This is a genomic window from Marivirga atlantica (assembly GCF_016734805.1).
GTDB lineage: Bacteria > Bacteroidota > Bacteroidia > Cytophagales > Cyclobacteriaceae > Marivirga > Marivirga atlantica.
Genome location: NZ_JAERQG010000002.1, coordinates 576715 through 634385, shown reverse-complemented (window position 1 = coordinate 634385; position 57671 = coordinate 576715). Strand labels below are relative to the sequence as shown.

At 36.0% G+C, this 57671-nt stretch carries 31 protein-coding genes (1 of these 31 running past the window's edge); 15 read left to right on the top strand and 16 right to left on the bottom strand.

Annotation, left to right across the window (positions count from 1 at the left end):
• The first annotated feature begins 723 nt into the window (after positions 1–723).
• Both JKP34_RS10030 and JKP34_RS10025 read left to right on the top strand, forming a co-directional pair.
• Positions 724–2700 carry an IGHMBP2 family helicase gene (locus tag JKP34_RS10030; RefSeq protein WP_201920521.1) on the top strand — a complete coding sequence of 659 codons (1977 nt, stop codon included), beginning with the start codon at positions 724–726 and terminating at the stop codon, positions 2698–2700.
• The gene (locus JKP34_RS10025) at positions 2690–2995 is read left to right on the top strand and encodes a DUF6122 family protein (RefSeq protein WP_201920518.1); all 306 of its coding nucleotides are present in this window, start codon (positions 2690–2692) and stop codon (positions 2993–2995) included. Before JKP34_RS10030 ends, JKP34_RS10025 begins: the two co-directional genes overlap by 11 nt.
• Positions 2996–3000: 5 nt before the next feature.
• Here the strand turns inward: JKP34_RS10025 and JKP34_RS10020 are convergent, their stop codons facing one another.
• The 3 genes from JKP34_RS10020 to JKP34_RS10010 form a co-directional block, all read right to left on the bottom strand.
• Complete coding sequence (locus JKP34_RS10020; RefSeq protein WP_201920515.1) at positions 3001–4794, bottom strand: sodium:proton antiporter; 1794 nt, start codon at positions 4792–4794, stop codon at positions 3001–3003.
• Between the two features lie 91 nt (positions 4795–4885).
• Positions 4886–5944 (bottom strand): oxygenase MpaB family protein, encoded by a 1059-nt coding sequence (locus tag JKP34_RS10015; protein WP_201920512.1) that lies wholly within the window; start codon positions 5942–5944, stop codon positions 4886–4888.
• Positions 5945–6168: 224 nt separating this feature from the next.
• The gene (locus JKP34_RS10010) at positions 6169–6558 is read right to left on the bottom strand and encodes a DUF2721 domain-containing protein (RefSeq protein WP_201920509.1); all 390 of its coding nucleotides are present in this window, start codon (positions 6556–6558) and stop codon (positions 6169–6171) included.
• Positions 6559–7222: 664 nt separating this feature from the next.
• On the opposite strand from JKP34_RS10010, the gene JKP34_RS10005 reads away from it, so the two are divergent.
• Positions 7223–7693: a hypothetical protein gene (locus JKP34_RS10005; RefSeq protein ID WP_201920504.1), complete on the top strand. Its 471-nt coding sequence runs from the start codon at positions 7223–7225 to the stop codon at positions 7691–7693.
• A 28-nt stretch (positions 7694–7721) separates the two neighbouring features.
• Here JKP34_RS10005 and JKP34_RS10000 read toward each other — a convergent pair whose 3' ends face one another.
• Together JKP34_RS10000 and JKP34_RS09995 are read right to left on the bottom strand one after the other, a co-directional pair.
• On the bottom strand, positions 7722–8345 hold the full coding sequence (locus JKP34_RS10000; RefSeq protein WP_201920501.1) for a hypothetical protein: 624 nt from the start codon (positions 8343–8345) through the stop codon (positions 7722–7724).
• A gap of 130 nt (positions 8346–8475) precedes the next feature.
• Positions 8476–11865 (bottom strand): methylmalonyl-CoA mutase family protein, encoded by a 3390-nt coding sequence (locus JKP34_RS09995; protein WP_201920498.1) that lies wholly within the window; start codon positions 11863–11865, stop codon positions 8476–8478.
• Positions 11866–12036: 171 nt separating this feature from the next.
• Here JKP34_RS09995 and JKP34_RS09990 point away from each other — a divergent pair, with 171 nt between their 5' ends.
• The 3 genes from JKP34_RS09990 to JKP34_RS09980 all read left to right on the top strand — a co-directional run bounded on the left by JKP34_RS09990 (position 12037) and on the right by JKP34_RS09980 (position 15839).
• Positions 12037–14235: a helix-turn-helix domain-containing protein gene (locus JKP34_RS09990; RefSeq protein WP_201920496.1), complete on the top strand. Its 2199-nt coding sequence runs from the start codon at positions 12037–12039 to the stop codon at positions 14233–14235.
• A gap of 71 nt (positions 14236–14306) precedes the next feature.
• Complete coding sequence (locus tag JKP34_RS09985) at positions 14307–14489, top strand: CsbD family protein (RefSeq protein WP_201920493.1); 183 nt, start codon at positions 14307–14309, stop codon at positions 14487–14489.
• Positions 14490–14603: 114 nt separating this feature from the next.
• Positions 14604–15839, top strand: a complete 1236-nt coding sequence (locus JKP34_RS09980; protein WP_201920491.1) for a caspase family protein — start codon at positions 14604–14606, stop codon at positions 15837–15839.
• A gap of 98 nt (positions 15840–15937) precedes the next feature.
• Here the strand turns inward: JKP34_RS09980 and JKP34_RS09975 are convergent, their stop codons facing one another.
• From JKP34_RS09975 to JKP34_RS09950, 6 genes are all read right to left on the bottom strand, one after another.
• On the bottom strand, positions 15938–17446 hold the full coding sequence (locus tag JKP34_RS09975) for an alpha-amylase family glycosyl hydrolase (protein ID WP_236664958.1): 1509 nt from the start codon (positions 17444–17446) through the stop codon (positions 15938–15940).
• 114 nt (positions 17447–17560) lie between these two features.
• Positions 17561–18619, bottom strand: a complete 1059-nt coding sequence (gene fbaA, locus JKP34_RS09970; RefSeq protein WP_201920489.1) for a class II fructose-bisphosphate aldolase — start codon at positions 18617–18619, stop codon at positions 17561–17563.
• Between the two features lie 137 nt (positions 18620–18756).
• Positions 18757–20328, bottom strand: a complete 1572-nt coding sequence (locus JKP34_RS09965; protein WP_201920485.1) for a RagB/SusD family nutrient uptake outer membrane protein — start codon at positions 20326–20328, stop codon at positions 18757–18759.
• A 12-nt stretch (positions 20329–20340) separates the two neighbouring features.
• Entirely contained in the window at positions 20341–23343 is a 3003-nt protein-coding gene (locus JKP34_RS09960) for a SusC/RagA family TonB-linked outer membrane protein (protein ID WP_201920482.1), read from the bottom strand.
• A 23-nt stretch (positions 23344–23366) separates the two neighbouring features.
• Positions 23367–26111 (bottom strand): alpha-amylase family glycosyl hydrolase, encoded by a 2745-nt coding sequence (locus JKP34_RS09955; protein ID WP_201920478.1) that lies wholly within the window; start codon positions 26109–26111, stop codon positions 23367–23369.
• 58 nt (positions 26112–26169) lie between these two features.
• Positions 26170–27639 (bottom strand): cadherin repeat domain-containing protein, encoded by a 1470-nt coding sequence (locus JKP34_RS09950; RefSeq protein ID WP_201920475.1) that lies wholly within the window; start codon positions 27637–27639, stop codon positions 26170–26172.
• A gap of 208 nt (positions 27640–27847) precedes the next feature.
• Here JKP34_RS09950 and JKP34_RS09945 point away from each other — a divergent pair, with 208 nt between their 5' ends.
• From JKP34_RS09945 to JKP34_RS09915, 7 genes are all read left to right on the top strand, one after another.
• On the top strand, positions 27848–28966 hold the full coding sequence (locus JKP34_RS09945) for a LacI family DNA-binding transcriptional regulator (protein ID WP_201920472.1): 1119 nt from the start codon (positions 27848–27850) through the stop codon (positions 28964–28966).
• Between the two features lie 142 nt (positions 28967–29108).
• A complete protein-coding gene (locus JKP34_RS09940) occupies positions 29109–31544 on the top strand; it encodes a glycoside hydrolase family 31 protein (RefSeq protein WP_201920469.1) in 2436 nt (811 codons plus the stop codon).
• Between the two features lie 12 nt (positions 31545–31556).
• Positions 31557–32918 carry an alpha-amylase family glycosyl hydrolase gene (locus JKP34_RS09935; RefSeq protein WP_201920465.1) on the top strand — a complete coding sequence of 454 codons (1362 nt, stop codon included), beginning with the start codon at positions 31557–31559 and terminating at the stop codon, positions 32916–32918.
• Positions 32918–34255: an MFS transporter gene (locus JKP34_RS09930; RefSeq protein WP_201920462.1), complete on the top strand. Its 1338-nt coding sequence runs from the start codon at positions 32918–32920 to the stop codon at positions 34253–34255. The genes JKP34_RS09935 and JKP34_RS09930 overlap by 1 nt, the downstream gene beginning before the upstream one ends.
• A 130-nt stretch (positions 34256–34385) precedes the next feature.
• Positions 34386–37862, top strand: a complete 3477-nt coding sequence (locus tag JKP34_RS09925) for a reprolysin-like metallopeptidase (protein WP_201920459.1) — start codon at positions 34386–34388, stop codon at positions 37860–37862.
• A gap of 103 nt (positions 37863–37965) precedes the next feature.
• Positions 37966–38709, top strand: coding sequence for an MBL fold metallo-hydrolase (locus tag JKP34_RS09920; protein WP_201920457.1), 744 nt, complete (start codon positions 37966–37968; stop codon positions 38707–38709).
• Positions 38710–38810: 101 nt separating this feature from the next.
• Positions 38811–39062: a hypothetical protein gene (locus JKP34_RS09915; protein WP_201920454.1), complete on the top strand. Its 252-nt coding sequence runs from the start codon at positions 38811–38813 to the stop codon at positions 39060–39062.
• A gap of 245 nt (positions 39063–39307) precedes the next feature.
• Here the strand turns inward: JKP34_RS09915 and JKP34_RS09910 are convergent, their stop codons facing one another.
• The 4 genes from JKP34_RS09910 to JKP34_RS09895 form a co-directional block, all read right to left on the bottom strand.
• The gene (locus JKP34_RS09910; protein WP_201920451.1) at positions 39308–42835 is read right to left on the bottom strand and encodes a hypothetical protein; all 3528 of its coding nucleotides are present in this window, start codon (positions 42833–42835) and stop codon (positions 39308–39310) included.
• A 284-nt stretch (positions 42836–43119) separates the two neighbouring features.
• Positions 43120–52197 carry a fibronectin type III domain-containing protein gene (locus tag JKP34_RS09905; protein ID WP_201920448.1) on the bottom strand — a complete coding sequence of 3026 codons (9078 nt, stop codon included), beginning with the start codon at positions 52195–52197 and terminating at the stop codon, positions 43120–43122.
• Positions 52198–52209: 12 nt separating this feature from the next.
• Complete coding sequence (locus JKP34_RS09900) at positions 52210–53472, bottom strand: hypothetical protein (RefSeq protein WP_201920445.1); 1263 nt, start codon at positions 53470–53472, stop codon at positions 52210–52212.
• Between the two features lie 205 nt (positions 53473–53677).
• Positions 53678–54538 carry a hydroxymethylglutaryl-CoA lyase gene (locus tag JKP34_RS09895; protein WP_201920441.1) on the bottom strand — a complete coding sequence of 287 codons (861 nt, stop codon included), beginning with the start codon at positions 54536–54538 and terminating at the stop codon, positions 53678–53680.
• 129 nt (positions 54539–54667) lie between these two features.
• Here JKP34_RS09895 and JKP34_RS09890 point away from each other — a divergent pair, with 129 nt between their 5' ends.
• The gene (locus JKP34_RS09890; RefSeq protein WP_201920438.1) at positions 54668–56152 is read left to right on the top strand and encodes a lipopolysaccharide biosynthesis protein; all 1485 of its coding nucleotides are present in this window, start codon (positions 54668–54670) and stop codon (positions 56150–56152) included.
• On the opposite strand, the gene JKP34_RS09885 is transcribed toward JKP34_RS09890, so the two are convergent.
• Positions 56135–57232 (bottom strand): DegT/DnrJ/EryC1/StrS family aminotransferase, encoded by a 1098-nt coding sequence (locus JKP34_RS09885; RefSeq protein WP_201920435.1) that lies wholly within the window; start codon positions 57230–57232, stop codon positions 56135–56137. The genes JKP34_RS09890 and JKP34_RS09885 overlap by 18 nt on opposite strands.
• A 142-nt stretch (positions 57233–57374) precedes the next feature.
• Here JKP34_RS09885 and pfkA point away from each other — a divergent pair, with 142 nt between their 5' ends.
• On the top strand, positions 57375–57671 hold the 5' end (the start) of the coding sequence (gene pfkA / locus JKP34_RS09880) for a 6-phosphofructokinase (protein ID WP_201920433.1). The gene runs 675 nt beyond the window's last position; the window shows 297 of its 972 coding nt (coding positions 1–297); the start codon lies at positions 57375–57377; its stop codon lies off the right edge, out of view.

Here is a 57671-nt window from a genome sequence, read left to right as displayed (position 1 = left end):
AGAGTTAAAAACTCATATTATACTTTTCTAATACACACTCATTCAACCAGATTATAAATTAGTACGCTTTTCTTTTATTAAATCTCTCAATAAGGAATCAAGTACAATTAACACTGCCTTATAATTTAGAAAAGAAATATTCCCTAAATACAAAATCACCCTCTGATTATAACTCTTTACTTAATTCGAGGAACCTTACATTTAAGGTCAAAATTAAGGCTGGAACGACCCATTTATAAATTTGACATATCAGATTATAATATAAATAAAAGCTGACATCATGGTGAAAAATATATTTAACTAATAGATCAATTAATTTCCTATTTTCAATTGATTTGAAATTAGTTATGATCACTTAATTAGAATCAACATTAACACTTGTCAGTATGCCAAATATTATTTTGTATCGCTTTATAGAATGAAAATCGGTCATTTTCATATAATCCAAGGATATTTATAAAAATTTATATCGACATATAGGTATATTCATATTTATGATAGTACCCTCATATTAATAAATAGCTAGCGAGATTGTGAGCAACTACCTAAAAGAGGTGGATTCTACCTAAAAAATGAGACCATCTGATTAATTAAAAAATTGCATTATATTAATATGGCAGGATAGCAATGGATTAAGTTGTAATCCTACCCTATTCAGAAAAGTGAAAAAGATGGTCTAACATTTTGCAACATTTCTGGATTATAATTTGAACTTTACCACCTATGAAATTCGAGTCTTACCAGAAATACAAAACATATTTTGAGTCTCTAATTCAAGAGGAACGAAAAGCTGAAATGGAGTTTCACCAAAACGAAATATCCCTTCTATCACCTAAACAAAGGGAGAAAAAAGGAAGGGCCATTTTGTTGCTTTCCGGCAAGGATGCAGGTACCGGAATTGGCGGTACATATTTAGTAAAATTGGTACGAGCATCCGGCCTTCCAGATAATGAAATATCAGTTGGTGATATTGTGATAGTAAGCAAAGAAAAACCAAGTGGACAGGAACCTTTTGCAACCGTTGTCGAAAAGACTAAAAGAAGTATAACAATTGCCTACAATAGTTCCCCACCTTATCTATTATATCAGAAAAATCTGAGACTTGACTTATACGCTAACGATATTACTTTTCAAAGAATGCTCTCTTCTTTAGATCAGGTAAGTAATCAGTCAAATTCGATAAAATTACTTCTCAACAAAATTGACTTTTTTAAAGATGAGGTAGAGCAGCATAATTTTGATTTTCTAAATAGAGACCTAAACCAAAGCCAGAAAGATGCGATTAAAAAAGCCATAAATTCTGATGATTTATTCTTAATACATGGTCCTCCTGGCACTGGAAAAACAACCACTTTGTCGGAATGTATTCATCAACTTTCGCACTTAAAAAATAAGGTTTTAGTTACTGCCCCCTCCAACACAGCGGTAGATAATTTACTAGAAAAGCTCACTAAATCAGGACTAAAATGTATCAGGATTGGTAATCCTGTGAGGATGAATGAAGCACTTTTATCACACAGTTTAGATGTACTTTTACAGGATTCATCAGACTTCCAATTGGCCAACAGCCTATGGAATAAAACGCAGATTCTACAAAAAGAACAACAGGATTATCTCCCAGCAACGGGACAAAATACGAGAGGTTTAAAGGATGACGCAATTATAAGACAAGCTAAATCTAAGAAGCCTTATAGAGGAATTCCACAGAGTAAATTAAGGAAAATGGCCAAATGGATTAGTCTACAACGAGAGATTAATGCCTTGTATGAAGAAGCCAATCAACTACAACAAAAGGCGATTCATGCACTCTTAGATGAAGCTTCAGTGGTCTGTACAACTAATTCTACAGCAGGTAGTGAGTTATTAAAAGACTTTACATTTGATATAGTTTGTGTGGATGAGGCTACCCAATCAACAGAACCAGAAACACTAATACCGCTCATTAAAGGTAAGAAATGGATACTAGCAGGAGATCATAAGCAGCTCCCTCCTACAGTGAAATCTGAAAAAGCTGCCCCATTAAAAGTAAGCTTATTCGAGCGATTGATGCATCAGAATGATGAAAGGCTTAACCATATGCTGAGCATTCAGTACCGTATGCACCAACAGATTATGAGCTTTTCTAACGAACAGTTTTACGCCAATGAGTTAAGAGCGCATCCTTCAATAGCTCAGCATACACTAAAAGATTTAACAGGCTATTCTGCCTTCAATATGAATCCATTTATACCTAAAGATGTCAGTAATGCTGACAAACCTATCGTTTTTATGGACTGCGCTGATGGAGTAGAATCATCGCTTGAAGATAGCTTTTCTTACTATAATGAAGCAGAAATCAGTCTTGTACAGCAAGTGGCTGATGAACTTTTGTCCAGTAAATTATTTCCAGAGGATATAGGAATTATCTCTCCTTATGACCAACAAGTAAGCAGGTTAAAGTCTAAATTAAGAGATTATCATATTGAAATTAAATCCATTGATGGTTTCCAGGGAAGAGAGAAAGAAGTGATCATTATAAGCTTGGTGAGAGCCAATAATAGCGGTAAAATCGGCTTCCTAAAAGATTACAGGAGGCTCAATGTAGCGCTTACCAGGGCTAAAAGAAAGCTTGTTATTATTGGTCATAAAGAAACTCTTATGCACGATAAGCTATATGCAGAAATGATTGAATTATTCCAAAATAACAGCCATGTGGACTAGCATATTACACTATGGATTGCACTTTCTTTTTCCACTAGTTATTGCTTACTGGTATGCTGGTAAGAACTGGAAAAGTCCCTACCTAATACTGGTTCTGACTATGCTTGTAGATTTAGATCACTTATTAGCGACTCCAATATTTGACCCCAACAGATGCAGCATTGGATTTCATCCACTTCATTCAGCATGGGCAATTTTAGCATATTTACTCTTGCTTTTCCCTAAGAAAACGAGATTGGTAGCTATAGGATTACTCTTCCATATGTTTACAGATTGGCTCGATTGTATGCTTTAATAGCCTCAAAAAGGAAATAATACTGGCAGCAGAAAAGTAGCAAGTAGCCAGAAAATAATATTCAACAATAAGCCAACCTTGATAAAATCTCCAAACTTATAATTACCTGCTGAATAAACCATGGTATTGGTTTGGTAACCGATAGGTGTTATAAAACTAGCCGAAGCAGCAAATGTAACAGCCATTAAAAATGGTGTAGGACTTAACCCCAACTGGGTGCTGACTGCAATAGCAATAGGTGCCATTAGTGCTGCAGTAGCATTATTGGACATTAAATCTGTTAAAATAGAGGTACATAAATAAAGCCCACTTAATAGAATAACCGGGCCAAAATCCCCTAATTGACTTATCAATCCTGTAGCAATGCTTACATCCAAACCTGTATTTTTCAGGGCTACACCAAAGCTCAATACACCAGCAAGTAAGAATACTATTTTCCAGTTAATTGCTTTGTACACCTCCTTCATACTCATAATATTGGTAACTACCAATATGACTACACCCACCATTACGGACATCACTATATCCATTAAACCTATAGTAGCAACCCCTATTACAGCAGCCAAAAGCAATAATACAGCAGCAAACTTCTTGCGCTGAAAATCAACAATAGGATCCGATGAAAGTAAGGCAAATGGCGCGTTCTGGGACATTTCTAGTCTTTTCAACTCCTTTATATAGTGATTTTTTACATCTGCCAGAAGCACATCACCAGCCTTTAATTTCACATCGTAAATATTATCATGAAGTACCTCTTCTCTATGTTTAATCGCTAGTGGAGATGCCCTAAATCTTCTTCGGAAATCGAGGTCTTTAAGTGTCTTACCATCAAACTCTGAGTTGGCAGAAATAACCATTTCTACCAGAGATGATGACTTCCCTTTGAGGTTATCACCAGCCATCTTTACAGAGGAAGAATCAAGCACCTTAGCCCTGCTCTTTAATTCCTTAATATTTGAAAGATTACATCGAACCTTTAAAATATCATCCGCATATAGCACAAAGTCTCCCGGAGGCAGGTTGTATCTGGTGCCATTACGCTGAACCTCAAGCACATCAATTTTCAAATCCTTAACCAAAGGACTTTCCATAATAGTTTTACCTACTGATCCGGTACCCTCCATTAACTCTACTTCAGTCAGGTATTCACGCATCCCAAATTTGGACTCTAAATCTCCATTATTTCTCTTATTAGGAAGCAAGCGCGTACCAATCAGCATCATATAAACAATACCAACAACTACCAGAATACCACCAAAAGGCAATAGTTGAAACATAGTAAATTCAGGCAGTCCATTTTGAGCAGCTATTCCACTTACCAAAACGTTTGTGGAAGTGCCTATATAGGTACAGGTACCGCCAAAAATGGAAGCAAAGGAAAGGGGAATAAGCATTTTTGAAGCACTTCTACCGGTACTTTTAGCAATTTGAATTACTACCGGTATAAATACGGCAACTACTGGTGTATTATTAATAAAAGCACTTATTAGAGCTATCAAAAGCATCATAAGGCCTAGACCTAGCTTGAAATTATGCTGAAATAATGCTGATAGTTTATAGGCAACATATTGTAAAGCACCTGTTTTGAGCAAAGCTGCACTCATTACAAACATGAAAGCCACAGTGATGGTGGCTTTATTACTAAAACCCGCTATTCCCTCTTCAGGGGATATCACTCCACTGACTACTAAAGAAATAATGATGAGTAAGGCAATAATATCAACGGAGAATTTCTCGCTAATAAAAAGGAAAATTGCCCCTACTATAACTACTAAGGTTATGATCACCTGATAATCCATCAATAATTATTTTCTTTAGTGCTTAAATTGATAGTCAAAAAACGTCCAAAGTTAATTAAAAGGATGTTGCTATTACAAAACAGCGGATAAATTAATCGGTCAGGGAAGTGATAAAGCCAAAATTCGTCTTTTCAGCTTCATTTTTAAACTGCTTTTTAAAATTCAGGAGAAATTGCTGGTAGTTAGATATATTTAGAAAAGATTGTAGCCTTAATAATGTTTTAACTTCCAGCTGAGAGGCGTTAGAGCTAATTCCTAAAATCTTCGAAAGCTTCTCACCAAGTAAGTAAGCAGCAATGTCCGATCCTTTTACTGGTAAAGGATTCTCCTGCCCATCAATAAAATCTAAAAGGGACTTTGTTAATTGCTTGCCATCTGCAGAAGCTTTAAATTCTGATGAACTTATTTTATTCTCCAGCACAAAAGCCTCTTTACTATTTGAAGGCATTAAATCATTATCGAGTCCTAACAGCTTTCCGAGTTGGTTCCAGAAATTTATATAAGCCTCAGCTTCCTTATTATTTAAGGTATAACCTAGTTTTCGCAGCCCTCTAATTACTATTAAGCTAAAAGAATAATTAGTACCAGCCATATCCTTTTGGTTAATAGGATAGCCGAATTTCATATCCCAGGTGCCTGATTTCACAATATGATAGCGTATAGCCGCATGCATCAATCTTACCTTTGCAATACTTATAAAGCCTTTTCCAGATGGCTCAAATGCGTTGGGCGCAGTAACATCAATCACAAATTCGGCTGTTTCCTGCAGTCTTTTTTGAGGATTTTCGATGATACGTTTTGATGAAGTTAGTACTTTCGCACCATCAGCAGCACAATAATCATAAGGTAAAGAAAGTAAACCAAGACAAAGCATGATAGGCTGTGCATATCGCTGAAAGAAATGACTTCCTTCTTCTAATGTTTTCTCATCTAATTCAATGGATTTAATGTGCTGAAAGTACTCTTTTAATACTGGAGGAAAACTATCAGGAATCAACTGATGATTGAATTGCAACTTGCTATATGCTTCATCTCTTAAAGGATTAAAACCTTGCTCAAATAATTCAACTACCACCTTATCAGCATAAGCATCACCTATCTGCTTAAAATGAGCTAATTGTTCTTTCGGATATAATAATTCTTTCGACACAAGCCATTAACAGAATTAAGTTGGATAGGTTTGGCAGGTTGAAAAAGTTAGTGAGCTTCTGAGTGCTAATCTTTACAAGTAGTTATGAGCCACTAGCTTTGAGTTGCAAGTTATTATAAATGAGTGAACCCTTGTAGCTCGAAGCTCAAAACTAGCTGCTTAAGGCTAAATTATTAATCTGGCTTTATTTACCAATTACTCATTGTTAATTATTAATTCACAAGCTATTTTTCCATATCTCCCAATTGAATATTTAAGGCATTTACACTGATTTGAATTTCACGAATAGATAGGGCTAAAGAAATCATGAGCAGCAGTAAAGAGAAACCAAAAATATAGCTTCCAACCAACTGAAACTCCTGATAGATAGTAAACATACTACCCACGCAGAAAAACAAGGATAAAATACCTAACAGCTGCATATTCCTGATAAGCACTAAGCGTTTTTTGAGATTAGATATTTGCGCTTTTATCTTTCTATCATGATCCTCATTGTATTTAGTATGCAAGTTCCTAATCAGTGCAGCAATGGCTAAAAACCTATTGGTGTAGGCTAGTAGTAAAAGTGAAATTGCCGGAAATAATAAAGCGGGTGTAGTTAGAGAGATTGTCATGTATTAGAAGTTAGATGCTAGCGTCTAGAATCAAGATGAAAGATAATTGTTTTTTTAGAAATAGGAAGTTAGAGATTGAATATTAGGGTCAAGAATAAAGATGAAAGATGGCTATGACCAGCAATTAGTTAATACTAAATAATTGATAGAACAAGGCGTCATTTCGTAGCACAGCGGAGAAATCTTTAGATAAAAATTTAAATAACCTTTATAAAATAATTATATAACTTTTTGTCTAGTTTAAATTAACCTTAAAATGGCCTATATATAAAAATATGATTACAAAAACGAATGTTGGATTTGCGGCTTAAAAAGCAAAGACTTAACTGATGAACATAAGTTTAAAAGGTCAGATATTGCAAGAGCATACGGAAAAAAACGTTTTGAATATAAAAATAATCAAGCTCCATTCTTAGTTAAAAATAACAAAGTTCAGAAACTTCAAAGTTCAAATGACCGCAATCTTACATTTAGGAAAACTATTTGTAAAAACTGTAATAATTCGACAACAAAACCTCATGACTTAGCTTATGATCAGTTTATTATATTTTACTTAGAAAATAAGAGTGAAATTATAAAAAATGGATTCATAGATTTTAAAAAAGTATATGGTTTGGATTGGCATCAGACAAAACTTAATCTATATAGATATTTCTGCAAACATATGGGTTGTAAAGTAAGAGAGGAAGGATTTTTTGTGTCGGATGAAGTAAGAAAATTTATTCTTGGACAATCAAGTAACCCATCTAATATGAAGATTATGCTTAGCATTAAGAAACCTATTTTGGATTTTATAAGAATGTCTAATGAAGCTAATATATACTATCATTTATATAATGGGCCATTTATATACTTCCCTCACAACGGTAACATAAACAATGGAATTGAAATATGCTTCTCGTTTTATGATATTGAAGGATTAAACATTAATATGATTTATACTCGTGATCCTCAAATGCCAGAACAGAACCTTTCAGACCAAATATGCTCAATTGAAATCGTAAAATCTGAAAAACATCGTCCAATTAAAAATATTTACACTAAGTCTTTAGTAGATTTTTTAGAAAATTGCGATGCAGAAAGTGACGATCAATTAAAAACTAGACTAATCTATAAAATAGTTCAAATGAATTAAATGAAGGAGCCTTTCGGCTCCTTATCTTTTAAAAATTAAATCCAATATTGAGTTGGACTGAACTGGCATTAAAATCAAACCTATTGAGATTATTATTCTGTTTAGTATTGACTTCCTGACTTCCTGTATTATCAAAATATTTTGTTTCCAACTTTGAAACGGTATAGGTAGGTCTTAATTCAAAGCCTACATGAAAATAATCATTCACTTGATAGTTTATACCTATAAGACCTAAAACTTCAAATCCATTACCATCTGTTTTGCTATCAGTGATATTATTGTTCGAAAATTCACGTTTCACATTGTCATTAAACCTTCTATAACCCAGATCTCCACCAAGTCTTAATTGTAATTTTTCGGCAAGTGTAATCCTCTGCTCTCTACCTACCCTTATTGAAAATGAATTGGCGACTCTTTCCTGATTAGTAAAAACGGTGTCTCGTTTCATTTCATCTACATTACTATAGATACTTCCATCAATACCCAATCGCCATAAACCTCTATCATTTCCAATTCTGTAATAAGCTCCAAAATTATTCAAACTTCTAAAGGCTACCCCAATTTCCTGTCTTTTGTTGTTAGAATTTAGCGTTTGGGCAAATGATTGCTGCATTGTGATTATGCATAGAAGTACTAATAATTTAATTCTCATTATTTTGGTTTTTATGTTTAAAAATATTTACGCTAAGGTTCAATTAACATGCCACGATTTGAATATAATAAAAAAGGAGCCTCGCAGCTCCTTCAATCTTAATACTTCGTACTCTATACTTAATACGCTATTACATATTCCTTCTGTACTGACCACCTACTTCAAATAGCGCATTTGTAATCTGACCTAAAGAACAGTATTTAGTAGCTTCCATAAGCTCTTCAAATAGGTTATCATTCTGGATAGCTGCCCTTTGTATTTTATCTATGCTTTCCTTGGCTTCTTTCTCAAATCTACCATTGAGTAATTTGAGCGTTTCGATCTGGTATTCCTTCTCTTCTTCTGTAGCTCTGATTACCTCACCAGGAATCACTGTAGGCGATCCTTTAGAATTTAAGAAAGTATTTACGCCTATGATAGGGAATTCTCCCGTGTGCTTCAAGGTCTCATAATACAAGCTTTCTTCCTGTATTTTACCACGTTGGTACATAGTTTCCATTGCGCCTAGCACGCCTCCACGCTCTGTAATTCTATCGAATTCGGTCAATACGGCTTCTTCAACTAAGTCAGTAAGCTCTTCAATAATGAATGATCCTTGGATAGGATTCTCATTTTTTGCCAATCCAAGCTCCTTGTTAATAATCAGTTGTATCGCCATGGCTCTTCTTACAGAGTTTTCTGTAGGAGTAGTAATCGCCTCATCATAAGCATTTGTATGCAATGAGTTACAATTATCATAAATTGCATATAATGCCTGTAAAGTAGTTCTGATATCATTGAAATCAATCTCCTGAGCGTGTAATGACCTACCGGAAGTTTGGATATGGTATTTCAGCATTTGTGCTCTGGCATTAGCTCCATACTTCTGCTTCATCGCTTTCGACCAGATTCTTCTGGCAACTCTACCTATAACAGCATACTCAGGATCGATACCATTGGAGAAGAAAAATGACAGGTTTGGCCCAAACTTATTAATGTCCATTCCTCTGCTTAGGTAATACTCTACATAAGTAAAGCCGTTTGCCAAAGTAAAGGCAAGCTGCGTAATTGGATTAGCTCCTGCTTCAGCAATATGATATCCTGAAATAGAAACCGAATAGAAATTACGCACATTGTTCTCAATGAAGTACTCCTGAACATCTCCCATAAGTCTGAGTGCAAACTCGGTTGAGAAAATACAGGTGTTTTGCGCCTGGTCTTCTTTTAATATATCAGCCTGAACGGTACCTCTAACGATAGAAATGGTCTTTTTCTTAATTTCCTCATAGATTTCTTTCGGCAATACCTGATCACCCGTTACGCCTAAAAGCATAAGCCCTAAACCATCATGCCCTTCAGGCAATTCACCACGGTAAGCAGGTCTTTGCTCTCCTTTTTCTTTGAAGATTTTATCAATTTTTGCCTGAACCTCTTTTTCTAAGCCATTTTCTTTGATGTACATCTCACACTGCTGATCGATAGCGGCATTCATAAAGAAACCTAACAGCATTGGAGCAGGTCCATTAATGGTCATGGAAACAGAAGTCATAGCATTGGCTAAATCGAAGCCGGAATACAGTTTCTTAGCATCATCCAAACAGCAAATGCTCACACCTGAGTTTCCTACTTTACCATAAATATCAGGCCTGTGGTCAGGATCATTACCATAAAGCGTTACTGAATCAAAAGCCGTTGAAAGCCTCTTAGCAGGCATATCTTTACTCAGGTAATGAAATCTTTTGTTAGTTCTTTCTGGTCCACCTTCACCGGCAAACATTCTGGTAGGATCTTCTCCTTCTCTCTTGAAAGGATAAATCCCTGCTGTGTAAGGATATTCACCAGGAACGTTCTCCTGTAAGCTCCATCTGAGCAAATCACCCCAGTTAGAGTATTTAGGTAAAGAAACTTTGGGTATTTGTGTATGAGACAAAGACTCAGTATGAGTCTTGATCTTAATCTCTTTATCACGCACTTTAAAGGAATAAACAGGATCAGTGTATCTTTTCACCTTATCCTTCCACTCCTCAATTAATAATTTGTTTTTCGGGTCAAAATTAAGTTCTTCTTTAGCATAGGCTTCTTGCAGCCCCTTAATTAATCGATCCTTATCCTCCAGGTCTGACTCTTTTAAAGTGTCTATAGACTTTTGATAACCATATAATTTGTCAGCCACTTCACATTGCTGATCTACCCATTCATCGTAAGAGCGGTTGTTCTCCGATATCTCCGAAAGATAGCGGGTTCTATTAGGTGGAATGATGAAAATCTTCTCAGACATTTCATCAGTAATCTCAAAAGTAGATTTTAAATCTTTAGCCGTTTTCTCCACTAACTTATCCATAATGGCCTTATAGAGCGCATTGGTTCCAGGATCGTTAAACTGAGAAGCAATCGTTCCATATACCGGCATATCATCTACTTTCGCTTCCCATAAACCATGATTTCGCTGATACTGCTTTTTAACATCTCTTAAGGCATCCAAAGCTCCTCTTTTATCAAACTTATTCAGCGCTATTAAGTCTGCGAAATCAAGCATATCTATTTTCTCCAGCTGTGTAGCTGCTCCATATTCCGGAGTCATAACATATAATGAAGCATCAGAGAAATCTAATATTTGAGTGTCAGACTGACCAATACCTGAAGTTTCTAAAATGATCAGGTCAAATTCAGCTGCCTTTACTACACTAAGGGCATCTTTCACATATTTAGAAACGGAAAGATTACTCTGACGAGTAGCCAGAGAACGCATATATACACGCTCATTGTTAATGGCGTTCATACGGATTCTATCTCCTAATAAAGCACCACCCGTCTTTCTCTTGGAAGGGTCCACAGAGATAATGGCAATTCTTTTATCCTTGAAATCTATGAGGAACCTTCTTACCAATTCATCTACCAAAGATGATTTACCGGCACCACCTGTACCTGTAATACCTAAAACAGGCACGTCAAGTTCCTCAGCTTTTTTACGGATGCTCTGCAATTCATCTGCAGTTTCATCAGGGAAGTTTTCAGCTGCCGAAATTAATCTGGCAATAGCATTCACATTATCTTTTGTCAAATGGCTTACCTCTCCATTCAGGTTTTTACCAATTTCATAATCACTTTGCTTCACCAAATCGTTGATCATGCCTTGTAAACCTAGCTCACGACCGTCATCTGGTGAATATATTCTTGTAATGCCGTAATCGTGTAATTCTTTAATCTCCTCAGGAAGAATTACTCCTCCGCCACCACCAAATATTTTGATATGGCCTGCACCTTTCTCCTTCAGCAAATCATGCATATACTTGAAGTATTCAGTATGACCTCCCTGGTAGGAAGTCATGGCAATAGCATGAGCATCTTCCTGAATGGCTGTATTTACCACTTCTTCAACACTTCTGTCATGGCCTAGGTGAATTACCTCACAGCCTGTTGACTGAATGATTCTTCGCATAATGTTGATAGCCGCATCATGCCCATCGAAAAGCGAGGCTGCGGTTACTATTCTAACATTATTTTTAGGTTTATAAGGAGCTACAGTTTGATGTGCAGACATTGTTTTATCAGTTTTAAATTGGGCTACGAATTTACAACAATAATGAGTAAGAATAAAGATTGTTCACAAACTATCATTCGTTAGCTAAATTAAATTCTTGAAAACCAGTTTTTAAGTCAGTTTTTATTCAAGGCTCAATCCTTACCTTTGTAATCTTTAAAAACGGAGTGCATGTCAATAGAAATTACCGAAACAGCTGAGCTAGCCATTAAATATGTTAATAATACTAACAGACATATATTCTTAACAGGAAAAGCAGGTAGTGGGAAAACAACCTTACTCAGACATATTATTCAGCATACCTTTAAAAATGTTGCGATAACTGCACCAACGGGAATTGCAGCTATTAATGCGCAAGGTGTTACATTACATTCGCTATTACAGTTACCATTCGGTACATTTTTACCGGCTGATTTGCCCGTTGACAATTACAATCAACAGCAACTGCATACACCTAAAAGCTTTCTCTCACAATTCAAGATGTACGCAAACAAACGTGCCATTATTCAGCAAATTGAGCTACTAGTGATTGATGAAGTAAGTATGCTAAGGGCCGACATATTGGACTGTGCCGATCTGATTTTACGCACTGTAAAAAAAGATCCAAGACCGTTCGGTGGTACGCAGCTGCTTTTCATTGGTGACATGAATCAGCTACCGCCTGTTATTAAGGAAAATGAGAAGGCTTATCTAAATCAGTTTTACCAAAACGCCTATTTCTTCGAAGCCAAAGCTTTGGAGCATAGTCCGTTAGTTTATATCGCATTAGATAAGATTTACCGTCAGGAGGATAAAGATTTCCTCGAAATTCTGAATTCACTCAGGAACGACAATTTAAATGATACTCAAATAGAACAACTGAATAGCCATTATATTAATGATCTCTCCAAAACAAACACTGATGGCTACATCTATATAACAACACACAACAGAAAGGCTGATCAGATCAATAAAAAGGAGCTTGACAAAATAGCCAACAAAGAAAAAGCATTTGATGCTGTAATAGATGGAGACTTCCCGGAGAACTCCTACCCTGTTGCTGAGCAGCTCTCTTTTAAAGAAGGTGCTCAGGTCATGTTTATCAAAAATGACCCGAGTGGTGATGGCTTATACTATAATGGTAAAATTGGTACGATTGAAACCATAGACAGTGATACTATCACTGTAAAAACTGAGAATCCTCAGCAGCTGATAACAGTTGAACGATATGAGTGGGTGAATAAAAAGTATAGCCTTGATAAATCAAATAATGAGTTGAAAGAAAAGGAAGTTGGAACTTTTGAGCAATTCCCACTGAAACTGGCCTGGGCCATAACAGTACACAAAAGCCAGGGACTTACTTTCGAAAAAGCCATATTGGATTTATCAGACAGCTTTGCTGCTGGGCAGATGTATGTGGCACTTAGCCGATTAACCAGCCTGGAAGGACTTATTTTATCGGAGCCCATCCCTCAGAGAAGCTTTGGTAAAGATGATATCCTCAATCAGTTTTCTGCATCTGCGCCAGACAAACAAGCACTTGATCAGCATTTGAGAAGTGATGAAAAGCAATATTTGCTTGAGTTCAGTAAAGAAACCTATGAGCTGGAACCTCTCTATCGGAAAGCCTCCTATCTGCTGAAGGATGTCCATAATAGTGGCGAGAAATCTCCTTTAAAAGCATTTGAAACATGGATCAGAGAGCAACATGCAGCAATTCAGGAATTGGAAAAGGTTGCTAAGAATTTCCAGTATGCCATTCATGGTTACATGCAAGAAGATAAGTATCTAGCAACAATGAATGAAAGGATTACAAAGGCGAGTGGCTATTTCATTCCGAAATTAAAAGAAGCCGAAGATAGTTTTAGAACTAAACTGAGTACCATAGGCTACGACAAAGTACCTAAACCATTTCTGAAATCATTAGAAGATTTTAAGGAAATGCTGAGGGCAAAAGTTATCCTGATCAACACTAATCAACTATTTGTCTCGGCTAAAGCCAAGGGTGAGACATTAGATAAGGCAACTTTAGACCAACATGCCATCTACAAAAAGGCTCACAAAAAAACAGAAAAGAAAGGCGATAAAACACCTACTGCGGAAATCACCTATAACCTTTATAAACAAGGCAAAAGCATCTCTCATATTGCTTCTGAAAGAGCCTTAACTGAAGGCACTATTTTAGGGCACCTCACCAAATATATTCAAAGCGGTGAGCTAGATGCCACTAAATTTGTTGACCATACAAAACTCAGCCAAATCAGTATTGTCATAGAAACTATAGGTGGAGGCACGCTAACAGACATTAAAAGTAAGTTAGGCGATGAGTTTACTTACGATGATATTAAAGTGGCATTGGCTCACTATAAATTTCAAAAAGAAAAGAAATAAGCTAAAGGATCAAACATTATCTACAGTTGTATGTTGTTAATAGTACAAACCAAAACAAAAACAACATAATTATGGATTTACAAGTAAAAGGAAACTGGAACGAAGTAAAAGGTAAACTAAAGCAAAAATATGGCGAGCTTACCGATGATGATTTAGATTACACTGAAGGTAAGGCAGACGAAATGTTAGGAAAGCTGCAACAGAAGACGGGAAAGACCAAAGAGCAGCTTAAGGAAGAAATAGAAAGCATATAAAAATAGCCTAAGCTTTTAAACACTAAGCCAGCACAAGAGTGCTGGCTTTTTTATGCCAATATTGTTATGATGGTTTTTCTTTGATCTTAGCAGACTTTCGTATAAATTAGTAAAGTGAAATATATTATAATTTTATTTACATTTATTTTTTCCTTATCTGCACAAGCACAAGATATCACCGGAGTATGGAATGGTAGCTCTAATTTCCTAAAGACCCAGTACCATGTTCAATTCGAGTTTAAACAAGCTGGCAATAAATTAGAAGCCATTGAATATTTTAAAACATTAGACAAAAAAGATTCTGCAAAGGCAATTTACGAAGGGACTATTAAAGATGGTTTAGTTCATTTAAAGCCAATTCGTTTCGAATATACCTTTGGACTCAGTTGCCTCGCACAGATGAAAATGACACTTTCGGAAGAAGGAAATTCAGCCTCTTTAACAGGTACATGGTTTGGTGATATGTCTTTAAAAACCTGCGCTCCTCTTACTTCCGGTAATATTTCACTCGTTAAATCTCAGCCTATTCAAATCGTAAGTACAAGCCAACCAGAGATCAAAAACACCACTAGTACTAATTCATTACATACTATTGGTGATGAAGATAAAATTGGACAAGCCCTTATTAATGAACTTTCTAAAAGGAAGTATTACGCCTTAATCATTGGTATTAATGACTATACAGATGTTAATATTCAAACGCTCGATAATCCAGTGAAAGATGCGCAGTCACTGGCCCAAGTGTTAAAAACCTATTATTCCTTTGAAAAGGAAGATGTACTCGTTTTGAGCAACCCAAATAGAGCTGAGATTATAGATGCTATGGATGCACTTAGTACTAAAGTAACTGATAGAGACAACCTGTTAATTTTCTATGCTGGGCATGGCATTTGGAATGAACAGCTGAATCAGGGTTATTGGCTACCAAGTAATGCTGCTTTGAGCTCTAAAGCAGATTGGCTTTCGAACAGTACCATTCGTGATTATTTGAGAGGTATTAATTCCAAACACACCTTATTGATTTCTGATGCCTGCTTTAGTGGTGGCATATTGAAAGAAAGAGCCGTTTTTGAGAATAGTCGTGCCATTTTGGAGGTTTATCGATTACCAAGCAGAAAAGCCATGACAAGCGGTACTTTGAAAACAGTTCCCGATCAAAGTGTATTCATTGAATATCTGCTCAAAAACTTAATTCAGAATAAATCTCCGCTTATGTCTGCCGACCAATTGTTCAGACAGTTTAAAACTGCCGTAATCAATAATAGTCCGAACGGACAAGTGCCACAATATGGCCCTATTTCACAAGCCGGTGATGAAGGTGGAGATTTTGTGTTTTTAAGGAAGGAGTAAAATTTTAATAAAAGATTCCCCTTTTCAGGGGAATGACGTTCATCCATGACTTTAGAATTTTTAGTAGCGTCATTCCCGAGGAATCGGGAATCTCGATTCTATTTAAAAACTATTGATTTCCTACCATTCAATTTACCATCAACAAAATCAGACTTACCAAAGATAATCTGATTGATTTTAGTGCTTTTGATTTCTATTGGCTCAGCAGACAGATTATGGATCACATAATAAGTGGTATCATTAAGTTTTCTTCCAAAAGATAAAAGCTGTTGATTCTCTAAAGGGTATTTAATTAACTCACCTTTTGCTAAAACTTCATGTTCATTTCTTAAGCTAATCAGTTCTTTATAATGGTTTAACATCGAAGTTGAATTTTTCTGCTGTTTTGCTACTGGTGTCACAGTCTCATCAGTAGCATATTTCGACTTCATCCAGCTTGTTCTCATACTATCGCCCTCATTATTCCAGAGCATGGGCTCTCTGATATTAGGATCAGGCTTCATTCCCAGCATGCCAATTTCTTCACCATAATAAATATAAGGTGAGCCTGGAAGCGTTAATAATATTGAGGCGGCTAATTTCCCTTTCTCAATGTCTCCATCAAAGTTACTCAGCACTCTATTCTGATCATGATTGCTTAGAAATATAGCATCATGGTAATCCTTATTGGCCGATTTAAAAAGTTCTCTTTGTTCCATTAATCGATCAATCAAACTCTCATTTTCCAACATTACCCATTTAGGTCCTTCTATGGTAGCGGCTACATTTTTCTCATTAATCACAGCTTGTTGGATACTACCCGCCAGGTCAAAATTAAATAATGCTGGCAAACCTTTGGCAAATTCTTTAACCAGTTCAGCCGGAGCCCAAACCTCCCCTACCAGGTAGACATCCGACTTAATTTTTTTCATTTCATTGCTATAATATTGCCACCATTGGTAAGAGTCTTTTACTCTATCATCGGGATAAATGTGCTTGGCAGCATCTAAGCGGAAGCCATCTACATCAACTTCTTCCAACCAAAAACGACTTATATCTACTATTTCCTTCCTTACTTTTGGGGAATCGAAATTCAAATCTGGCATGCCTCCCCAGAAAAAGCCATAATAATGTTCTTTGGACTCGTCACCGTCAACAGCATGCCATTGCCTGATATTATCTGAATCCTGGGTGACTTCCTTTTTAGCAATTTGGTCGGCTATAGAGTCTTTGTCAGCCCATACATAATATTCACGGTATGGATTGTCTTTTCCTTTTTTAGCCTCTAAAAACCATGGATGTTCAGATCCAGTGTGATTAATAATCATATCAATAATCACCTTAATTCCTCTGCGATGAGCTTCTTTTACGAAATGCTTAAAGTCATCCATAGTCCCATAATCAGGATGTACGCTTTTGTAATCAGTTACATCATATTTATGATAGCTCGGTGATTTCATAATAGGCATAAGCCAAACTGCCTGGACTCCTAAATCTTCCAGGTAACTAAGCTTTTGAGTGGCTCCGTTAAAATCGCCTATGCCATCTCCATTGCTATCTGCGAAGGATTGTATGAAAATTTCATAAGCTACTGCATTTGGAAAGTCCGATGTTTTCACTGGCTTCATGGCCGTGGATTGTTGTGATTGTTGTTCTTTACTTTGCTCAATACAGGACAAAAAAAATAGGGCTGTGAACAGCCCTATCAACATATTAATTCTTTGGAACATTTTAAGCTTGGTTTATGCTATTCTGTTCATACAATTTAAGTCTTTAAAAGCTACTTTCAAACGCTCAATCATGCTTTTTTCTGCTTCTCTCAACCAAACACGCGGGTCATAGAATTTCTTATTTGGAGCATCAGGATCTGTTGATGTACCAATCTGATGCTGAAGTCTGTCTTGGTTAGCATTATAATAGGTATGAACACCTTTCCAGAATGCCCATTGCATATCAGTATCAATATTCATTTTGATAGCACCATAACCAATAGCCTCCTCTATTTTTTCCGGCTCTGAACCAGATCCTCCATGGAAAACAAAGTAAACCGGCTTCTCTGCAGTTCCATGTTTTTCCTGAATATAATCTTGAGATTTTTTAAGGATATCAGGCCTTAGTTCAACATTACCTGGTTTATATACGCCATGCACATTACCAAAAGCAGCAGCAACCGTAAACATATTGCTAACCTTACTTAATTCCTCGTATGCATAATTAACCTCTTCAGGTTGCGTATACAGTTTGCTGTTATCAACATCGGAATTATCTACTCCATCTTCTTCACCACCAGTAATACCAAGCTCAATCTCAATAAGCATGTCCATTTTCGCCATACGCTCGAGATATTTCTTGCTGATTTCAATATTTTCTTCAATCGGCTCCTCTGATAAATCAAGCATATGAGAGCTAAAAAGTGGTTTCCCATGAGTTTTGAAATACTCTTCGCCTGCATCTAACAACCCATCGATCCATGGCAATAACTTCTTAGCTGCATGGTCTGTATGTAGAATAACAGGAACTCCATAGTGCTCAGCCATCATGTGAACATGATGCGCCCCCGCCACAGCACCAGCTATAGCGGCTTTCTGCCCATCATTTGATAAACCTTTACCTGCATTAAAAGCTGCTCCACCATTTGAAAATTGAATCATTACTGGTGAGTTTACCTCACGAGCCGTTTCTAAAACTGCATTAATAGAGTCTGAGCCTATTACGTTGACAGCCGGCAAAGCATATTTATTGTCTTTTGCATCTTTCAAAAGATCCATCATATCCTTACCTGAGAGTACTCCTGCTTTCATATTTGTATATTTTGTGTGAGTGTTTTAAAGTTGAACCCAAAAATGACAATAATGACTTAATAAAAAAAAGAAAGGCACGAAAATTAGCTTTCGTGCCTTTACCGATATGGTTTTATGGTTGTATATGAAGAAAACGCTTATCCACCGTAACCATCATTCTGATCTAGATTAGGATTTGCTACTAAATCATTAGCTGGTATAGGAAATATTTCTCTAAAGGCATCGATCGATGCACCATCAATATTACCGCCCTTCCAAGGCCAAACATATTCATTTCCTGTGTATTTATTAAACCTAATTAAATCCACTCTTCTTGAACCTTCATAGTATAATTCTCTTGCCCTTTCATCAAGGATAAAATCTAATGTTAAATCGGCAGTATTGATATTACCGCTTGTATCTCCATAAGCTCTTTCGCGTAATGCATTTATAAAAGAGAGTGCCGTTGCTGCATCTCCGCCAGAACCACCACGAAGAACTGCTTCTGCATACATCAAATAAGCATCGCCTAATCTAAATAATGGATAATCTGTATCAACAAAAGTCACGTCTGAACCGTCCTCTCCTGTAGAAGTAACATTAGAATATTTAGTAACTGCATAACCGTTAGTAAATTCCAAAAGATCATTTATTTCTAGTGTTTGCCCATCGGTATAAAACATAGCTCTACCATCCGATGAACCATCTGCATCAGGAAACTTGCTTACCAGCGAAGCTGTTGTACGCAGACCTGCCCATCCGTCACCAACACCAAAATCTGTCGCTGTCATTGTTCCTCCTATGGAAGCATGTGTAAGGAAAGTTGTACTGCCATAGCTTTGTGTTCTCATTCCATCAGAAGGAAGCGTAAATATTAACTCATTACTATTATGGTTATCTGCATTAAACAAATTATTATACTCCGGTTCGAGTGTGTACGGACCATTTAAAACTTTATTTAAAGATGCAAGTGCCTCTGTATTTCGATCTTCTCCAATATAAACAGGAGCATTTAAGTACAACTTAGCTTGTAACATCCATAAAGCTGCTTGATCTGCTCTTCCGTATTCGTTTTGCTGAGGAGGTAGCATTAATGATTCAATATCGTTCAATTCAGTCTCAATAAAACTAAAAACAGCTTCAGGAGTTGACTGAGCGGGAGGATTTGCTGTAATCTCTGTAACTAATGGAATATTTCTAAAAAGATCCAGCGCATGCCAATAGGCTAAAGCTCTCAAAAACCTCACCTCTGCTCGGTAATCTTCTAGTGTTTCCTTTTCCGAATCAGAATAACTGAAGTTCTCAACATTTGATGCCGATGTCTGTTCCAGAAAGTCGTTAGAATAAGAAATAATTAAAAATAATCTATAGTAAAGCACCTTGACAAACTGGTTATCTGACGACCATGTATGGGTATTTAAATCTTGAATACCAGCATCCGTCCAGGCGATTACTGCTTCATCAGTTGTTAATTCTTGTGCTTTCCAATAAGCTCTGATGTATGAGGTGAAACCTTCATCATTCACTAATTGTAAATCAGCTTGTCCAGCTGGGCCTTGATTACCCGTTAAACTGTAAGCGCCATATATTTTTGCTAGATAACTTCTAACATTGGTAAATTGACCAAAGGTATTATTTGCAGTAGCACCATCTTGTGGTTTAAGTTCCAGATCAGCACAAGAACCGAAAAGGAAAGAAATAGCTAATGTTAATATTAATAATCTTTTCATCGCTCTTTAAATTTAAAATTTAGCACTTATACCAAAAATGAAGGCAGTTGACGGTGGGAAAATATTATTATCAATTCCTGCCTCCGGATCTAGTCCACTATATCCGGTAATCGGAATCATATTTTGAACAGTGGTATATGCTCTTAAGTTCATATTGTTCAGTTGATTGAAATTATACCCGATTGTCAAATTATCTAATTTTACGAAATCGCTATTCTCTAAATAATAATTAGACTTTAAGTGACGAATATTAAAATCACTAGTTAAAGCTGATTCATGAACATTATTTAGGATATTACCTTCGGTTAATCTATTGTAATAACCATTTGCAGAAGCGGTGTTATTGTATACTGTTCCTCCAAATTTGCCTCTCAATGTAAATGACAAATCGAAGTTCTTATAGGTCATATTTGACGTTATACCTACAAGAATTGGCGAATCGGCCACCCCTTGTACCACCAAATCATTTTCATTTACTGAACCATCGCCATTTACATCTTCATAAGTAACTGGTTGAGGTCCTTTAACTGGAAGACCATTATCATCATACAATTGGTTAAAGGCTAAGAAAGAACCGTAAGCCTCACCAACTCTTATGATTTGAATATTTTGACCTACATCACCAGCAATTCCGCCAATCTCAATACCAAAACTATTTTCATCTTGTTCATTATTTAAAGCAGTAATTCTATTTCTGTTATAGGTAAAATTATAATTCAGGTTCCAGGTAAAATCAGTATTATCATAAACTACGTTATTTACGGCAACTTCAATTCCTGAATTATTCATTGAACCAATGTTAGTTACAACTCTATCCCCAACATTAGTTCCAGCGGCTACTGGTGCATTGAAGAGTAGTTGATCGGTATCTTTAGTATAAACGTCTATTGTACCTGACATTCGACCATTTAAAATACCGAAGTCGATTCCTATGTTTGTTGAGACTAATCGCTCCCACTGTATATTGGGGTCAACCGCTGTAGGCCTAATTACCTGGTAATAATTGTCTCCAAATTGATATGATGCAGTTTGAGTACCAACAAAATAATTCTTCTCATATAAATAATCCGGAATAAACTGGTTACCTGTTACCCCATAACCTACCCTTAATTTTAAGTTAGTGAAGGCATCCGTTAAATCTTGAAAGAAATCTTCTTCAATGATTCTCCAACCAAGTGCAGCTGATGGAAAGAATGCATAACGATTTCCAGGGCCAAATTTGGTAGAACCGTCAGCTCGGTAAGTAAAAGTAGCTATATATTTATCTTGAAGTGAATAATTAATTCTACCAAAATATGACTGCAGTCTATTTCTTACAGGAGACAATGCATTGATTTGAATTTCATCTTGCGGTATTTGACTAGGCTGAAAATAAGCTGTTATATCATCACGGAGATTTTCTCCAAAATAGCCATATGTTTCTCTGTACTGCTCATTGAATTCATAGCCTAGCATAAAGTCGATGTCGCTCGAACCAAAGGTCTTTTTATAATTGGCGTAACTAAAGTGAGTAAAAGTATAAGCCTTGTTTACTGAGTTACTGATAAAGCCATCTCTATTAGTATTTCTTAATGTAAATGGTTCGAAATAATTATTACTTCCATCCTTAGTATCAAAAGTGGTAGATGAATTTAGGCTTAAACCATCAACATAAGGTATCTTAAGGTCGAAGTTTAATGAATTAAATGATCTTCTGTTTTCTCCTTTGTTTACCTGTTGCTCAAGCTGTGATACGGGGTTAGTTGGTGCTAGACCTTGATCCTCCCATTCATAATAACCACCAAACTCATCGTTACCTTCAACATATATTGGTTGAGAAGGATCAAATGATGCTGCCAAGCCAGCTACATTTGGTTTATAAGTATCTTGATTTAAAGCATTTTTGGTATTAAATGTAACCTTTAAATTATCATTCCAGAATTTTGCCGACAGTAACAATGACAAACGAGTTACTGTGTTTTCATCGCCAACGATTACCTCACGATTATTCATTCGGTTTATTGACCCCCTGAAATTAATGGTCTCATTACCCCCTGAAAATGAAACATTATGATTTTGACTAAATGTAGGCTGAGTAACGGCATTAAACCAATCTGTACTAGCTTCACCTAAATCATCACTTCGTTGTGGTGCCTTATTGGCTACTACTGCTCTAAAGTTTGCTGGATTTAGGAATTCAGGTTCTCTAAAAATCTGGGAATAAACTACCGAACCATCATAGGCAACTTGGGTTTTACCTGCTTTTCCACTTTTAGTGGTATACATAATCACACCGGCTGCCGCTCTAGAACCGTAGATTGCTGTAGCAGACGCATCCTTAAGCACAGTTACACTCTCAATATCTGAAGGATTTATAAAATTGTTGGCATTTCTTGTACCAGAAGATCCGTCAGTATCAATAGGCACCCCATCTACAACCACCAAAGGTTCTCTTTGTGCTTGAAGTGATCCACGACCACGAATCGTGATAGATGCACCGCCTGATCTAGTATTACCAGGATTTACGTTTACTCCTGCAATTTTACCAGTGATTAATCTTTCTGGTGATGCTATTTGACCTTGATTAAACTCCTTTTCATTTACGGTTGAGACTACACCAGTTACGTCTTTCTCTTCTTGCGTACCGTAACCCACTACTACAACTTCGCTTAATTGCGAAACGTCCAGCCCCATTTGAATATCAAAGGAAGTTTTATTACCTATTTCAATTTCTTGTGTAGCATAACCAATGAATGAAACTACTAATACATCATTAGCTGTAGCCTCTACTTTAAAATTACCGTCCAAATCTGTTGTTGCGCCTCTTGAAGTACCTTTTACCTTGACACTAGCACCAGGTAAGGTTTCGCCTGTTGTGCCATCGGTTACAGTACCTGAAATAGTACGTTGCTGTGCAAACGAAGCGTTTATTCCTAATAGCAAAATCAGGGTAAATAAGCTTGCAATCTTCCGAATTGAGAGAGCTCCCATCAGAGGCTTCCATCGATTCATTAATTTGGTATTAATCTGTTTCATACTAATTTATTTAGATTGTCGGGTCAATGTTGAATTAATAATTTCTCGTTTACTATTTGCTCACCAGCCTGTGCCTTAATAATATAAAGACCATTAGGCAGGTCAGTCATATTCAATTCATACTGAAATGGATCAAATTGGACAATGTCCAAATTTTGCTGCTTTCCAGCTAAATCGAATACTTTAACTGATCGTAATTGAGATGCTGAGATGAGTTTAACGTATCCTTTTGCAGGATTTGGGAAGATAGATACATTTATATCCAGATTCTTTTTCGAGCTATTAGTGAGTACAATATCTTTCTCAATTGTATCATCTATAAAGTTTTCAATAGGTCGATTAACCAATAACCTGAATTCACCTGCGGCCAAAGGAAAGCTGAAATCTTCAGAGGATACTATGTTAATCTCTTTACCTAAAAAGTAATCGTACCAAGTACCTTCAGCTATAATTTGCTGGTCAAGCTCATCTTTTTGGTTCCCAAAATTACCTACAAGTACAAACTCTGTTTCCTGATCATTATATCTTATCCACTTAACAGTACTACCAGCCGACCAACCAAAGTTTTCTCTATTAAGATAGTCTGTCTGTGTTTTTAGTTTAATCAGGGATTGATATACCTGAAAAAGACTCTGTCTTTCCTCATCTTCCAAATACTCCCAACGCGTTGGTTTAACACCCAATCTGTCATTGTTAAGCTCTAAATCGTAACCAAATTCACCAAACTGCCACAACATTTTAGGGCCAGGAACCATAAAGAAAAAGGCCGCATTAAGTTTTAAACGTTGCATTTGATAAGCCAATGAACTGCTGTTATTCTTACCCAATTCGAAAGCCACTCGCTCTTCGTCATGGCTCTCCATGTAGTTAATTAAATGTGGGTTTTCCCAACCTCTGCTTTCATAAAACATATTGGTTATGTTTCTATTATTGGCCTTGGCAAGGCTTGAAAAATCATGGTTGTGATTACCCCAAAGCATCATGCCATAATTAGCTAGCTCCTTTTCTTCGGCATTATCCGCAAAATGCTCCAAGATGACATAGGATTCAGGATCTACTGACCATTGATGATCTGCAAGTCTCTTTAGTATAGCTATTCTTGATGCATCATATTGACCCCAAAGACCAACGTTACCCAATGTGTTTTTTTGAGTAAAACCTTTAGATAAGTCATATCTGTAACCATCTACATGATATTCCTCTAACCAAAATGAAACGACTTTATCTACAAATTTCTGAGTGTATTCACTCTCATGATTCATATCGTAGCCTACATTGAAATCATGACGTGCAGAGGTATTGAACCATGGGTTATCGGCAGTTGGATTTCCATACAAACCATCATTATACAATCTGGCCAATGAACTTCTTCCAAATTGATGGTTTAGTGCTATATCCAAAATGATTGCTATCCCCCTATTGTGACATTCATTAACAAAGTTTTTTAAGTTTTCTTCTGTACCATAGAACTTGTCAAAAGCTAGCATAGAAAATGGATTATAACCCCAACTTAAGTTACCCTCGAATTCCATTACAGGCATCAATTCAATGGCATTAATTCCCAAATCTTCCAGATAATCTAATCTATCGCGAACTGCTTCCAGGGTTCTCATTTCAGTAAAATCTCTAATGAGCAATTCATAAATGACCAAGTCTTCCTTTTCAGGCTTTGTAAATTCCGAATCAGTCCATTCAAAATTTGGTTTGGCTGTTTGCAAATAAGAGACTGCCTCAGAAGTTTGACCTGAAGGATATGACTGTAATTCGGGATACCTGTTCTCTTCAATAATTTGAGGATCGTCAAACTCAGATCCTATTTTGGTTGTGTAGGGGTCAGCAATTTTTATTTCGCCATCAACTAAGTATTGAAATCTATATTCTTCGCCTGGCATTAAGTCTTCAATTGTTAACCAAAAGCGCTCACCATCTTTTTTCATTAGGTAATTGTTATTAAGACTCCAATTATTAAAATCACCGATAACAAATACATTTTTCTTATTAGGAGCCTCTAGTAATAAAGTTGCACTTGTATTGGAGTTGTAATTGATGCCCAGCGAGGCTGAAGTTGGTGCGGCTAATTCTTCTACTATTGGTGTAGTAATATAGCTATAATTTCTTGTTACAGTTTCTGATCCGTTGTCAGCTTCAATAGTTAGGGTATGAGCTGCACCGTCATCTATAACATTATGAGTTGTATTGAATGAAGTTGTATTAACCTCAGAGCTAACTAGCTCACCATCTACTAGAAAGTTAATAGTAGCCGACTCGGATACGGCAAAATTAATATCAATGGATTGGCCAGCTTCATAAAATCCGAAATTACCAGACGGGCTGATTAAATTGGCAGCAAAGCCGCTGGATATTTCTGTTATGTAATCACTTGTTTGTCCATCAGACCAATCATTTCCTTTAAGTAACATCCCGACTTTCTGTATTGATGAAGCATCCTGATTTAAAAAGTCAGTCAGTACTAAGGTAATATCAAAATAAGTATTACCATTTTCATTTCTTTTAGTGAATTTGGCTGGGGCTGTAGCGTCTGCATCACTACTTGCAGGATTAATATTACTTGGGGCATCGGCACCTTCATCAGGCAACCACATCCAAATGTAGGCATCAGAAAGACTTGACAAATCTGAACCTGTTACATTATAGGAAATTGTTATTTCATCTTCTGCATCAAAGAATTGAGGTGAGATGCCTGGAACATCCTGAGCAAAAGATAAAAAAGAAAGGAATAAAAGCGATATGGTTAATAATAATCGCATAAAGTTTGTTTTAAAGTGAAAAAGGCAAGAGGGTTCCCTCTTGCCTTATAATTAAAAATTATTGAGCTGTTGCCGAAGCGGTATAAGTTTCTCCATCAAAAGATAATACAAACTCATAAGTTCCTGCATCTAGCGTAAGATTTGTACCACTATTATATTCTAACGCATCTATTGAGCCACCATAATTCAGTTTCCAATCTCCTCCCGCTCTTACTTTAAACTCACCTCCAACGAAGGCTCCAGTGTAGCTGAAAGATACAGTGCCATTATCATTACCGACAACCTCTAACGCTGTATCAACATTCCAGTCGCCAGATGGCGATCCTGCACCAATCAATGACCATCCTGTATCAATCATGGTTGCGTTCCAAGTTTCACCTTCATCAGCCGTTGATAATACAATATAATAAGCGCCTGAAGCAGGAGCAACAATATCACCTCCACCAACAGCTAATGTTGCTTGAGTGCCATCAGGAGTTATAGCTCCACCTAAGTTAACTGTCCAATCGTCATTATTTCTAAACTTGAACCTTCGATCACCTGTATCATTTGGATCTAAGTTTGCATCTGCAAACCATACAACACCAACCCATGAATAAACATCGCCATCAACGCCTGCATATACCAAGTTTCTATCAGCATCGTAACCATTAGCAGTTACGCTGCCAATTACACCCCAGTTATAATCATCTGGATCAAATGTTATTTCTTCAGCATCACCAGTCCTGTTAAAGTTTAGGAAAGCTCCACCGTCATTCTGCAATTCTACTTCTACAGTATATACCCCATCTTCTTGTGCAAAAGGAATATCACCTCCACCAGCAACAAGATTATCAGCAGATCCTCCGTAATTTGTAAAGGCAACATAACCATCTCCCGCATCATTATTTCTAATGATTTTCCAAGCATTGTTTATTCTTATTTTGTAATTATCACCTTCTCTGATAGTTACACCTTGCGCATTAAATACAAACCCGTCATCAGGGTTAGAACTAACTGTTGTCATCTCAACATCTGACCAACCTGAGGGTGCACCGATGAAAGAAACTTTCTCAACCTCCATTACAATAAGTTCAGAAGTAGTTTCATCATACGACACTTTATAGAAACCATCATTAGCAATATTAATAGCAGCGCCATCTTCTGTTAACAAGGCCAAATCATAACTATTAAATGGCTCTTCATCACTTAAAGAATCTAACGGAACAGTTGATAAAGCTCCTCCTAAAGTTAACGACACTTCTTTGGCTTCAACCTTCTGCAATTGATAATCACCAGCTTCTAAAAAAACATAATTACCATAGAAACCATCTCTGTCCACAGCTGCGAAACCATCTCCTTCAACTTGCTCTGGAGTTAATGATCTTTCAGCTACAGGGTCTTCACCTTCAACTACAAAATAATAGCCGTCAGCAACATTCAGACCTTCCTGAACTTCAACTATTGGCTCGTCTTCGTCACATGACACCATTGCGAATGAAGCTGCAAGCATCAAAGCAACGGCCCATAATTTTTTAAAGTTTTTCATAATTTTTAATTGTTTAGATTAATGTGTTATTAAATGAAGTGCTCATCAATCCTTCGCAACTCCAATTCACATATCAATAATAAAATCATAAAGGCGGTTTAAATAAGATAAACCTATAATTTTCACCGCAAACGATTGCGAACACGTTTGCATAACACCACTTTTCGAAACTTAATTTTTAGTCTGACAAATATTTTAGATTAAATTGATGTTAATCTTTAGTTTCGTTAGGCGCTTACTCAAGTCAATTGTTATATTTCGACTTATTAACAGCCTTAAGGAAATGAAAAAAGGAAATATCACTATAAAAGATTTAGCCCGAGAATTGAATGTCTCGCCCTCTACTATTTCCCGTGCCCTTAAAGATCATCCTGATATTAGCCCTGAGACAAAAAAGGCTGTTAAAGAACTCTCAGAAAAATTAAATTATCAACCTAATTCAGTTGCACTCTCATTAAGACAGAGCAAAACGAACACAATAGGTGTTATTATTCCGGAAATAGCCCACTTCTTCTTCTCAGCTGTTATAAGTGGTATAGAAGATATTGCTCATAATGCTGGTTATCATGTTATCATTACGCAATCGAATGAATCTATTGATAGAGAAATGATGAATACAAAAGCCCTATTTAATTCAAGGGTCGATGGTATTTTAATTTCTATCTCAAGGGAAACCAACCAATTCAATCATTTACAGCAGTTAATTGATGCAGGAACACCTGTTGTTTTCTTTGACAGGGTGGTTGAATCAATCAACGCATGCAAAGTAATAGTAAATGATGAGCAAGGAGCTTACGAAGCAACCACGCATTTGATTGAACAAGGTTATTATAGAATAGCACATTTAGCAGGCCCACAGAACTTGACTATCAGTAATAATAGGTTAAATGGCTTTAAAGCCGCATTGGCAGACAATAAGTATATGATTGATGATAACCTCATAAAAATATGCGGTTTAGGAACTTATGAGGAAGCCGAAGCCATCACCAACGAATTATTAGATTATCGTTTTCCGCCTGATGCCATTTTTGCCAACAACGATGTGGCAGCATATGGTGCTATGACAGCGATTAAGAAAAGAGGAATGAAAATACCTGAAGACATTGCTATTGTCGGCTTTAGTAATTGGAGATTTTCAAGTTTAATTCAACCTGCATTATCTTCTGTTACACAGCCCGGTTTTAAAATGGGCCAAGAAGCCACTCGACTACTCATGAAACAAATCAACTTGGGCAAAGATGAAGAGGCCATTACAGAAACGATTTCCCTAAAAACCAATTTGGTGGTGAGAGAATCCTCTTTAAAAAGACCTTCGGAGCAAGTTTAAGCATCAAATGAGCTTATTTGTAAGTGTCTGAAAGTTTTCCGCAAACGTTTGCGAAAACGTTTGCATTATTTTAGGCATACTTTCACGTCAATTCACTTAGTATTATAAATAGATTAGCAATTACAACTATAAGTTTTTTGCTATGATTCCTCAGAACGCAACCAGCGAGTCAAATATATCTCAACATTGTGGAGCCATCATTAATTACTCTAGAAGACCTTTCGGCTTGAGCGGCACCACAGAAAATGCAAATTTCAAAATCCTAATCCTACAGGAAGGAATGATCAAGGTGCATTTATCTAAAAAAGAAGAGTTTGATGAACACTCCTATGCCATCATTGCCAAGCCTATTGGTGTAGATTTTACACTTTCTGAAAAATCAGATGCGCTGGAAATAAAAACATCCAAACTTATTGTATGCATTCTAAAAAACCCTTTTACTGTTATCTTCAAAGACTTAAAAGGAAACATCATCAACGAAGATGACCACGCATTTGGAACTAGTTGGATTGGAGAACAGGTAACTACTTATAAGAAACTTCAGGAGAAGGAGCGTTTTATTGGTTTAGGAGAAAAAACAGGTCCTTTAGACAGAAGAGGTCATGGTTATCAGAACTGGAACACTGATCATTTTGGTTACCCGCCTGATTCTGATCCACTCTATTGTACGACACCCTTTTATATAGGTATACATAATCAATTGGCTTATGGGATATATTTTGACAATTCCCATAAAACGCATTTTAATTTCGGAGCTTCTAACAGACGGTTCTCAAGCTTTTCTGCCGATAAAGGCGATATGGCATATTATTTTATATATGAATCTACTGTTGCAGAAATAATTAGTACCTATACTGATTTAACAGGTAGAATGGAATTACCTCCTTTATGGTCTTTAGGATACCAACAATGCAGATACAGCTACAGACCTGATAAAGAAGTGTTAAGCGTTGCAAAAACATTCAGAGAAAAGGAAATACCTGCTGATGTAATTGTACTTGACATACATTACATGGAGCAATACAAAATATTCACATGGGATAAAAATGATTTTCCAGACCCACAGGGCATGATTAAAAAACTGGAAGATCAGGGCTTTAAAGTAGTAGTAATTTGTGATCCTGGTATCAAAGTAGAAGATGGTTATGAAGCTTATGAAAGTGGCAAGGAGGAAGATGTTTTCTTGAAATATCCTGACGGTAGTTATTATGAAGGTGAGGTTTGGCCCGGATGGTGTCACTTCCCTGACTTCACCAAAGCCAATGCACGTGAGTGGTGGACTGAAAAACTCAAAACCTATACCGAAATGGGCATTGAAGGTTTCTGGAATGACATGAATGAAATAGCCACTTGGGGACAAACCTTACCAGAACTGATAGAATTTGACTTTGAAGGTAGAAAATCAACTGCCCGAGAAGGAAGAAATGTCTATGGTATGCAAATGGCCAGAAGTGCTTATGAAGGTGCCAAGCAAAATCTCCCTAACAAAAGAGTTTTTAACTTAACAAGAGCAGGTTTCTCAGGTATTCAACGGTACGCAGCAGTCTGGACTGGAGACAATGTAGCTGATGATGAACATATGTTGCTTGGTGTAAGGCTTGTAAATAGTCTTGGCATGGCAGGTGTTGCCTTTGCAGGTTATGATATTGGAGGCTTTGCCGGAGAAGCTGATAGTCAGCTTTTTGCAAGATGGATTTCTATTGGTGCCTTTGCTCCATTCTTTAGAGGTCATTCAATGATTAATAGTCGCGATTCTGAACCTTGGGCCTACGGTGAAGAGGTTGAAGAAATTAGTAGAAACTACATCAACTTGCGCTATAAAATGATGCCTTATATTTATACATCATTCTTTGCTGCGCATGAAACAGGTATACCTGTAGCCAGAAGTCTTGCTATCGCTTACCCGCACGATGATTTGGTATATGATAACCGATATGAAAATCAATACCTTTTCGGAGATAATATTCTGGTAGCTCCAGTACCTAGTAAAGTGAACCTGGCAAAGGTTTATTTCCCTGAAGGAGAATGGTACGACTTGTTCAATGACACCCATTACAGTGGCAACCAAGAAGTAATTGTAGAGTGCCCTATTGAAAGGCTTCCTGTATTTGTTAAGGCTTCAGGGATTGTTCCTATGCAAGACAAAACCATGAACTTAACACAGAATACGAACGACATCCTCGACTTACATATTTACGCAGGTAAAAACACCAATGAGTTTTTATATTATGAAGATGATGGTAGCAGTTTCAACCATCTGGATGGCTCTTATTACAAACGTTTAATCCAATTTGATCCACAAAACAAACAGCTTGTTCTTAATAAAAAAGAAGGAAGTTTTGACTCCAGGTATAAGCAAATCAGAGTTTATTTCCATGGTTTTGAAGGGAAGTTGAATAGTAAAATTAAAGCTAATAATTCAACAGCTCCTATCCAGTATTGCGACTTTATGTTTATCGATCAGATTTCAAACTTTGATCCTTTACCGATGTCAGAAAGAATTTGTCTGAAAATTGATAACTTACCTTTTGTGCAGGTTGAAAATGATGACGAGGAAATAACATTTAACTGGTCATAACAAACTAAAATCATGAAAAAACTCTTATTCGTAGCACTAGTAAGCCTTTTTATAGCATGCGAACAAAAAGACCATGCAAAGGAACAGACTCAGCAAAGCGATGAAACATTTCCTGAGAAGGCAAAAGATATGACTATTTATGAAGTCAATATCAGACAATACACCGCTGAAGGAACAATTAAAGCATTTATTCCTCACATTAAGCGGTTAAATGAAATGGGAGTTGAAATGCTCTGGATTATGCCGATTCAACCAATTGGAGAAAAAGAAAGAAAAGGCAGTTTAGGAAGTTATTATTCAATTAAGGACTACACCGCTGTAAATCCTGAATTCGGTAACCTGGCTGATTTTAAAGAGCTAGTCAATACAGCTCATGAGCATAACATGGTGGTTCTGTTAGACTGGGTAGCCAATCACACAGCCTTTGACCACCACTGGACAACTGAACATCCAGATTACTACACAAAAGATTCGTTAGGGAATATGATCCCGCCTGTTCAAGATTGGTCCGATGTTGCCGATCTTAACTACGAAAATGACTCCCTAAGGACAGACATGAAAGAAGCTATGAACTTCTGGTTAACAGAAGCTGACATTGATGGATTTAGATGTGATGTAGCTGGGATGGTTCCGGCTTATTTCTGGGAGAATACCATTAAAGAATTAAGGGAGGTGAAAAACATATTTATGTTAGCTGAAGATGATACACCTGAAATTCATGATGCTGGTTTTGATATGAGCTATGGTTGGGAATTCTTACACTTGACACATGCTATCGCCAAAGGTGAAAAGAATGCCAATGACCTCGAAGCATACCTGAATAAGGAAGATAGCTTGTATGACCCTGAAGATATTAAAATGTATTTTACCACTAACCACGATGAAAACTCATGGAGTGGTACTGTGTTTGAAAGATTGGATTCTGCTTATAACGCTATCTCCTTATTAACCTTCACGCTGGATGGCATGCCGCTGGTTTACAGTGGTCAGGAGGCCGGCTTGAACAAAAGTCTGGCATTTTTTGACAAGGATACAATTGCTTGGGATAAACTACCCTATCAAGACTGGTTCAATAAATTAATTTCTTTAAAGAAAGAAAATCCTGAGTTATGGAATGCAAACTACGGAGGAGATTTCAATCGGATTTCGACATCAAATGCTGAAAATATTTTTGCGTTCAGCCGTAAAAAAGGAAATGATGAATTAGTCATAATCATTAACCTATCGAATGACTTTCAAAGATTCATTATGGATGAAGCATATCAAAAAACCTTTAAAGACTTGCTAACAAACTTTGATGTATCATTTGATTCAAACGAATTTTCCATGGAGCCATGGTCATACTATGTGCTTCAGCAAACAGATAATATGTAATGAGCAATATTTCAATAAATTCAGAAAAGCCTAGATTAAGTTTCTGGCAAATCTGGAATATGAGTTTCGGCTTTATGGGTATTCAGTTTGGTTTTGCCTTACAGAATGCAAACGTTAGTAGAATTTTCGAAACCTTGGGGGCTTCAAAAGACAATCTTCCCATATTATGGTTAGCAGCACCTGTAACAGGTTTATTGGTTCAACCCATCATTGGTTATTATTCTGATAGAACATGGAGCAACAAATGGGGTCGAAGAAGACCATTTTTTGCTGTTGGCGCTATTCTAGCCTCTATTGCTTTATTCATTATGCCTAATTCACCAACCTTATGGATTGCAGCAGGTATGTTATGGCTCATGGATGCTTCCATTAACATTAGCATGGAGCCCTTCAGAGCTTTTGTAGGTGATATGCTTCCAAACGAGCAACGTACAAGTGGCTTTGCAATGCAGAGTTTTTTTATAGGTATTGGAGCTGTTGTAGCATCACTTCTACCCTATTTGTTTACTAATGTATTTGGTGTTAGTAATACAGCCCCAGAAGGTGAAATACCTGATTCTGTAAAATGGTCATTTTATGTAGGCGGTTTAGCATATGTATCTGCTGTGATGTGGACAGTTTTCAATACAAAAGAATATCCACCAGAAGATATTGAAGCCTTAAAAAAAGAAAATAGTGAAAAAGGAATTTTTGGTGGATTAGCAGAATCATTTTTAGGAATCTTTAAGATGCCTAAAACCATGGTGCAGCTAGCCTTTGTACAATTCTTTAGCTGGTTTTCCTTATTTGCTATGTGGATTTATACAACATCAGCAGTAACTGAACATGTTTATGGCGTTACTGATCCAAAATCAGTATTATATAATGAAGGTGCCGATTGGGTGGGTGTGTGCTTTGCCATCTATAATGGAGTGGCCGCCATTGCTGCATTCCTGCTTCCCCTGCTGGCCAAAAGAATCGGTAGAAGATGGACTCATTTGTTTGCATTAGCTTGTGGTGGGGCAGGTTTAATTTCTATTTTCTTTATTTCAAACCCTGATATGCTAGCCTTTTCTATGATAGGAATAGGTATCGCCTGGGCAAGTATATTATCTATACCATATGCCATGTTATCTAGTGCGCTTCCTTCGAATAAAATGGGATATTATATGGGTGTATTTAACTTCTTTATTGTTATTCCGCAGATAGTGGCTGCAGGTATTCTAGGATTTATTCTTAAAAATTTCTTCTGGAATGATGCCATTTACGCTATGATAGTTGGAGGTATATCTTTCCTTTTGGCTGGTTTGTTAAGTCTTTTTGTGAATGACAAGGATGAGGTAAGCGTAGCAGATTAATGCAATTATTACTGCAAAGAGAAAGCCAATGATAGTCATTGGCTTTTTTTATTACCAATTATTCAATTCAGTTTTAAATAAATAATTACTACTTTTAGAAACTCGATTAAACTATCTTATACTATTTTTAATGAAAAACTTCTTTCAATTCTTGCTAATCGCTTTAATGAGTATGTCAGGCTTTTTAGCCTCTGCTCAACAATGGTCACCGGTAAGTAAAAAAATTTCAAATCGGATTATCCCAACTTTAAGACAATACGATTTCAGTATTGACAATGCTAATTTAAAACAACTGCAAGCCACAGCTTTGAAGAGTATTAATTTGCCTGATCCAACAGGTAAAAATGTCACTTTCAATTTATCACATACAAAAGTGATGTCCGATAAATTGGCAGCTAAATTCCCATCTATTAAAACCTATATAGGAAAAACAAAAGATGGTGAAACTGCAAGAATTACTGTTACACACAAAGGGGTTCGTGCAATGGTGTTCAACAAAGAAGGTGTCTACTTCATTGACCCTATTAGCCTAGCTGATAAGAACAATTACCAGTCTTACTTTAAAAAAGATTTAGATCTCAATAATGATAAAACTTATTTTCCTGAAAATGAGCCCATCATTTATAATAAGGAGAAGTTTAATCGTGTTAAACAACAAGTTGAATCAAAGCAATTCAGATTACCTCCTTCAGGTCCTGAACTAAGGACTTACAGAATTGCGATCGCAGCTACAGGAGAATACACACAATTCCATGGTGGAACTGTAACAGACGCTATGGCCGCCATAGTAACTACTATGGCCAGAGTGAATGGTATTTATGAAAGAGAATTAGCCATAACCATGCTATTAGTTGACGATAACGATCAATTGATCTACACCGATGCTAATAGTGATCCATTTACAAACGGAAGTGCAGGAGAGTATATCGATGAGGTACAAGCAGAGATAGATGCCACAATAGGTAATGATAATTATGATATTGGTCATGGTTTTTCTACTGGTGCTGGAGGCCTAGCTGGACTTGGTGTTGTATGTCAGACTGGAAGAAAAGGAAGTGGTGTAACGGGAACTAACTCTCCTATTGGTGATCCTTATGATGTGGATTATGTGGCCCATGAAATTGGTCACCAGTTCGGAGGACCACACACATTCAACGGTGTTAATGGATCTTGTTCAGGTGGAAACAGATCAGGAAGTACAGCTTATGAGCCTGGTAGTGGTGTTACTATCATGGCCTATGCAGGAATTTGTGGTAATGATAACATTGCTAATAACAGTATACCATTCTTTCATGCAAGCAGCTTAGAATATATTACTATTTATAGTCAAGATGCCAATGGAAATAGTTGTGCAGAAACTTCTAATACAGGAAATAACATTCCTGAAGTAGAAGCTGGAGCAGGCGGTTTTACAATTCCTGTAAGTACTCCTTTTCAATTAAATGGATCAGCCACAGACCCCGATGGTGATAATTTAACCTACAGCTGGGAACAATTTGATTTAGGCCCCGCTGGTGAACCAAATACTCCAGAGGGTAACGCTCCATTATTCAGAAGTTTTGTTCCTACTACTGATAGCTTTAGGATATTTCCTCAACTATCAGACATTATCAATGAAACACAAACGAAAGGTGAAATTCTTCCTGATTATGCTCGTGATTTGAGTTTTATTTTAACTGTTAGAGATGATCAGGCTGTTGGAGGAGTAAACAATGACTTAATTTCATTTTCTGTGAGTGATGCAGGTGGCCCTTTCACCGTTGACGAAGTAAGTGGATCATACGCTGGTTACGAGAATATAACTGTAAACTGGGATGTAGCGAACACTAACCAAAGCCCAATTAACTGCGCCAATGTTAACATTTATGTGTCAGATGATAATGGCCAAACGTTCGAGTATTTGGTAAAAGAAAATACGGCCAATGATGGATCTGAAGTTATTGAGTTACCTAACATTAATTCTGATGAAGTAAAAGTAAAAGTTGCTGCTGCACAAAATATATTTTTCAACATAGCACCTGGCAGCATTACAATTTCAGAGGCAACTGAGCCAACATTTACGATTACAGCTTCATTAACTACTAACAGCTTTTGCCCTGAAGACGAAGTTGTAATCGACCTGTCAACACAATCTATCTTAGGTTTTACAGAGCAAATTACTTTGAGCACTGCTAATTTAGCATCTGATTTAAGTGCTAGTTTCGCCAGTTCAACGATTAATCCCGGAGAAGAAACAACCTTAACATTAACCAATGCACAGGCTATTTCAGGTACATTTGAATTTGATATAGTAGGAACTACCAACAACGAAGAGAAGTCTTATAAGGTCAACTTTACTATTACCAACAACCCTGTAGCACCAGACTTCATTCTTCCTAACGTGAGTGAAAGTACTAGTTTACAACCTATTTTTGAATGGACAGATAGTAATTTACTTACAACCTATGATTTGGATATTGCCACTGATGAGGCTTTTTCAAACATTGTTGAATCAATTACCGATATTGCCGAGAAAACTGTTCAACTTTCTAATCAATTGGAATCTACAACTACATACTTTGCCAGATTATCAGCCAAAAATAGTTGTGGAACGAGTGATTTTGAGACCATTAGTTTTACAACGGCAGAAATAGACTGTATCGTTTTATCTGCCACTGATTTACCAAAATCTATAGGTACAACTCCGCAAACAATAATTTCTTCAGTAAATATTGAGGCAAATGGTACAATTGAGAGTATTGAAGTTTCTAATATTAACATAACACATAGCTACATTTCAGATCTAACGTTAATTTTAGAGAGTCCAAGTGGCACCCAAGTTACTTTGTTATCTGAAATATGCGGTAGTGAAAACAACCTTAATATTTCCTTTAGTGATATCAGCGGAGAAGATGCTTCTGATATCCCTTGTCCTCCTTCTGATGGCAATACTTATACAGCAAAAGAGTCTCTCGGACAATTTATCGGTGAAAGTATTTCTGGAAGTTGGAAATTAATAGTAATTGATGGATATGATGAGGACGGAGGTTCGATTACAAACTGGGAATTAAATATTTGTGCTAGTAATACTTTATTTGCTCCAAAAGACCCTTCCGACCTTACTACTGAATATTTAGAAAATGCTCAAATTCAGTTAATTTGGATAGATAATTCAGATAATGAGGAGTTCTTCTACATAGAGAGAAAAATTAATAATCAAACTATGTTTGAACTCATAGATTCTGTTGCAGCAGATATAACCACATTTACCACTAGCTTACCTGATTACTCAAACACCTATAACTATAGAGTTAATGCGGCTAATCAAGGAGGTAGCTCTGATTATTCAAATGTAGTTAATGCCTCAATAGATATACTTTCAAACAAAAATCTGTCAGAGGCAGGTATAAGCTTATACCCGAATCCGGTGGAGAATGAGTTGAACATAGTTAACAGCAATCATATCAAAATTTCGAAAATTAGTTTGATAGATGTTTCAGGTAAGCAGGTAGCAGAATTACCAGTTAACCAAAACACTTTAAACTTAAGCCAATTTGAAGCCGGCATGTATATACTTAGCATCCAAAGTGGTAATCAACATTATAAAGCGCAGATATTGATTAAATAAATCTTTGACAACTCCATTTAAATGGCTTCTGACAATTTGTTGGAAGCCATTTTTGTTTTAACAGTTTCAGTTCTTTTGGGTTTGCATAAAAAAAATGTGTCCTATGAAGCAATTACTATTATTACTCGCTATAACTTTTTCTTTTCAAGCCACCGCCCAAGAGATAATTCAAACTGAGCAAGGTGTGTTAAAAATCTATCCTATACAGCATGCCACTCTGGTGATGGAATGGAATGACAAAACCATTTACTTTGATCCTTATGGGGGTGCTGAAGCATTTCAAAATTTCAACAAGCCGGACCTGATCTTCATTACTGATATCCATGGTGATCACCTCAACAAGAAAACGCTCCAAGCACTAGAGACTTCACAGGCTATATTTGTAGTGCCATCAGCCGTAGCTGATCAAATGCAGGATATTGATAATAGTTCAATTGAGGTTATCAATAATGGTGAATCTAATCAAATAATGAACATACAGATAGAAACCATTCCTATGTATAACCTACCTGAATCACCAGATAACCGACATACAAAAGGCAGAGGAAATGGCTATGTTTTAACCATTGGTGGTAAACGCATTTACATTTCGGGAGATACAGAGGCTATACCTGAAATGCGCACTTTGAAAAATATTGATGTAGCCTTTGTATGCATGAATTTACCTTACACTATGGATGTTGATCAAGCAGCAGATGGTGTCTTGGATTTTGCCCCGAAGGTAGTTTACCCTTATCATTATAGAGGCAAAGGAGGTCTATCAGATATTGATAAGTTTAAGGCCCTTGTAAATGAAAAAAATACCGACATAGATGTACGATTAAGGAACTGGTATCCAGCAAATTAGAAGTTCATAAAAACTTAATAAAAAATAATTATAACATATTATTGATTTTTAAAAACTCAACTATATTTACAGCGTATTCATAACGTTTTTATGTAAATAACATGGCACTTAATTTTGCATCAGATTTCGACAGTTTTAGCGAATATGATGAAGACGACAACGGCTGGGATGATGAAGTATCTCTTGATGATGAATTTGAAGAAGAAGATGATTTTGACTCAGATAATGAAGATGACTATGAGGACGACTACGATGAAGAGGATGAGGACGACATCAAATACCAGAACTTCGATGATTTAGACGAAGACGACTATGATTCAGGTGAAGAAGACCCTGACTTTGATAACTTTTAAATGAAAATCCAGACTAATTAGTCTGGATTTTTTTGTGGTGTCATGTCATGCTAGAAGCATCTGATTGCATTGTTGGTTAACAAATCTCTACTGTCATGCTGGAAGCATCTTTTTAATCCATATCAACATACAATAAGATCCCTACGAAATAACCACAAGTAGGAAACTCATGCTGGAAGCATCTACTTTTTTATATTCATATAAAACTAAAAATGCCACCTTGAACGAGGTGGCATTTTCAAATCTTACTTATTTACGTAATTATACTCAAAAGCTTCAAGTATATTACCTTCATGGTCACGCTTGAGTTTAAGTCTGCCGGCCTCATCATATTCAAAATAGGTGATTCTTCCATTGGCATCATTCATAGAAGTCATACCCACTAAAGGCTCATAGGTGTATGATTCCATTTGCGCATCAACAGGGTAAATGCGTAGTTCATCAAACAAAATATTTCCCGTTGAATTAAACACCAATTGAGTCGCCTCATCTACGGTAATAGGTATTTTATTATAAGTCCATTCACTGTCCACTTCAATCTCATCGTCAACATTAATCGGAGTCTCGCCATTAATATTATCAATAGTAACGGTTTCAGAAGTAGACCCATTGGTACTCTTTAAGTAAACTTCAACATAATATTGACCTGCAGATAGAGGTTCAAGAACTTCTAATACATTTAAAGGTTTAATACTTTTTGAACCAGTTTTAGCTAAATCACTCATTTCACTTTGTGGAGCATTCCATGAATCATTGACATCTTCGAAACTTGTAAAGAAAAATCCATTTTCAGTATTACTTACCTTCGCAATTATTTCAGATTCTTTATATCCCCAACTATATTGATATTTTATTCCATGACCATCTATAGACTCTGTCACAGAAAAATATTCATTGAGAGTTTTTTCCTCCTTTAACTCAAACCTATTATCTATTTGCAATTGGTTATCATTATAAACTGGTTTTACAAAGTCATTGTAAGCAATTGTCCCATTTAAACGGTAATTCTTTGTTGGTGCATAATAGCCTTCGATTGACTCCCACTTATTGAAGTTTGCGGCAACAACTTGATTATTCTTTATTTTTAAATATTGTACAGGACGTCCAATCCTATTCTTATCTTTCGGGATATAATATCTTTTTACTTGAATAGTATTCCCTCCCAAATCTATGTCTTCTAGAAAAAATAAGTCAGAAGAATAAACAAACTCCTCTTTTACTTTTAATTCATCATTTACTAATATCTCGTTTGAGGTTAATTGAAAATGATTCTCACTATCATAGAGATAATTCTTCGTCAATTTGTGTTTCACATTATTATTATAATATGTTTCAGTTTTCTTCGAGATTTTAGGAAAAAAAGCTCTAATACTATACGTTTCAAAGCCATAAGTACTTTCTTCATAAGGTACTATCCAACCACTGGTATATTGACTAGTTGTCCAAAAATAAAAATCTGGAATATAAGTAAACCTTAAACCGAACTCAGTAGGTTGAGTATAAGATTTAGGTTCATAGCTATAGGTCAATTCTGTAGATTTCACTAAGTATCCTTGGTTATTGTATTCATTCACCAGCTTTAGCTTACCTCTTTTTTCATCTAAAGAAGTACTAAGAAACTCAGGAGGTCTACTTCTGGTTATTTCTTCTCTTAAAGAAGTAATTATTCTATTAGATTCAATATCTTTAAAATCATCCGATGTTGAAAAGCTATATTCTTTTTTAGAGTTATCATTATGTATTACTGAAACTTTCCCGTAGCCAACTGTCCCACTTTTTGTTTGATGTAATTCATAAAAACTCTCTGAATTAACATGGACATAATTAAATTTTCCATACGTACGAGAACCGTCTCGCAAATCAATGAATGAATGTGTTCTTTTAAAAAATTGCGACCAATTATCAGTTAAATTAGCAATACGACCAGAGCTTTTTCCTGTAATATCATAATTGAAACTTTTTGATTCTATCAGCTCATTATTAGTACCCCGTAGGTCTATTTGATTTACTCTAACTCCTCCAATTGGTAATTCTAAACCTTGGTCATTTACAAAATCATTTTGTTCAAAATAGAATTCATATTTACCTCCCGTTGGCAGAACCACACTTTTCAACAAATTAGCTTTTGTGGCTATCTCATCAGGATTCCTATTAGCCCAGGTTTTCAAAACTCCCCTGTAGTTAATGGAAGGAGCCAATTCCGAATTCTCCTTTTGATTAAAAAATCCCCAGAAGTCAATAGATTTTGAGTCATAAGAAGGCAGTAATAAGTCATCATATTGAAAATTATATAATTCGCCATTTAAATTAACACTTACCAATTTCAACCTACTATAATCATCATTCTGAAAATAGTCATAATTAAATAAGATTCGCTGAAATACATTTTCACTATAATCTTGAATTGTTATTTCGTTCAGTGCATAGTTAGATTCTAAATCCAGTCTTTCTATTTCAGAATATCCAAAGTTTATTCTACCATATGGCAATATTATTGTTTTTATTCTATTGGGTTTAACCACTTTTCGATAAATCGGGTTATACCAAATATCATTTTGATAGTCAGCTGGATTAACGAAGTCATATATATCCTCTAATGGCTGATCAAATACCGTGTAATTATTTTCTAAATGATATTCAGAATAATCTGATCCATCCCATTGCCTATATTCGGTGGAATAATAAAACCTACGTTCTTCTGCATTGTAAAAAGTTTCTATTTTATCATTTTGTGTATATTCGTAAGTTATCAAATTATTAGAGTTACCATTAATCTTGATATCTTTGCAATACCATGCATTGACATATTCTAAATTGGCATTTTCATAGTAAAATCCTCCGGGATTATAGGGTTGATCTAAGAATTCCTCTTTTGTATATGCTGCATTTGCTACGCTTGCATAAAATGAAGGCGTTCTTAAATTCGTAATGTCATAATAGTCTTCTTGGTTTGGAAATACATATACATTTCCATCGGTATCCGTTATTTTCCATTCATTAGTTGTATTAGCTTTAGGACCAATCGCTGGTACTATCTTAGCATCTGCCATTCCAGAGATAACTTTTGGCTGTCCTGAAGAATCCAAGATGAATCGACCATGTCCTGAAGGCAAAGTAAAATGAAAAATATCTGGTTCGGTATCAGCATTTCCCCAAACACAATAAATATTATCTTCATTATTGCTTATAAGATTTTTGGCAAAATGTTCTTCAATATTATATTTATCCTCATCAGGATAAAACTGAGAATTTTCATCATTATAAATTTCGTCATTTCGCAATAACCTGATCCAATCATCTATTGTTAAACCTTTATAGTAAACTTCTTTAACTTCTCCGTTTCTTTCACCCATATTTGTTACTAAATTGATGAATCGGCCACAAGTATGGTGTTCATCTGGATTACCCTTCAGTTCTCTTGTCAAGGTGGCTCCACTATAGTCAAGTTGCCAACCTAGTCCTACCGAGGAAGCTATATCCTTTACTTTAATTCCACCACTGTAGTATTTCAACGTAATTGGTAAACTAAATTCTTTTACTGAAGTTGATGCTAAAGGAATATTAAAATTTATTTTACCAGTATATAAGTCTACCATTTTATCTTCTAGTGCAAATTGCTTTAAACTAGAACTTTCTGGAACCAGAATATCAGGATTAAGAATAAACTCTCTGAATGTATTCTTTATACGAGGTTCTTCCTGTGCATATAAGGCATTACCTAAATGGAATAGTAGAAATATTAGTAAAAGTAATTGCTGCTTAATTTTATTCATCTTCTTTTCAAGAATTATTGTAAATTTTTAGAACCAAAATATGAAATATTCAATTAATAGTATGCTAATTATACCGATTAGGATTACTTCTAATTTTAAGAGATAATCTTTCATTCTAATTTTTTTCTTTAGATTGGTTTGACCAACAATAATTAAAATTATTAAAATGAACATAATACCATTCAGAAAATAATTATTTATTCTACCTATAGAGATGTCCGCGATACTAAATCTTATAGTTAGATATAAAATTATATATATACTTATTGCATGCAGTTTATGTCTCATTTGTCAAAACTATAAACCTCCTTACTTATTCCAGTGTAAACACCACTCCAAATCCAAGCTGTAGAAATAACTATTCCTATTTGTTGTTGCCTAAGTGAATATGTAGATGAAGTTTCAACACCGATTCCATTATATCCAGTTGTACCACCAAAATATCCTTCAGTATTACTGGAATTACCTATTGTAATACCACCAGAGACACTCAATGATGGAAGAGCGGAAGGGGTTGAATAATCTACCCCACCACCTAATAAAACTCCTGATGGGCTTAATGTAATAGAACCATTTCCGTTAACTGCATCAATAACATTCGTTGCCTCTTTTCCATAAGATATTGTAACATAAGGTTGAATATCACCAGATGAAAAATTCTGACCTACCTTACTGACCTGATTTATGGTAGAAGCTTGTTGCATTGAATTTTCAAAATCCTCTACTTCTTCTTCATTTGAAAAATTAGTTTGAGATAAATTAAATGTAACGTTTACCAAGTTCGAAAGCCAATTAGAAAAAGAATTATAAGCTGACTCAAAACTATTTTCGCCATTATTAATGCTGTATGATTCTAAACCTTCCAACTCAATATGAGCGGTTACTTTATTTTCGCTAAAAGCGTAAGTTGAGTTATAATAATAATCCTCGGCCAATGGATCAACATTAAAGAACCTGCCCAACTCTGGTTGGTGGTTTCTCCATTTAAACTTCACCCAACCTGTCTCTTGCTCATACTCTTGGTCTTGGAAGGTGTTCATAAAGTTTTTCTTGTCGTATACTTTTTTGTAGGAATTAAAAGTCAGCCCGAATGGATAGTAATCATCCGCTTGTATCAACTCTGTTTTATGGTGGTTGATCATTAAATCATCGAAGTAAACTTCTGTGAGTTCCTCACTTTCATTACTCACAAAAAACATTAAAAAGCCGTCATGTGGTATGGTCATATCTTCAAATTGTAATAATTCATGTGAGCCACTACCTGTACCATTATCTGCTGCAGCAGTTGTTAACTGTTTAAAACCAGCATCTACATAATTAAAGCTTTTATCTAATAAAATATAATTAAAATAAGCTTGCGGTCCGGTTTCATTAGAGGCAGCCAAAGCTCCGGCAGGTACAAAGCCATCCTGAATACCACTTACATCCATAGGATTTTCACCTCCTAAAATACCACCCGATAACATATTCGCTAAAGCGGTAATAAAAGGCAGTGCATTTACTTCTTCATTGCCTTCTTGTAAGTCTACATATTTACCATAAATAGAAGCATTTACTACATCTCCTTCACTCACTAATAAAGTTTTGGTAATCCCTACTCTCTGGGCAGTTTCACCAAACGAAGCAATTCTATTGCTACTGCCACCTGTTTTGGCCATGTTGTTGGCTACTATATCAATTTCATCATAATTATCGAAATAGTCGTTAGTTGGCGTTTCAAAACTGGTATTGTAATCATCCTCTCTTACGGCAAAAGTACTACGCACATTACCCAAATGATCTTTTAAATGGTACTGGTATTCAAAATCATTACTGTGCTCCACCGCGCGAGGTACTAGTCTACCTTCTGACGTTTGCACAAATTGCAACTCATCGTTTTCGAAGATCATAGCACCTACATAGTCGGTAGCCTTCTCAAATGTACCATTCTTAAATACTTCTTGTCTTAATTTGGTGCCGGCAGCATCGTACAGGTAATTTATATAATCTCCATTATCAAAAGTCACTTTATGTGGCAGGTTCAAATGGTTATAGGTAATGGCCGTTATACCTTTATTAAGGTCTTGCATCATGTTACCATTCCCATCATAGGCATAATCATCAGAGTTGGTATTACCATCTTTGAAACCAGCTTCATTACTAGAAGCATCCGATACATAATCCAATTGATTACCTGTGTAATGATAACGCAACTGATCCATAGCAGCTCCATTTTCATCTTTTCTATTCAGATACATGATGTTACCATTCATATCATAGCCGTCAGCAGGGATTTCTAATTGATACTTCTGGTTAGGATCATAATTGGCTCCTTCAAAGAAATTTGCATTTCTAATTCTATTCAGCGCGTCATAGTTGTAACCATAAGCACTTCGTTTGATAGGATCTGCCATATCGTCTAAAATATTTCGTTTACTAGCCCATTTAATGCCCGCAATATTACCATTATATTGGGCATCGGCTCCTGTTAAGCTTAGGTTATCGGTATAGCCCATTTCCATACCAAACAGGTCAGGTTGCTCCGTACCATCAGGACTTAAATCCGCATTATTGATTCTGGTCAACCAACCCCTGATGTTGTAGCGGTAGTCTACTGATTGTGTAAACTGCTCATCATCCTCATGTAAATTCTTCTTGATCAACTGCCCCAGTTCATTGTATTCGTTAGACACCATGAGTTGCGGGCCGGTGGTGGATAGTTGTGCATCTACTATTCTATCTCCCACATTATATGAGGTTACATCGGCATATAGGTCAGTTGTTACCGGTTTATTAGAAGGGTAAAATACTTCTCCATTATGGGTATAATAAATTTGATTACCTTTCTTTATTATTGCCACTCGATCACCTATTTCAAAATAAGCCAGACCTGCATTTGTTTTTCTTCCACCATTTTCATAAGCATACAATTGACCATTTGATGCTACATATAAAGCATAATCCATGTCCTTATAAGAAGTTCCTGTTGGATCGTTATTCAAACCAATTAGAAATCTGCCTAAGGTTTCAATCTTTACACCATAGCTACCATCACTTTCTAATTTAATTGGAATAGTAGAGTATGCATTGGTATTGTCGTAACTGGAAGTACCAGCTTGTTTTAACCCTCCATCTTTATCAATTTCATAGCCCACTAAGCCTTCCCATTTTACTGGTTCCGCTACTTCATGCGTTACTTCCATGAGTCTATCGGCATGGTCGTAGGTATAGTGAATGTTTAAATCGAGTTCATCCTTGACATTATTATCTAGTCCGAATGAGGCGCTAATGGTTTTTAATTCATAACCAGATTTCCAAATACTGACATCTATCACCAGATCACTAGAACTGAATTCTTCAGATTCATGCACTAATTGATCATTATGATAGTAATAGATATTACCATCGTTTCGCTCAACCCTGAACTCATCACCTATGTTGTAAGCTTCATAGATATTCATATCAGAGCCACTTTGCTCAATTATTTTATATTTATCTTCTTCAAAAAAGTAAAAGCCATAATCAATATCAGAATAACTAGCAGTAGTATTCAATTCATTTAAACCAAATGCATATTGACTTCTTTTCTTATCGATGGTTACACTCACCCATCCATCTTCTCCGGCAGCTAAAGTATTTAGAGAGTTTGCTCCCCCGTTAAATGAGTTATAAGTATTTTTAACTAAACCTTGAGTGTAATCATTTAGGGTTACATTATTCAAATTAGTCCACTTAATAGGAATACTTTTGATTCGGTAATGAGTGGTTTCATCAAGCACTTTACCTGAAAAATCATAGACACTTGAAGTAGTTGCTATTTTATTAATTGATAAATCGGATATTGACTGAATCAGCCTATACCTATCGTCATAATAATTAACTGTTGCCAGCATCTCATTTGTTCCGAGTATATTGGTTAAGCCACCAGTTACCTGTCCAGTAACTTGTACGGTTTGTTCAAAAGCATTGCCATGTACATATTCAGCTTGAAAATCATACATACCAGTATTTAAACCAACATAATTCTTGAAGTTGTAATTATCATAATAGGTTGTATTTAATACAGTAGTTCCGCCAGTAATATGTGGGAAGGCTGTATTTGAATAACCAAAGCTTTTATTATCTGTACCTTCAGTCTCTTTATTAGTTAAATATTCAAATGATCCACCCGCCTTATAAATATCTACAATAGCATGCAGGTTTTGAGTGTTTGCCGATGTAGTGGTGTGTAGCAACTTATCATTATGATAATAATTAATTTCATCACCTATTCTTCTTATGGTTAGTACATCACCAATCTCATAATTTCCATAGGACACTGAGCCCGCATAAGAACCATTTTCATAAATTCTAAGTATTTCATTATCATCTATAAAGAAAGAGTAATCTATTGAGTTCTTATGTCTTTCTTCAATATTATCAGATAAGCCAAAGGAGCCATTATAGGCCAAAGAGGTTATTTTCATAGCTATTTCACCATCTACATTTTTCTCTAGATAATTAGTTGAAATAGCGGTTTCTTCACCCCATCCTTGTCCTTCTATTCTCTCTATTTTATTAGCTTCCAATGACAGACCACTTGTGAAACTCCACTTAAAAGTACTCTTGGCATAATCCTTCAGAAAATCTTGAATAGAATTTCTATGCTCTTCCATTTCAAAGATTCCGGTCATGACTGGCCTGTTTAAGACATCATATTTAGTAAATAGCCATTGATCATTTATGCGCTGGTTTCCATCCTGTGTTAAAACCAGTCTATCTCTGTCATCATATACCATGAATACTTCTTCGGCTCCGGGTACTTTTTTAACCACCATTCTATTGCGGCCGTCATACTGATAGTAAAACCCATAATTATTCAAAAGATTAGCATCGATATCACCATTTTCTGTGTTCAGGTTCTTAATTAACTCTGGAGGTAAAACAAAAGCTAAATTGTCTCTTATATCATATACATAATAAGTATCTGCGTATTCAGTTGTTGTCAGGTAATTTCTCTTCAAGATAGTTTTGCCAAAAGCATCTGTATAAGTAGCCGATTGATTACCATCCTCATCTGTTATTAATATCTTTTCGAAGCTACCAGCAGCAAAATAGTCTACCACTGATAATGATGATCCATCAATAACAAACTTTAAAACTTCATCATCTCCATTTATGAGATATTCTGTAAAAACAGGACGATTGTTTCCATCTTTAGCCCAGGCAGTACCAGGAGCATTTTCTGCTACTGGTCTATTTAAGGGTGAAGCCTCAAAAGTAGTTTCTGAATACAAAAATTCATCTTGTGCGACTGCAGGAAGTTCAGCATATCTATCAAGTAAATCATTGGTATAATCGCCATTGTTTGGATCAATCAAAGCTGACTTAAACCATCCTTCAGCCTCTTCTACTGGCATTGGTAAATAGCTTTTATTTCTTCTGCCAACCGCATCATATCCATAAGTCTCTACTAAATCTCTCTGTTCTGGGGTATAATTTTGCATTACTTTTTGCTTGAGTCTACCCAAACCGTCATAAAATTCAGTTGAAATAGACGCTTCATCTACGGCAAGGTTTTCAAGGTCAGTCTCCAACAAAACTCCTTCCTTCTTTACCCTGGTTGTCCTTACATAATTTTCCTCCCCGATTACGGCAAATGCATATTCACTTCTGGCTTCTTCACCATCTGCGGCAACAGCCCTAAAGGTGTAACCTACTCCTTTTGGAATATCAACTGTATAATTATAAGAAGTTGTAGCAGCAGTTAGTTGATCAATTTCTTTTAATAAAGAACCATTATTGTAGAGATATAGAGTTACTGCAGGCATTTCACTTGCAAAACCAAGTGTAACAACCTCACCTTCTCTGTAGCTATGATTTGCTCCTGGTGCCAAAATCCATCTGTTTAGATTCTCTACAGTAATCACATTTGAATAGTTAGAAAAGCCTGTAGCATTTACGGCTCTAACCCTGTAGAACAAGTCCGTGTTAAATTCACCTGGTTCTACCAATAAGTTATTATCAGAAACACCTACATTATCATAACCATTTAAAATATTATTAAACTCCTCATCAGAAGCTACCTGAATTTCATATATGTTGATGCCTTCTATAGCTAACCAATTAGCTTTGAAAGAACTATATGTAACTTTTTTGGCTGCCAAGGCTTGCGGTTTTACTGGCAAAGTTAGTGTTTGCTTAATTCTAGAATTACCTGTTTCACCACCTTCAGAATAAGCCCGCACTCTTATGAAATATTGCTTATTGGGCTCCAAAGAATTGATCTGAAGTTGAGTAGTACTTAGGTCAAATGCTTCATAATTCCCTACATAGTTCGTAAAATCTTTATCAGTTGCCACATCTACTAAATAACCATCAGCAAAAGTTAAAGGATCCCAAGAAGCTAAGAAGGAATTAGTACCTACAGCCGATACAACTAGATTCTGAGGTGGAAATGAGGCTGTTCTTAATTGTAGTACTTCTGAATTCTCTGATGTATAGAGCTCATTCTTGGCTCTCATACGAACATAGTATTTCGTGTCAGGCTCAAGCTCATCAACTTCTTTTGTATTATACTCTACACCTAGTGTTTCTTCTAAAATAATATTGCTAAAACTATCATCTTTAGCCACCTCTAATTCATACGCTATTGCTCCACTGGGAGGACTCCAATTAAAAGAAAATTTATAAGCATCAATAAATGAGGCTGTTAAATTAGTAGGAGGATTCATCTTTAAAGTGATAATATTCGATTCGCCACGATATCCATAAGAATATGTATTAGTTGCACTCACATAAGAGAGAACCTTAACTTCATAGGTTAAGCCTGATATTAGACCTGAAATATTTACACTATTCCCTTCCCCAGAAAAAGCTGTTCCATTAGAATTTTTGATTGACCAGCCTGTTACTTCATTATCGTTTTGGTCTTTAATTTTTACTACATATTGATCAGCATTTGGTGAGAAATCCCAAGCTAAATCAAAACCATCAGTAGTCACATTACTATAAATAACATTGGTTGGTGGTGATGGGGGACCTGTTAATCTTGAAGTATTGGAATAGGCTGATGTGCCCTGATCGCTCTTAGCTCTTATCCTAAAATAATATGTTACAACTGGTTGAATAAAATCAAATATATAGGATTGTTGATGGCCAGCATTTACTGCTTCAGCAGCAATTGAAAAATCATTATACGTTACTCCCTCGGCATTAACAAAGTTTGTAAATTCGGCATCATAAGCTACATCTAGTAGGTATTCAGAAGCATTATAGGTTGCTTGCCAGTACATAATATAATTGTCATCATTACCACCTATGCCCCATATGTGAGGTTGAGTAGTCCATGTCTTAAAGTTTTTAGATCTAAACCTACCTTGACCACCACTATTCTCTCCAGCTATGGCAACATGATAATTCGTGTTTTCCTCTAAATCATTAACAATAACTGAATATTCATCACCGTTCTTTGTAACATATAAATATTCATATTCATTTGATTCCGACTTGGATAACTTAAGCCTAAAATTAGTTGCCGATGGTGAATTATAAGTGCTAAAGTTTACTTCTGCGGAGAAAGGAGTAATATTATTAACCTCTATTTTATCTATACGTTTTGGCGGCATCAATACTGAAATTGTTTCTGACCAATCCGAACTAACTCCTTGAGAAACTTTAATTCTACAATAATATAAAGTTCCTGCTTTTGCATCTCTTATGGTTCTGCCAAATGCACCTGAACCACCAGAAGCTCCATACTCTCTTATATAACCATTCTGATCAAAAGTTGGATTATCAGATATCTCGATTACGTAACCTTCCGCTAAGTTTACATCTGACCAATAAAGATCAAATGAATATTCATCGTCTTTTGTATGCTCAATATTAGTAGATTGTTCTAAAACTGGTGGAGAAGCCACAGTATAAATATATCGGACTTCAGAATAAGCTGAATATTTAGTGCCATTCCAAGAAGCTATTCTTACCGCGTATTCCGTTCCTGGATTTAAACTATTTATAGTAAACTCGGTATTATTTACTTCAAAGAAGAATTCGTCACCTTTCTCACCTTCAGAGATGTTATTATTTTGATAAACATTAATTTGATATTGAGAAACACCACTTACTTCATAATTGCTTACCTTAAATGAACTGGTAGTAGCCTCTGATAGACTAAAATAATTTGAGGCTTCAGCAAGTGTTGTGACGGACTGTACAGCTGAATATTCAGACCAACCCTGTACATTGTAAGCTCTAACCCTGTAAAAGTAATTTGTATTTTTAATAAGATCCTCAATAAGTAATTGATTAGTATAAATCCTATCATTAGTACCCTCTATATAAATAGGATCAAAATTAGCATTTGTAGCCCATTCAACTTCATAGTAATCTGCTCCAGTTACTAATTCCCAATTTGCGGTAAAACCATTATGCTCAATAGGTAAAGCCTCATTTATAATGGGAGCATTAACTTTTAAAATAGCGTTATCAGATATTGCTTCTGACAAACCAGAGGCATTCTCAGCATGAATTTCAAAGACATATTCATAACCAGCTTTTAATCCATAAGCCGAATAAGATAAACCTGTTATTAATTCATTATTGATGACTTGAATACCATTTTTAGGATCTCCTTCATATATACTTAGACGGTAGTCTGTTATACCATTAATCTGATCCCAATTTATTGTAAATCCATCCAAAGTTTCTTGACTTACCTGAACATTCTGAGGAGCAGGAGGTGATGTCAATACTTCAACAGTATTACTATAATTAAAAATAAAACCCTCAACTATAGGTTTTACCCTATAATAATAATTCGTATTTGGTTCTGCAGAAAATATAAGACTAGTTGAAGTAACACTGCCATTATAGCCATACTGACCAACAATATTATCAAAATTCGAATTATCTGAAATATCTATTTGATAATAATCTGCACCTGAAAATTCATTCCAGTTACATGTAAAACTCATAGATGATATTTCGGTAGCTGGTAAGGCTGTTGGATTATCAAAAGAACTGGTTAAAACACTGACAGCATTACTATACGGAAATTCTTCACCAAGTATAAATGGCTGCACCCTGTAGTAGTAAGTTGTATTCGGGTCTGCTTCAGTAAAGTCAACCTGAGTTGCTGTAATAGTACCATCATAGCCAAGCTGAGCAACGATATTAATAAATTCGGCATCCTCAGCAATTTCAACATGATAATAAAAAGCACCTTCATAAGCTTCCCAATTACAGGTAAAACCAGTAGGTGTGATATTGCTGGCAGATAAGGCGTTTACTCCTTGCTCATCTGTTTTATTAATTTCAGCAAAGCTGTTGTTGCACATAAACAGCACACCAAAAAGGAAATATGAAAATCTTTTAAGTAACGGAATTGAAGCTTCTCTCATTATTATGTCGTATCAGTAAATCAAATTAATTCTAATGGCCCAGCGGCTGGCGGCTTCTTCCAAGCGTTTGGGTGGTGATAAATTGTATAGTATTTGGGTCTGTGCCCTTAGTTTTTTATATACCTTATACTCAAAACCTCCGCCTAGCCACACCTTGGCTGACTGTCTCTTTAAATAAAGTAGTGTGCCCTCATGGGCAGCTGTAGTATTTAGGTAAGGTTGCTCATACTCTGCCTGTACAAACAGCTGCTTATAAAACTTATATTGGCTAAAAAGTCTTACCGATAGCTGTTTGCTAAACTGTTGGTAGCTGCTATCCTTATAGTGGTATTGGTAATCAAATGAAGTGGCTATGCCAATGTTGTGCTTGCTCGTAGTGTTGAATGATAAACCTGGAGCGGCCTTTATTACCAAATGGGGTCTAATAGAGCTTTCTAAATTCATGTGAAGCTGCCATCGCTTTTGAGGAACATTCCGCTTCTTTAACTCCTTTGAGTCATCTCCCAGGCTATAATGACTATACTTCTTTTTTAGCTTGCCTACTTTATCTGTAGCTTCTGATATTTTGGATTGTTGCTCCGTAAGTAAACTACCAACCTTTGCAGCACTGGCTATTTTGCCTTTATCCCACTGAAAGTCTTCCTGGCTCTGGAAAGGGAAATCATTCCTGAAGGTATTAAATTGTTCTACTTGTTCCAGAGCTTCAGCTTCTTCCAGATTGTTTTTAGCAAAATCTTCTATCTTACTTTCCAGCATTTCAGTATTCCCACTATCCAACTGGGCCTTAACATCTTTAAACTCCTCTAGCTCTTTATTCTTGATTTGCTGAATCTCTTTTGGGGCATTACTTTCTAAGACTTGCTGCGCCTTATCGCTTATATAACTACTGTCTATTTCCTTGAGGTTTTTAGACTCCTGAACGACATTTTCAACATCATCATTAGAAATATCAATATTACTTTCCTTTAACAAAGCCTTTGAATTGTCTTCAATAATTTTGTTGCCACGAGAATTTATAGTTGCTGAATCTAGTAACTGTATATTAGAAGAATCACTTATTACATCACGAAAGCTATCACTCAATGACTCAAATCTTACACTGTCAATCCTTAATAAACTTAAAGAATCATAAAGCTGGCTTTTAGAAAAATTCAACTGCTTAGCAGTCAGCTTTTCAATGGAATCATTTACTAAAACTGAATCTGATTTTGAAACAAACCCACCTAACTCATTAGCAACCTGAGCCTTAATTGAAAGCGCAGCGACTAAAAGCACGGAAATTAAAAGTGCTTTTTTAATAGATAGATATAGCTCCTCCCTGAAAATCAAGCTACAAAACTACTTCTACTAGCATATATATTCCAAGAAATAATTAAATTAATTCGATGAATCCTTAAAAATATTACATTTAGATAACATACAAAGATATTATGCATGCATACCTTTCGACAAGATATTTTTAATTGTTCCTTAGAATTGATTACCCAAACACTCCCCCACTCATCTGAATAGCTTCATCAAAAGCATGTTGATTTAAACCTAGGTCAACATTGTTTTCATTGAAGTAAGCAAGCATTTGCTCAGTAGCCATATTACCTGTTAAATCATCTTTAGCCATAGGGCAACCACCAAAACCTTTAATGGCACCATCAAATCTTTCGCAGCCCGCAGTAAAGGCTGCATCTACTTTAGCTTTTATTTCATTAGGAGTGCTGTGTAAATGCGCACCAAACTCAATATGTTGATATTTGGGAATCAAAGTTTCAAAGGCCAGCGATATATTATCTGCATTTGAGACACCAATTGTGTCCGCCAAAGACACTATTTTAACATCAATATCATCAAGCTTAGCTGTAAATTCATCAAGGTAATCAGCATTGTAAGGGTCACCGTAAGGATTGCCAAAACCCATAGATAAATAAACTACTAAGGTTTTACCATGCTTTAATGATAAATTCTGAATTTCTGACAAATCAGTAAGTGCTGTTTCAATTGAGCGATTGGTATTACGCTGCTGAAAAGTTTCTGAAAGTGAAAGCGGATATCCTAAATAAGTCACCTGATCAAATGTAACAGCATTATCGGCTCCTCTTTTATTTGCTACTATGGCTAGCAGCTTTGAATGTGTGCTACTCATATCAAGCCGATCAAAAACCTCGGCAGTATCGCGCATTTGAGGAATAGCCTTTGGTGACACAAAACTACCGGCATCTATTGTATCAAAACCTACTTTTAGGAGTTGATTGAGATAATTAACTTTTGTTTCCGTGGGTATAAAGTCATGCAGTCCTTGCATGGCGTCACGTGGACACTCAATAATTTTGATGCGCTTATTTTCCATATCCAAAACTAATTAATGTAAGCACTGAAAAAAAGCTTTCATCAGCAGATTTAGTTGACTGATTATTTGAATTAGTGAGAAAGCTGTGCGTAAATTCCAATTTGGAAAACTGTGTATTAAGTAGTCAACTTGGGAATAGTCATTAAACAAAGTGCTTATGCTTCGGCAGTAAATTACCTTGGTGTAGCCATTGGTGCTATTAATACCATTTTCCTCTATCCTATTTTTTTAACACAAACAGAACTTGGCCTGTTCAAAGCTATTTTTGCTATGGCCCTGATTCTGGCTCCATTTGCACAGCTAGGCCTGGGAAGAAGTACTTTAAGGTATTTACCACGCTTCAGCGCAAGTAATAAAACCAAAGGACGGTTTCTCACCCTCATCCTTATTTTGGGTGCATTTGCTATTACTGTTTTTTTAATCTTCTTTCAGTTGATTGATGATTGGCTTTTCTCTTTCTTTGAAGAAAAAGCTCCAGAACTCATACACCATTACTGGCTCATTTTAGTATTGGCCTTTATTATGGTTTACATTGCCATAATAGAATCTTACTACCGTGCTTTGCTTAATGTGGTTATACCTACTTTTATGCGCGAATTCTTCTTAAGAATCAGCAGCACAGTTGTCACTTTCATCTATTTCAAACAATGGATAAGTTTCGGTGAGTTTCTGTACTTATCTGTCATGACTTACGCTTTAAGTCTATGCATCTTGATAGCCATTCTCATTTACAGAGAGCAGTTTTTTATCAACTTCTCAGTTTTTCATTTTAAAAAACCCTTTCTGAAAGAGTTGTTGAAATACATGTTGTTTATCATGGCTGGAGCAGTTGGTGGAGTAATAGTAGTTCAGGTAGATCAATTGATGATTACTTCTTATCTGGGCTTCGAGCAAAATGCAGTTTACGTAGTAGCTTTTTTTATGGCTACAGTTATTGAAATACCTAGAAGAGCCATAGCGCCTATGTCTGATTCTTTGATAGCTCGATCATTTGAATATGAAAGGCTCGATGAAGTAAAAAAAGTTTACAAGCAATCAAGCATCAACCAACTGATTTTAGGCTGCTTTGTATTTCTCTTGGTCGTTCTAAACCTGGATAATATTTATGGTATTATGCCAAAGGGAGAAATATATGAAACCGGAGCAATTGTAGTACTCTTTATTGGCTTAAGTAAACTGGTTGACATGGGGTTTGGCGTAAATTCAGAGATCATCGTTTCTTCCAAATTGTATAAAGCCAATATCTATTTTGTAGTAATATTAGCCATACTTACTATTTTATTAAATACGCTATTGATACCTATGTTAGGACTGGCAGGAGCTGCTTTAGCATCGCTTTCAGCAGTATTCACCTTTAACCTGATCAAGATGATATTTATCTGGAAAAGATTGAAGTTTCAGCCATTCAGCTGGCATACACTAAGCGTTTTAGGAATAACCGCAGGAATTTATTTGTTGGTGTTTTACTTACCAAAACTTGAAAATCCTTACTTAAATGCGCTATGGCTATCAGCAATTATTAGCTTGTTGTTTGTAGTGCTTATGCTGCTATTTAAGCCCTCAAGAGAGATTAACAGCATAGTAAATCAATTGAAATCAAGAATCAGAGGCTGAGAAAAATAGGTTCACCTGCTCGCAAACATACAGTATTTCTTCTACCGAATGATTGGGGAAAACAGGTAAGGAAAGTACCTCATTACTAGCTTTTGTTGCATTTGGGCATTGGCCAATAGAATTACTTAAAACCGGCATATCACTCAGTGCAGTGGGGTAATGGATATCCGTTGCAACTCCCTTACTTGTCAGATAGTCTCTTAGTTCTTCCCTTTTTTCATACAGGATAACAAACTGATGATAGATATGTCCGGTATTGTTTTTTGGTAAGCTAATGGGCAGTCCAGCAAGCTGCTTAAAATAAATTTCAGCCAGAGCTATTCTTTTCTTATTCTGATAATCGAGGTCCGGTAGTTTTTTAGCCAACACTGCTGCCTGCAATTCATCAAGTCTACTATTTTTCCCTAAGGATAAATGCTTATTTCTAGCTACTTGTCCATGATTTGCCAACAAACTGCATCGGTCAAATAGTGTTTCATCTTTAGTCATGATGCAACCCGCATCACCTAAAGCACCAAGGTTTTTAGTAGGATAAAAGCTGAAAACTGAAACATCAGCAAAGCTACCCGCCTTTTTATGGTTCAGTGTAGCACCATGAGCCTGTGCACAATCTTCTATCAGTTTGATATTGCTTCGTTTGCAAAAGTCAACTATCTCTTGAATTTCAGGGTTTACCATTCCAAAAAGATGAGGCAAAATAACCACCTTCGTATTTGCAGTTACCACGGATTTGATGGCCTCTAAACCAAGGCTAAAAAAGCTTAGATCAATATCGGCAAACACCAATTTGGCATTTACCCAATAAACCATTGATGCATCTGAAAACCAGGTGAATGCTGGAACAATCACCTCATCGTTTGATTTTAGCTCCAGTGCACTTAATATCAGCTCGATAGCATCAGTACAATTTGCCGTAGGAACCATATAGGGTATACCAATATATTCAGAAAAATCAGCAACCAACTGCTTAGTAAAAGCACCATTAAAATATTGACCTGATGATAAAACCTCAGCTATAGCAGATTTAATAGCTTCACTAGGCTCATCAAATTTCAAAAAAGGCACTTTACCTGTATTCATACTATATTTCTCGACTTGGCTAACTTTCAATTATGCTTTAAAGATATGTGATATAATACTTGTATAAAGGAGAATCCTTTCTCAATTTTAAAATAATATTTCAAATTGTTTTTAGCATTTAGAAACACTCAGACTACACTTTATGAAAAAAGTCGCAATTTTCACCTCAGGAGGTGATGCCCCGGGAATGAACGCCTGTATAAGAGCTGCTGTTAGAGGCGCCATTTATCACAATGTAGAAATATATGGCATTTACCGCGGGTATGATGGAATGATTGAAGGAGATTTTGAAAAGCTGGAATCACGTTCTGTAAGCAACATTATACAAAAAGGTGGTACCATACTTAAATCTGCCAGAAGTATGGAGTTTAAGACTCCTGAAGGCAGAAAGAAAGCCTATGAGCAGTTGAGCAAAGAAGGCATTGAAGGTATTATTGCC

What these genes read in the sequence shown, in the direction of transcription:
- JKP34_RS10030 (WP_201920521.1), top strand. Translation starts at nt 724, where the DNA reads ATGAAATTCGAGTCTTACCAGAAATACAAAACATATTTTGAGTCTCTA.
- JKP34_RS10025 (WP_201920518.1), top strand. Translation starts at nt 2,690, where the DNA reads ATGTGGACTAGCATATTACACTATGGATTGCACTTTCTTTTTCCACTA.
- JKP34_RS10020 (WP_201920515.1), bottom strand. Translation starts at nt 4,794, where the DNA reads ATGGATTATCAGGTGATCATAACCTTAGTAGTTATAGTAGGGGCAATT.
- JKP34_RS10010 (WP_201920509.1), bottom strand. Translation starts at nt 6,558, where the DNA reads ATGACAATCTCTCTAACTACACCCGCTTTATTATTTCCGGCAATTTCA.
- JKP34_RS10005 (WP_201920504.1), top strand. Translation starts at nt 7,223, where the DNA reads ATGGGTTGTAAAGTAAGAGAGGAAGGATTTTTTGTGTCGGATGAAGTA.
- JKP34_RS10000 (WP_201920501.1), bottom strand. Translation starts at nt 8,345, where the DNA reads ATGAGAATTAAATTATTAGTACTTCTATGCATAATCACAATGCAGCAA.
- JKP34_RS09995 (WP_201920498.1), bottom strand. Translation starts at nt 11,865, where the DNA reads ATGTCTGCACATCAAACTGTAGCTCCTTATAAACCTAAAAATAATGTT.
- JKP34_RS09990 (WP_201920496.1), top strand. Translation starts at nt 12,037, where the DNA reads ATGTCAATAGAAATTACCGAAACAGCTGAGCTAGCCATTAAATATGTT.
- JKP34_RS09985 (WP_201920493.1), top strand. Translation starts at nt 14,307, where the DNA reads ATGGATTTACAAGTAAAAGGAAACTGGAACGAAGTAAAAGGTAAACTA.
- JKP34_RS09975 (WP_236664958.1), bottom strand. Translation starts at nt 17,446, where the DNA reads ATGAAGCCAGTGAAAACATCGGACTTTCCAAATGCAGTAGCTTATGAA.
- fbaA (WP_201920489.1), bottom strand. Translation starts at nt 18,619, where the DNA reads ATGAAAGCAGGAGTACTCTCAGGTAAGGATATGATGGATCTTTTGAAA.
- JKP34_RS09965 (WP_201920485.1), bottom strand. Translation starts at nt 20,328, where the DNA reads ATGAAAAGATTATTAATATTAACATTAGCTATTTCTTTCCTTTTCGGT.
- JKP34_RS09960 (WP_201920482.1), bottom strand. Translation starts at nt 23,343, where the DNA reads ATGAAACAGATTAATACCAAATTAATGAATCGATGGAAGCCTCTGATG.
- JKP34_RS09955 (WP_201920478.1), bottom strand. Translation starts at nt 26,111, where the DNA reads ATGCGATTATTATTAACCATATCGCTTTTATTCCTTTCTTTTTTATCT.
- JKP34_RS09950 (WP_201920475.1), bottom strand. Translation starts at nt 27,639, where the DNA reads ATGAAAAACTTTAAAAAATTATGGGCCGTTGCTTTGATGCTTGCAGCT.
- JKP34_RS09945 (WP_201920472.1), top strand. Translation starts at nt 27,848, where the DNA reads ATGTTAATCTTTAGTTTCGTTAGGCGCTTACTCAAGTCAATTGTTATA.
- JKP34_RS09940 (WP_201920469.1), top strand. Translation starts at nt 29,109, where the DNA reads ATGATTCCTCAGAACGCAACCAGCGAGTCAAATATATCTCAACATTGT.
- JKP34_RS09935 (WP_201920465.1), top strand. Translation starts at nt 31,557, where the DNA reads ATGAAAAAACTCTTATTCGTAGCACTAGTAAGCCTTTTTATAGCATGC.
- JKP34_RS09930 (WP_201920462.1), top strand. Translation starts at nt 32,918, where the DNA reads ATGAGCAATATTTCAATAAATTCAGAAAAGCCTAGATTAAGTTTCTGG.
- JKP34_RS09925 (WP_201920459.1), top strand. Translation starts at nt 34,386, where the DNA reads ATGAAAAACTTCTTTCAATTCTTGCTAATCGCTTTAATGAGTATGTCA.
- JKP34_RS09920 (WP_201920457.1), top strand. Translation starts at nt 37,966, where the DNA reads ATGAAGCAATTACTATTATTACTCGCTATAACTTTTTCTTTTCAAGCC.
- JKP34_RS09915 (WP_201920454.1), top strand. Translation starts at nt 38,811, where the DNA reads ATGGCACTTAATTTTGCATCAGATTTCGACAGTTTTAGCGAATATGAT.
- JKP34_RS09910 (WP_201920451.1), bottom strand. Translation starts at nt 42,835, where the DNA reads ATGAATAAAATTAAGCAGCAATTACTTTTACTAATATTTCTACTATTC.
- JKP34_RS09905 (WP_201920448.1), bottom strand. Translation starts at nt 52,197, where the DNA reads ATGAGAGAAGCTTCAATTCCGTTACTTAAAAGATTTTCATATTTCCTT.
- JKP34_RS09895 (WP_201920441.1), bottom strand. Translation starts at nt 54,538, where the DNA reads ATGGAAAATAAGCGCATCAAAATTATTGAGTGTCCACGTGACGCCATG.
- JKP34_RS09885 (WP_201920435.1), bottom strand. Translation starts at nt 57,232, where the DNA reads ATGAATACAGGTAAAGTGCCTTTTTTGAAATTTGATGAGCCTAGTGAA.